This is a genomic window from Halosimplex rarum (assembly GCF_047715405.1).
GTDB lineage: Archaea > Halobacteriota > Halobacteria > Halobacteriales > Haloarculaceae > Halosimplex > Halosimplex rarum.
In genome coordinates, this window is sequence record NZ_CP180412.1 from 4,136,406 (window position 1) to 4,191,818 (window position 55,413).

General features: G+C 68.0%; 53 protein-coding genes and 1 tRNA gene (1 of these 54 cut by a window edge). 37 read left to right on the forward strand and 17 right to left on the reverse strand.

Features of this window, described 5'->3' with window-relative positions:
- Nucleotides 1–317: 317 nt before the first annotated feature.
- Nucleotides 318–452, forward strand: a complete 135-nt coding sequence (locus tag ACMGFH_RS19720; protein ID WP_415380308.1) for a hypothetical protein — start codon at nt 318–320, stop codon at nt 450–452.
- Between the two features lie 44 nt (nt 453–496).
- The gene (locus ACMGFH_RS19725) at nt 497–928 is read left to right on the forward strand and encodes a hypothetical protein (protein WP_415380309.1); all 432 of its coding nucleotides are present in this window, start codon (nt 497–499) and stop codon (nt 926–928) included.
- Between the two features lie 96 nt (nt 929–1,024).
- On the opposite strand, the gene ACMGFH_RS19730 is transcribed toward ACMGFH_RS19725, so the two are convergent.
- Nucleotides 1,025–1,426 (reverse strand): VOC family protein, encoded by a 402-nt coding sequence (locus ACMGFH_RS19730; RefSeq protein WP_415380311.1) that lies wholly within the window; start codon nt 1,424–1,426, stop codon nt 1,025–1,027.
- A gap of 432 nt (nt 1,427–1,858) precedes the next feature.
- On the opposite strand from ACMGFH_RS19730, the gene ACMGFH_RS19735 reads away from it, so the two are divergent.
- Nucleotides 1,859–3,013: a Fic family protein gene (locus ACMGFH_RS19735; protein WP_415380313.1), complete on the forward strand. Its 1,155-nt coding sequence runs from the start codon at nt 1,859–1,861 to the stop codon at nt 3,011–3,013.
- Nucleotides 3,014–3,036: 23 nt separating this feature from the next.
- Here the strand turns inward: ACMGFH_RS19735 and ACMGFH_RS19740 are convergent, their stop codons facing one another.
- Both ACMGFH_RS19740 and ACMGFH_RS19745 read right to left on the reverse strand, forming a co-directional pair.
- Nucleotides 3,037–3,474, reverse strand: coding sequence for a thiol-disulfide oxidoreductase DCC family protein (locus tag ACMGFH_RS19740; protein ID WP_415380315.1), 438 nt, complete (start codon nt 3,472–3,474; stop codon nt 3,037–3,039).
- A 69-nt stretch (nt 3,475–3,543) separates the two neighbouring features.
- Nucleotides 3,544–4,068 (reverse strand): hypothetical protein, encoded by a 525-nt coding sequence (locus tag ACMGFH_RS19745; RefSeq protein ID WP_415380317.1) that lies wholly within the window; start codon nt 4,066–4,068, stop codon nt 3,544–3,546.
- Nucleotides 4,069–4,306: 238 nt separating this feature from the next.
- Here ACMGFH_RS19745 and ACMGFH_RS19750 point away from each other — a divergent pair, with 238 nt between their 5' ends.
- From ACMGFH_RS19750 to ACMGFH_RS19770, 5 genes are all read left to right on the forward strand, one after another.
- Nucleotides 4,307–4,717 carry an SRPBCC family protein gene (locus ACMGFH_RS19750; protein WP_415380319.1) on the forward strand — a complete coding sequence of 137 codons (411 nt, stop codon included), beginning with the start codon at nt 4,307–4,309 and terminating at the stop codon, nt 4,715–4,717.
- 127 nt (nt 4,718–4,844) lie between these two features.
- Nucleotides 4,845–5,069 (forward strand): hypothetical protein, encoded by a 225-nt coding sequence (locus tag ACMGFH_RS19755; RefSeq protein WP_415380320.1) that lies wholly within the window; start codon nt 4,845–4,847, stop codon nt 5,067–5,069.
- A gap of 152 nt (nt 5,070–5,221) precedes the next feature.
- The gene (locus tag ACMGFH_RS19760) at nt 5,222–5,536 is read left to right on the forward strand and encodes a hypothetical protein (protein ID WP_415380322.1); all 315 of its coding nucleotides are present in this window, start codon (nt 5,222–5,224) and stop codon (nt 5,534–5,536) included.
- Nucleotides 5,536–6,507 carry an ArsA family ATPase gene (locus ACMGFH_RS19765; RefSeq protein WP_415380324.1) on the forward strand — a complete coding sequence of 324 codons (972 nt, stop codon included), beginning with the start codon at nt 5,536–5,538 and terminating at the stop codon, nt 6,505–6,507. Before ACMGFH_RS19760 ends, ACMGFH_RS19765 begins: the two co-directional genes overlap by 1 nt.
- A gap of 95 nt (nt 6,508–6,602) precedes the next feature.
- Nucleotides 6,603–8,495 (forward strand): carbon starvation protein A, encoded by a 1,893-nt coding sequence (locus tag ACMGFH_RS19770; RefSeq protein ID WP_415383284.1) that lies wholly within the window; start codon nt 6,603–6,605, stop codon nt 8,493–8,495.
- Here the strand turns inward: ACMGFH_RS19770 and ACMGFH_RS19775 are convergent.
- Complete coding sequence (locus ACMGFH_RS19775) at nt 8,492–9,166, reverse strand: hypothetical protein (RefSeq protein ID WP_415380326.1); 675 nt, start codon at nt 9,164–9,166, stop codon at nt 8,492–8,494. The genes ACMGFH_RS19770 and ACMGFH_RS19775 overlap by 4 nt on opposite strands.
- Nucleotides 9,163–9,534 (reverse strand): cupin domain-containing protein, encoded by a 372-nt coding sequence (locus ACMGFH_RS19780; RefSeq protein WP_415380328.1) that lies wholly within the window; start codon nt 9,532–9,534, stop codon nt 9,163–9,165. Before ACMGFH_RS19780 ends, ACMGFH_RS19775 begins: the two co-directional genes overlap by 4 nt.
- Before the next feature lie 939 nt (nt 9,535–10,473).
- Between ACMGFH_RS19780 and ACMGFH_RS19785 the strand changes: the two genes are divergently transcribed.
- The 3 genes from ACMGFH_RS19785 (at nt 10,474) to ACMGFH_RS19795 (ending at nt 12,611) form a co-directional block, all read left to right on the forward strand.
- Entirely contained in the window at nt 10,474–10,659 is a 186-nt protein-coding gene (locus tag ACMGFH_RS19785) for a hypothetical protein (protein WP_415380330.1), read from the forward strand.
- Entirely contained in the window at nt 10,659–11,360 is a 702-nt protein-coding gene (locus tag ACMGFH_RS19790) for a DUF5828 family protein (RefSeq protein ID WP_415380331.1), read from the forward strand. The genes ACMGFH_RS19785 and ACMGFH_RS19790 overlap by 1 nt, the downstream gene beginning before the upstream one ends.
- Before the next feature lie 78 nt (nt 11,361–11,438).
- Entirely contained in the window at nt 11,439–12,611 is a 1,173-nt protein-coding gene (locus ACMGFH_RS19795; protein ID WP_415380332.1) for an inorganic phosphate transporter, read from the forward strand.
- Nucleotides 12,612–12,699: 88 nt separating this feature from the next.
- Here ACMGFH_RS19795 and ACMGFH_RS19800 read toward each other — a convergent pair whose 3' ends face one another.
- Together ACMGFH_RS19800 and ACMGFH_RS19805 are read right to left on the reverse strand one after the other, a co-directional pair.
- Nucleotides 12,700–13,086, reverse strand: a complete 387-nt coding sequence (locus ACMGFH_RS19800; protein WP_415380333.1) for a 30S ribosomal protein S6e — start codon at nt 13,084–13,086, stop codon at nt 12,700–12,702.
- A 112-nt stretch (nt 13,087–13,198) separates the two neighbouring features.
- Nucleotides 13,199–13,642, reverse strand: coding sequence for a GNAT family N-acetyltransferase (locus ACMGFH_RS19805; protein ID WP_415380334.1), 444 nt, complete (start codon nt 13,640–13,642; stop codon nt 13,199–13,201).
- 137 nt (nt 13,643–13,779) lie between these two features.
- Between ACMGFH_RS19805 and ACMGFH_RS19810 the strand changes: the two genes are divergently transcribed.
- On the forward strand, nt 13,780–13,974 hold the full coding sequence (locus ACMGFH_RS19810) for a hypothetical protein (protein WP_415380335.1): 195 nt from the start codon (nt 13,780–13,782) through the stop codon (nt 13,972–13,974).
- Nucleotides 13,975–13,984: 10 nt separating this feature from the next.
- Here the strand turns inward: ACMGFH_RS19810 and ACMGFH_RS19815 are convergent, their stop codons facing one another.
- Together ACMGFH_RS19815 and ACMGFH_RS19820 are read right to left on the reverse strand one after the other, a co-directional pair.
- Nucleotides 13,985–14,416, reverse strand: a complete 432-nt coding sequence (locus ACMGFH_RS19815; RefSeq protein WP_415380336.1) for a dCTP deaminase — start codon at nt 14,414–14,416, stop codon at nt 13,985–13,987.
- A gap of 306 nt (nt 14,417–14,722) precedes the next feature.
- On the reverse strand, nt 14,723–15,826 hold the full coding sequence (locus ACMGFH_RS19820; RefSeq protein ID WP_415380337.1) for an aminopeptidase: 1,104 nt from the start codon (nt 15,824–15,826) through the stop codon (nt 14,723–14,725).
- A 156-nt stretch (nt 15,827–15,982) separates the two neighbouring features.
- Here ACMGFH_RS19820 and ACMGFH_RS19825 point away from each other — a divergent pair, with 156 nt between their 5' ends.
- The 9 genes from ACMGFH_RS19825 (at nt 15,983) to ACMGFH_RS19865 (ending at nt 25,423) form a co-directional block, all read left to right on the forward strand.
- Complete coding sequence (locus ACMGFH_RS19825) at nt 15,983–17,191, forward strand: ABC transporter substrate-binding protein (protein WP_415380338.1); 1,209 nt, start codon at nt 15,983–15,985, stop codon at nt 17,189–17,191.
- Entirely contained in the window at nt 17,192–18,202 is a 1,011-nt protein-coding gene (locus ACMGFH_RS19830) for an FAD-dependent oxidoreductase (protein WP_415380339.1), read from the forward strand. It begins immediately after the preceding gene.
- A 78-nt stretch (nt 18,203–18,280) separates the two neighbouring features.
- Entirely contained in the window at nt 18,281–19,444 is a 1,164-nt protein-coding gene (locus tag ACMGFH_RS19835; RefSeq protein ID WP_415380340.1) for a FecCD family ABC transporter permease, read from the forward strand.
- Entirely contained in the window at nt 19,441–20,376 is a 936-nt protein-coding gene (locus tag ACMGFH_RS19840; protein WP_415380341.1) for an ABC transporter ATP-binding protein, read from the forward strand. The genes ACMGFH_RS19835 and ACMGFH_RS19840 overlap by 4 nt, the downstream gene beginning before the upstream one ends.
- 257 nt (nt 20,377–20,633) lie before the next feature.
- Nucleotides 20,634–21,524, forward strand: a complete 891-nt coding sequence (locus tag ACMGFH_RS19845) for a bifunctional 5,10-methylenetetrahydrofolate dehydrogenase/5,10-methenyltetrahydrofolate cyclohydrolase (protein ID WP_415380342.1) — start codon at nt 20,634–20,636, stop codon at nt 21,522–21,524.
- 181 nt (nt 21,525–21,705) lie between these two features.
- A complete protein-coding gene (locus tag ACMGFH_RS19850) occupies nt 21,706–22,617 on the forward strand; it encodes an NADP-dependent phosphogluconate dehydrogenase (RefSeq protein WP_415380343.1) in 912 nt (303 codons plus the stop codon).
- A gap of 169 nt (nt 22,618–22,786) precedes the next feature.
- Entirely contained in the window at nt 22,787–23,371 is a 585-nt protein-coding gene (locus ACMGFH_RS19855) for a 2Fe-2S iron-sulfur cluster-binding protein (RefSeq protein ID WP_415380344.1), read from the forward strand.
- A gap of 71 nt (nt 23,372–23,442) precedes the next feature.
- Nucleotides 23,443–23,515, forward strand: a tRNA-Arg gene (locus ACMGFH_RS19860).
- A gap of 387 nt (nt 23,516–23,902) precedes the next feature.
- Nucleotides 23,903–25,423, forward strand: a complete 1,521-nt coding sequence (locus ACMGFH_RS19865) for an FAD-dependent oxidoreductase (protein WP_415380345.1) — start codon at nt 23,903–23,905, stop codon at nt 25,421–25,423.
- A 72-nt stretch (nt 25,424–25,495) separates the two neighbouring features.
- On the opposite strand, the gene ACMGFH_RS19870 is transcribed toward ACMGFH_RS19865, so the two are convergent.
- Entirely contained in the window at nt 25,496–27,679 is a 2,184-nt protein-coding gene (locus tag ACMGFH_RS19870) for a beta-glucosidase family protein (RefSeq protein ID WP_415380346.1), read from the reverse strand.
- Between the two features lie 351 nt (nt 27,680–28,030).
- Here ACMGFH_RS19870 and ACMGFH_RS19875 point away from each other — a divergent pair, with 351 nt between their 5' ends.
- Nucleotides 28,031–29,104, forward strand: a complete 1,074-nt coding sequence (locus ACMGFH_RS19875) for a flippase-like domain-containing protein (RefSeq protein WP_415380347.1) — start codon at nt 28,031–28,033, stop codon at nt 29,102–29,104.
- A gap of 10 nt (nt 29,105–29,114) precedes the next feature.
- On the opposite strand, the gene ACMGFH_RS19880 is transcribed toward ACMGFH_RS19875, so the two are convergent.
- On the reverse strand, nt 29,115–29,828 hold the full coding sequence (locus ACMGFH_RS19880; protein ID WP_415380348.1) for a ferredoxin--NADP reductase: 714 nt from the start codon (nt 29,826–29,828) through the stop codon (nt 29,115–29,117).
- Between the two features lie 52 nt (nt 29,829–29,880).
- Nucleotides 29,881–30,336 carry a pyridoxamine 5'-phosphate oxidase family protein gene (locus ACMGFH_RS19885; protein WP_415380349.1) on the reverse strand — a complete coding sequence of 152 codons (456 nt, stop codon included), beginning with the start codon at nt 30,334–30,336 and terminating at the stop codon, nt 29,881–29,883.
- A gap of 457 nt (nt 30,337–30,793) precedes the next feature.
- On the opposite strand from ACMGFH_RS19885, the gene ACMGFH_RS19890 reads away from it, so the two are divergent.
- The 5 genes from ACMGFH_RS19890 (at nt 30,794) to ACMGFH_RS19910 (ending at nt 34,850) form a co-directional block, all read left to right on the forward strand.
- Nucleotides 30,794–31,225, forward strand: coding sequence for a DUF2267 domain-containing protein (locus ACMGFH_RS19890; protein WP_415380350.1), 432 nt, complete (start codon nt 30,794–30,796; stop codon nt 31,223–31,225).
- Between the two features lie 93 nt (nt 31,226–31,318).
- The gene (locus ACMGFH_RS19895) at nt 31,319–31,615 is read left to right on the forward strand and encodes a hypothetical protein (RefSeq protein WP_415380351.1); all 297 of its coding nucleotides are present in this window, start codon (nt 31,319–31,321) and stop codon (nt 31,613–31,615) included.
- A 105-nt stretch (nt 31,616–31,720) separates the two neighbouring features.
- The gene (locus ACMGFH_RS19900) at nt 31,721–33,040 is read left to right on the forward strand and encodes an RNB domain-containing ribonuclease (protein ID WP_415380352.1); all 1,320 of its coding nucleotides are present in this window, start codon (nt 31,721–31,723) and stop codon (nt 33,038–33,040) included.
- 340 nt (nt 33,041–33,380) lie between these two features.
- Complete coding sequence (locus ACMGFH_RS19905) at nt 33,381–33,605, forward strand: hypothetical protein (RefSeq protein ID WP_415380353.1); 225 nt, start codon at nt 33,381–33,383, stop codon at nt 33,603–33,605.
- Nucleotides 33,606–33,869: 264 nt separating this feature from the next.
- Nucleotides 33,870–34,850 (forward strand): phytoene/squalene synthase family protein, encoded by a 981-nt coding sequence (locus tag ACMGFH_RS19910; RefSeq protein ID WP_415380354.1) that lies wholly within the window; start codon nt 33,870–33,872, stop codon nt 34,848–34,850.
- 129 nt (nt 34,851–34,979) lie between these two features.
- On the opposite strand, the gene ACMGFH_RS19915 is transcribed toward ACMGFH_RS19910, so the two are convergent.
- Nucleotides 34,980–35,570 carry a 50S ribosomal protein L15e gene (locus tag ACMGFH_RS19915; protein ID WP_415380355.1) on the reverse strand — a complete coding sequence of 197 codons (591 nt, stop codon included), beginning with the start codon at nt 35,568–35,570 and terminating at the stop codon, nt 34,980–34,982.
- A gap of 234 nt (nt 35,571–35,804) precedes the next feature.
- On the opposite strand from ACMGFH_RS19915, the gene ACMGFH_RS19920 reads away from it, so the two are divergent.
- The 9 genes from ACMGFH_RS19920 to ACMGFH_RS19960 all read left to right on the forward strand — a co-directional run bounded on the left by ACMGFH_RS19920 (nt 35,805) and on the right by ACMGFH_RS19960 (nt 52,566).
- On the forward strand, nt 35,805–36,878 hold the full coding sequence (locus ACMGFH_RS19920) for a TrmB family transcriptional regulator (RefSeq protein WP_415380356.1): 1,074 nt from the start codon (nt 35,805–35,807) through the stop codon (nt 36,876–36,878).
- A 454-nt stretch (nt 36,879–37,332) separates the two neighbouring features.
- On the forward strand, nt 37,333–39,222 hold the full coding sequence (locus tag ACMGFH_RS19925; RefSeq protein ID WP_415380357.1) for a glycoside hydrolase family 5 protein: 1,890 nt from the start codon (nt 37,333–37,335) through the stop codon (nt 39,220–39,222).
- A 31-nt stretch (nt 39,223–39,253) separates the two neighbouring features.
- The gene (locus tag ACMGFH_RS19930; RefSeq protein ID WP_415380358.1) at nt 39,254–41,266 is read left to right on the forward strand and encodes a glycoside hydrolase family 5 protein; all 2,013 of its coding nucleotides are present in this window, start codon (nt 39,254–39,256) and stop codon (nt 41,264–41,266) included.
- Between the two features lie 120 nt (nt 41,267–41,386).
- On the forward strand, nt 41,387–41,842 hold the full coding sequence (locus ACMGFH_RS19935; protein ID WP_415380359.1) for a fibronectin type III domain-containing protein: 456 nt from the start codon (nt 41,387–41,389) through the stop codon (nt 41,840–41,842).
- Nucleotides 41,843–41,914: 72 nt separating this feature from the next.
- The gene (locus ACMGFH_RS19940) at nt 41,915–43,414 is read left to right on the forward strand and encodes a hypothetical protein (RefSeq protein WP_415380360.1); all 1,500 of its coding nucleotides are present in this window, start codon (nt 41,915–41,917) and stop codon (nt 43,412–43,414) included.
- Nucleotides 43,415–43,490: 76 nt separating this feature from the next.
- A complete protein-coding gene (locus ACMGFH_RS19945) occupies nt 43,491–46,478 on the forward strand; it encodes a fibronectin type III domain-containing protein (RefSeq protein WP_415380361.1) in 2,988 nt (995 codons plus the stop codon).
- 30 nt (nt 46,479–46,508) lie between these two features.
- Nucleotides 46,509–48,902 carry an endo-1,4-beta-xylanase gene (locus ACMGFH_RS19950; protein WP_415380362.1) on the forward strand — a complete coding sequence of 798 codons (2,394 nt, stop codon included), beginning with the start codon at nt 46,509–46,511 and terminating at the stop codon, nt 48,900–48,902.
- Nucleotides 48,903–48,966: 64 nt separating this feature from the next.
- Complete coding sequence (locus ACMGFH_RS19955; protein WP_415380363.1) at nt 48,967–50,574, forward strand: cellulase family glycosylhydrolase; 1,608 nt, start codon at nt 48,967–48,969, stop codon at nt 50,572–50,574.
- 162 nt (nt 50,575–50,736) lie between these two features.
- A complete protein-coding gene (locus tag ACMGFH_RS19960) occupies nt 50,737–52,566 on the forward strand; it encodes a hypothetical protein (RefSeq protein WP_415380364.1) in 1,830 nt (609 codons plus the stop codon).
- Nucleotides 52,567–52,639: 73 nt separating this feature from the next.
- Here ACMGFH_RS19960 and ACMGFH_RS19965 read toward each other — a convergent pair whose 3' ends face one another.
- Nucleotides 52,640–53,926, reverse strand: coding sequence for an ABC transporter substrate-binding protein (locus ACMGFH_RS19965; protein WP_415380365.1), 1,287 nt, complete (start codon nt 53,924–53,926; stop codon nt 52,640–52,642).
- Between the two features lie 169 nt (nt 53,927–54,095).
- Here ACMGFH_RS19965 and dpsA point away from each other — a divergent pair, with 169 nt between their 5' ends.
- Entirely contained in the window at nt 54,096–54,641 is a 546-nt protein-coding gene (gene dpsA, locus ACMGFH_RS19970) for a DNA starvation/stationary phase protection protein DpsA (protein ID WP_415380366.1), read from the forward strand.
- 26 nt (nt 54,642–54,667) lie between these two features.
- Here the strand turns inward: dpsA and ACMGFH_RS19975 are convergent, their stop codons facing one another.
- From ACMGFH_RS19975 to ACMGFH_RS19985, 3 genes are all read right to left on the reverse strand, one after another.
- A complete protein-coding gene (locus ACMGFH_RS19975; RefSeq protein ID WP_415380367.1) occupies nt 54,668–54,955 on the reverse strand; it encodes an amphi-Trp domain-containing protein in 288 nt (95 codons plus the stop codon).
- Nucleotides 54,952–55,119: a hypothetical protein gene (locus tag ACMGFH_RS19980; protein WP_415380368.1), complete on the reverse strand. Its 168-nt coding sequence runs from the start codon at nt 55,117–55,119 to the stop codon at nt 54,952–54,954. Before ACMGFH_RS19980 ends, ACMGFH_RS19975 begins: the two co-directional genes overlap by 4 nt.
- 107 nt (nt 55,120–55,226) lie before the next feature.
- A protein-coding gene (locus tag ACMGFH_RS19985; RefSeq protein WP_415380369.1) for a metal-dependent transcriptional regulator crosses the window boundary here: on the reverse strand, nt 55,227–55,413 show its final stretch. The gene runs 218 nt beyond the window's last position; only the last 187 of its 405 coding nucleotides appear in the window; its start codon lies beyond the right edge, outside the window — the gene reads right to left on this strand; it ends in the stop codon at nt 55,227–55,229.

The window sequence follows — 55,413 nt, forward strand, 5'->3', positions numbered from 1 at the left end:
GCTGTCCTGGTGGACTGAAAGGGCGAGGCCCGCTCGCGCCGTCCTCGTGAGCGAAGCGAACGAGGGCTCGGAAGACGAACGGAGTGAGTCTTCCGGTGTAGGGGAGTCGCTGTGCGACCCCTATCTGAGCGAGCGCCAGCGAGCGAGGATATGTCGCACAGCGGCCGCAAGCGGCCGAGGGCTTTCAGCACTTGTTGTTCACCGCGGACGAGAGTGTTGCAAGCGAGCGCGCTGAGGGCTTTCGGCACAGGCAGTCACCCCCTCCAACTGCGGTTCCCGACAGAAAGACTACAGCGGTCACTCTTCGGGGTCTGTCTGTGAGCGACTTCGTGACGCCGTCCACCGGCCCAGACCAGTGGTTCGTCGCGACGCTGGTCCTCCTGTTCGCGGTCTACTACGCGAAGCGGCTACTCGAACGGGCACGAACGCGGTTCCGTGAGCAACGAGAGTAGCGGCCGCCCCACGTTTTACGCTCTGGCCGCTCGTCCTGTCAGCTATGGAAACTGACGACGGGATCGCTCGGGTCGAGTTCCTCGACGCGGTCCCCAAACACCGGTGGCCGGAACCGGAGACGGACGACGCGACGATCGATTTCGATGCCGGAGACGGCCGGATCGTCGTACTCGGGTGCGTCAAAAACGGCGACCTCCGACACGACCTCGTCTGTGACTCCCTGACCCTCCAGACGGACCAGCGGGGGACGCTGGGGGTGACCGTCCGCATCGACGAAGACGACCAGGATTCGGATCTCGTGATGGGGAACACCGAGACGTTCCACTATCGACTGCTCGTCGAGTTCGACGACGCCGTTCCGGGCGAATACGTCGTCCGACACGTCGACGAGAACGGCGACCAGCAGTTCGAAGTGCAGGAGGTGCTGATGGTCGACCCGACCGGCTACCAGCGGCGGGATCGAGACCGAGAGTGACGCGCCCGTTCCACAGTCAGAACGATATCAGTCGTTCGCCGCTCGCTCGGCGGCCGCGAGCGCCTGGCAACTCCGGGACGGGACCCCCGACCGCGCTCACTCATCGGTCAACCGCGGCGACGCCACTTCCCAGAGGTGGCCGTCGGGATCGGCGAAGTATCCCGAGTAGCCGCCCCAGAACGCTTCTTCGGCGGGTTTGACGAGGCTTCCTCCGGCGTCGACCGCCTCGTCGAGGAGCGCGTCGACCTCCGATCGCGTCGAGACGTTGTGGGCCAGGGTGACGCCCGAGAATCCCTCGCCGTCGTCCGGGACGGTCGCGTCTTCGGCGAGCGACTCGCGCGGATACAGCGAGAGCCACGTGCCGTCGAGCGTGAAGAACGCAACGTCGCTGCCGTCTTCCCGGTCCTGCATTGGGAACCCGAGGCCGTCCCGGTAGAACTCGATTCCCTCCCCGACGTCCGCGACGCCGAGCGTGACGAGCGTTATTTCTGGATCCATAGCCGGAGTACGCGTCAACGAACGATAAACTCGCGCCCTGCTCGGCCAGGCGGCGCCCGCTCCGCCAGCCCCGCGTCAGGAAGACGTAGCTGCCCGGACGGGGCACTCTAAATCAACTTACTAGAGTAAAGTAGACTTAGAGGGGATCGGACCGAAGGCTACGTCAGGATGGCCCCGGGAACTCGGCGGACGCATGGCTCGTCTCGGGGTATCGACCCGCACAGCGGAACGGCGCTCCGGCTTCGGCGACTCCGACAGGCGGTTTGGCGGGTCGCGCGCCACGGAAACTCGTCACGACCCGTGCGACTCGACGCGGCTTCGTGTCGACGCGACTCCGGATCGACGGACACAGCCGGCTCGGATCCCTCCTCTAAGTCAACTCGATCCACGGTCAGTAGACTTAGGGGGGATTGGAACGAAGGCTTCGTCAGGATGGACCCCGAGGACTTCGCGGACGGGCCGGGGACGATCGACGACTACGAGGGGTTGCCCTGTTTCCGGCCGGGCAGTCTCCCGCCGGAGATCGAGTACACGGACGACCTGCTGGCGGTGTACGGCGACGCACAGTACGCGCTCGGGCGGCTGGCGACGCTCCACCGCTCGGTGGACAACGAGAACCTCCTCATCGCGCCGTTCGTGGTCCGCGAGGCGGCGATGAGCTCGCAGATCGAGGGGACGAACGTCACCGTCTCGGACATCATCCGCCACGACGTCGACAGCCCGCCCGAGCGCGCCGCCGCCGACTCGCAGGACGTCCGCGAGGCGTACAACTACGTCGACGCGGTCCGGCGGGGGTTCGCCCGCCTGTCCGGGAGCGACGGGGACGCCGAGGACCTCTCCGTCGAGCTGATCTGCGACCTCCACGAGGTGCTGCTCAGCGACGTCCGCGGCGTCGACCTGAACCCCGGCGAGTTCCGCGAGGTGCCGGTCTACATCGGCTCGCCCGACGGCTCGGCGGAGAGCGCGCGGTTCGTCCCGGCGAGCCCCGACACCGTCGACCTCCTGATGGACCAGCTCGTCGCCTACGTCAACCGCGGGTCGTACCCGCCGCTGATCGACGTGGCCATCACCCACTACCAGTTCGAGACGATCCACCCGTTCCAGGACGGGAACGGCCGGCTCGGCCGCCTGCTGATGATGCTCCAGCTCTACGACGCCGGACTGCTGCCGGAGCCGTACCTCTACCTCAGCGCGTACTTCAACCGGTATCGCCGCCAGTACCTGGACTACCTGCTGGAGGTGAGCCGGGACGGCGCCTGGGAACAGTGGATCACGTTCGTGCTCAACGCCGTCGCCGAGCAGGCCATCGACGCCTACGACTGCGGCGTCGAACTCCAGTCGCTCCGCGACGACTACCGCTCGCGGTTCCCGAACCGCCCGGCCGTCAGGGACGTGATCGAGTACGTCTTCGAGGAGCCGTATCTGACCGCGCCGCGAGCGATAGACGCCACCGGCCGCTCGCGACAGGCCGTCTACGACGCCATCGAGGCGCTCGAAGCGGAGGGCATCGTCGCGGAGATATCCGGCTCGGAACGGTACCGCGTCTACGAGGCGCCCGACGTGCTGGACATCGTCGGCTCGCCGTGACCGGCCACGCGGCCGTCAGTCGGCTACTCGGCGCCCGTCGCGTCCATCTCGACGAACCGCTCGCGAATCTCTGGCGTCGGTATCATACACTGAGCCTTCTTCCCGAAGACGGCGTAGCGGTGGCTCCCCACGGTGTCGTAGACGGCGTCCCGGAGGGGCCGGGGCACGACCCGGAACGCGCCGGCAAGCGACCACGGGAACTCCAGCCGACGCGCCACCCGCAACGCGGCCTCGGACTTCGTGTAGTGGTCGTCGCCCTCGACGAGGACGAACGTGTCGAAGTCGTAGTCGTCGAACCCCACGTCGGCCAGCAGCGCCTCGGCGGCCTCGGACTGCAGCGGCGCGAAGCGGAACGTCCCTTCCGGATCGTGGTCGATGACGAACTGGATCGACCCGTTACAGAGGTTGCAGACGCCGTCGAACAGTAAGATCGGCTTGTCACGCGGGATCGCTGTCGTCATCGTCTCGAACTACGCGGGCCGGGCACTTGAAGGGCCGTTCGGCGATACGGTGGTCGAGACGAGCGCCGACTACTCCGCTGGACACTCGTCTTCGAAGGGGCCCTCGTCGTCCTCCCGCAGTCGCGCGCCGGCCGAGGGTGTGTCGGTCTCGCCGCCGACTTCCCGCGCCTCCCTGTCGCTGCCGAAGTCGACCTCCGCCCAGGCGCAGCGGCCGCGACGCCAACCGCCGTCGGGGAGTTCGGCGTCGACGCCGAGCGAGCCGTCGACCGCGTCGGCCTGGAGACGGTAGGTGGCAGGTTCGCCCGACCAGTCCCGGGGGATTCCCGTCGTGTCGTCGGCGGCGACGGCCACCGTCGTCTCGAACGCCTCCGAACCGTCGATCGAGACCGTCAGATCGACCTCGATCGCCTCGTCCGTCCAGTTGTAGAGCTGGACGCCGGTGAGGACGACGGTGTCTCGACCGTCACCGCCGAATCCGAGGCAGCCGCCGACAGCCATCGGCGCCGCGAGCGCGCCGAGCGCCGCTCGTCGGGTCAGCCCCCGCGACTGGCGCCCGCCGTCGTCGCTCGGTAGGTCCGTCTCTCTGCCGATCATTGTCTCGTTTCCCCCCTCCGCTCCGTTCGACTGCGGTCGCGACGCGACGCTCTCTGCTGGCTGACAGCCACCCCACACATGTCACTGAACCGTCGCACCGCCCGGCCCTAAGGATTTCGGCCGGGATCGGCCGCTGGGCGGTTCGTCGCGCCGGCGAGTCACCGAGTCGGTCGCGACGCGTCGGCGAGCCGCCGGATCGGGCGAGCGTTTATGCCGCGCGGACGAGACGGGCCGCTCGATGCGAGAAGTCACGGTCGAGGACTTCGTCGCGGCCACGCCGGCGGAGGTCAGTCGCGCGCTCGCACCGGGCGTCGTCGTCGAGTACGAGGGCACCTTCGACGTGATCGAGGTCGACGAGCGCGACGAGGCGACCGTCGTGACCGCGGGCGCCCGCGGGGTCGGCGTCTCGCTCCGATTCGAACGTCGCGACGGCGGCATCCGTTACGAGCAGGTCGGCGACGCCGGCCCCTTCGACGAGATGTGGACTGACCTCTCGTGGAACCCGGAGAACGAGGGGACCCGCGTCGTCGCGCGCTCCGGCGTCAGCCTCGGACTCCCGTTCGCCGTGATAACCGACCGGGTCGCCGCCTGGAAGCGCCGGGGCGAACTCGACCGGACGCTCGACCGGCTGGCGACCGACCTCGAATAACCGCTTGAGTCCGTGATAGGCGCGATTTCCGGTCGAGGCGCCCAACCCGGAGTCGCCGGCGGTCGTGCGAACGACTCGCACGATCGGGTCGTATTTTTCGTCTCGCCGGTCGCAGGGCGACACGCCCATGGGTGTGCTCACCACGGTCAGGGAGCTGTTCGCGGCCTCGACCCAAAATCCGAACCGGGGCGGGGATCCCACCCGCGAATCCGAGGGCGCCTACTGGTGTCACGACTGCGGGGAGCGCCTGCTCGATCTGGACGTCGACGGCGACGACGCGCCCGACTGTCCCACTTGCGGGGCAGCGATGACCTTCGAGCGGTCCGCGCCGTCGACCGGGTGCGCCTGCTGACGTGCCGAGCGAGGGCCGGCGAGCCGGCCCGTAGCGCCCGCTGACTGCGTCGATCCCGCGGCCCGCTGGCGTGGTCGAGCTAGAGCCCGTCGTCGGGGTCGGCCACGACGCCCGCTGAAACATTTACGTCCCGCGGAGTATACGGATTAATCATGACTGACGAGGGGCGACCGCTCCACCGGCGCATCGAGGCGTTCCGGGAGTGGGTCGGCGAGTGGCTGCACGGGCTCTACCACGGGCTGATCGAACACCCCTCCTTCGAGAAGATAGAGAAGGAGGCCGAGGACGTCGAGGACACGTTCCTCTTCGCGTGTTTCGCCGACGCCTTCGGCATCCCCAGCCCGGTCTCGTACTACACGGTCGAACTCCTGCCGTACCTCGCCGACGAGTTCGAGGGCTGGGAGCGGCGGATGTGGGACCGCGGGTCGCTCCTCGAACGCAAGGGCCAGCAGTACCACTTCCACTGATGGACCGGTTCGTCTTCTTCGGGGGCAAGGGCGGCGTCGGCAAGACGACCGTCTCCTCCGCCTACGCGCTCAAGTGCGCGAACGCGGGCCAGCGGACGCTCGTCGTCTCGACTGACCCGGCCCACAGCACCTCCGACGTCTTCGACCAGCAGTTCGGCGACGACCCGGCCGCCGTCGACGGCCACGAGAACCTCTGGGCGATGGAGATCGACCCCGACGAGGAGGTCGAGCGGCACATGCGGGACATCAGGCGACGGATGACCGAGCAGGTCAGCCCCGCCATCGTCAACGAGATCGACCGCCAGATCGAACTCGCCCACCGCACGCCCGGCGCGTACGAGGCGGCGCTGTTCGACCGATTCATCGAAGTCATGCGAACCGCCGAGGAATACGACCGCGTCGTCTTCGACACCTCGCCGACCGGCGGGACTCTGCGGCTGCTCGCGCTCCCCGAGTTTCTGAGCGAGTGGATCGAACGGCTCGTCAGGAAGCGCGCGAAGTCCGTCGACCTCTTCGAGAAGGCCGCCATCGGCGACAAGGAGGCGCGCCGGAAGATCGACGAGGACCCGCTGATCGCCCACCTCGAGGGGCGCAAGGAGAAGTTCGAGTTCGCCGGGCGGACGCTCCGCGAGGAGTCGGCCTTCTTCCTCGTGCTCAACCCCGACGAACTCTCCGTCCGCGAGACCGAGCGGGCGGTCGCGGAGATGGCCGAACAGGACCTCGCCGTCGAGGGATTCGTCGTCAACAGGGTCACGCCCGCGCCCGACGAGGACGACCGGGGCCGCGGCGGCCGGTACCTCCGCGACCGCGTCGCGACCGAGCGCGAGCGCATCGCACGAGTCCACGAGGACTTCGACGAGCCCGTCGTCGCCGAGATCGAGTCGCGCGTCCGCGAGGTGAAAGGCGACCTCCTCGCCGAGGTGGCCGCGGAACTCGACGTCGACACTGGGGCCGCGTCGCCCGAGGTCTGAACGGACGCGACTGGACCTACTGGCCAGTATCTATATGTAATGATCTTCAACCTTTATAGTGTTCTTTCGTGATATAGTGTGTGAGGTGGCAACTCATGGTACAGGTCATGTGGCTCGCGATCGTGGCACTGGCGACGTTCTCGGTGGGGTATATCGGGTATTCGAGATACCTCGCCCGGTTCGTCGAACTCGACGACGACAGGGAGACACCGGCACACAAGTACGAGGACGGACAGGAGTACGTCCCCTCGAAGAAACCGGTCTTGCTCGGGCACCACTACTCCAGCATCGCCGGGGGCGCGCCGATAGCGGGGCCGATCACGGCCGCGGCGGCGTTCGGGTGGATCCCGGCGTTGATCTGGATCGCGGTCGGGAACCCGCTGTTCGGCGCGGTCCACGACTTCATGTCGCTGTCGTCGAGCGTGCGACACGAGGGGAAGTCGATCGGGTACATCATCGGCCAGTACGTCGGCGAGCGAGGGAAGGACATGCTGCTGTGGTTCGCGTACCTGACGATCATCCTGGTCGTCGCGGCGTTCGCGTTCCTGATCGGGTTGGTGCTGGACGCGTTCCCGGCGGCGGCGACTGCGTCGGTGATCTACATCGGGCTGGCGCTGCTGTTCGGGGTGTACCTCTACCAGCTCGACCTCCCCTTCCTACCGGGCGCCGTCGCGTTCGTCGCGATGGTGTTCGCCGGCGTCTGGGTCGGCCTCCAGTACCCGATCGCCATCTTCGCCCGGCCCGAACTGCCCGCGGGGACGATCGTCCTGCTCGGCCAGGGCGGCGAGTGGCTCCCCCTCGCCGGTACGTACGACTCGAACATGGCCGCGTGGGTGTTCGTGACGGTGATCTACGCCTTCGCCGCCAGCGTCCTCCCGGTGTGGGTGTTGCTCCAGCCGCGTGACTTCCTGACGTCGAGCCTGCTGTACACCGGCGTCGGCGGGATGATCCTGGCCGCGATCGCCGGCACGCTCCTCGGGTTCTCTCCGGTCGACGTGAACGTCTACGTCCCCAACTGGGAGGCCGCCGGGCTCTCGGGCCCGATCCAGTCCGCCACGGTCGAGTCGCTGACGACGCAGGTGCCCGGCTGGACCGGGTTCATCCACGGGTCGCTGGGACCGCTGTTCCCGTTCCTGTTCGTCACGATCGCCTGCGGGACTATCAGCGGGTTCCACTCGCTGGTGTCCTCGGGCACGACGGCCAAACAGCTCGACAGGGAGTCCGACGCCCGGCTCATCGGCTACGGCGGCATGCTCGGCGAGGGGCTGCTCGGCATCACGGCCGTCCTCTCCGTCGTCATCGTCGCCGGGTCGACCGTCGGCCTCGGATCGGCGCTGGTCACGTTCCCGTCGGGCGGCGGCGCCCTGCTGACCGTCTTCGGGCTCGGTACCACCGCGGCCGCGACGTTCATCGGACTCGTGTTCGTCAGCTTCCTGCTGACGAGCACGGACACGGCCATGCGCCTCGGTCGCTACATGCTCGAAGAGATCGTCGGCGCGCCCGAGACGAGCGTCGAACGCACCGTGACGAACCGCTACGCCAACGCGGGCATCCTCGCGCTGGCGGGCTACTTCCTCGTCGCCTCGGGTCAGTGGGCGAACATCTGGCCGCTGTTCGGCGGCGCCAACCAGGCGCTCGCGGCGCTCGCGCTGCTCGTCGCGACGGTCTGGCTGGCCAACTGGGACGACACGAAACAGCTCGTCAGCACCGGCGCACCGCTCGTCTTCATGCTCGCGGTGACCGTCGTCGCGCTGCTGATCATCGGCGTCTACCGCAACCCGACGGCGCTCATGGCAGGCGAGTACGACAGCACCATCGGCGCCGCGTCGCTCGTCTTCCAGAGCGCCATCGCGCTGGTGCTCGTCGGCCTGATCGTCGGCATCGTGTGGTTGAGCTACGACAACATCAAGGAGGCCCGCGGCGGCCTCGACCGCGACGCCATCGTCGGCTCCGAAGGTGGCGGCGGCGTCGAACCCGGCGACGACTAAAATAGCCTGTCGAGGAGTCCCGTCGATCCCTCGTCGGGCGACTCCCACAGCGCGAACGCGCTGTCCAGGTCCGTCGTCCGACTCGCGACGATTTCTTCGCGCTCGGGCGCCACGATCACCAGGTTCACCTCGTAGTGACCGTAGTAGCCGAACTTCAGGAGCGTCCGGTTCTTGAACCCCGAGACGAACTTTCGAACGTCCGCCGGCACGCGCGGGACGACCAGCGCGACGATGACGTCCGTGCTGAAGTGCTCCTCGTCGGCGTCGATCCACTCCGCGGCGAGGTCGTGCGCCCACTCGACGTCCGCTTCGAGGTCGGCGACGTTCACGCCCTCTCGGCGCGCGACGAACAGGTGTTCCGTCGCGCCGTGGTTCGCGTAGTTCAGCGACGGGTGGAAGAAGTGCTTCTGGCTCTCGATCTCCATCCGCCCGTACAGGGCGAACGACTCCCCGGCGACCGTCCGGTCTTTCTCCAGGTCGAAATTGTGCATGAGCCGGTCGCTCACCCGGTCGAGGTATTCGTCCTCCCAGACCGGCACGTCTTCGGGCATCTCGCCGCCCGTCGAGGTCTCTCTGTCGCGTTCCGCCGCGGCCAGCTCTTCGTCGTCGGTCGCATCCGGGGGCCGCTCTTCGTCGGTGTCCGCGTCCGGAGCGGTTTCGCGGTCGCTCATGCGTCCTCGTAGGGGTGGACGTCGTCGACGGCCGGCGCACCGACCACCAGCGCGACCGCCTGTTCGTCGGCGCTCTCGGGGACGTGTGCCCGCTGTGGACTGTCCGGTTCGACCGCGAAGGCCTCGTCGGCTCCCACGTCGTGCGTCCCCTCGGGCGTCTCGACGGTGAGGATCCCCGAGAGCACGTAGAACACCTCCTCCTGGTGGTCGTGGTAGTGATAGGCGAGCGGAATCGCCTCGCCCGGGGCAACCTCGTAGCGGTTGACCGCCACGTTCTCCAGTCCCACCGCGTCGGATATCGACCGCTGGACGCTCGGCCGATCCGGCGTGGGGTCGATCCCGTCGACGTCCACGTGGTGGTATCCCATATCACGGTCGAACGAGCGCAGGCGGTAAAAGCGTCTCCCCGCCGGTTCGGACGATAGTGTTCAGTTCGTGTTGCTTGTTGAGCGGTATTCTACCATTCACAGCTTATTCTGTTTTCATCGATATCTGCTTCTTTAAGACGAGGGGAGAGCGCCAGTAATTCTCGGACACGGTCGCCCGTCTCGGGAACTGCTGATTGGGTAATGGTTGGAGGCGCTTCTGGAGTGAACGTCCGCTGTTCCGTGCCGGTACTCGCCGCGACAGCGTGTCCATCGATAGTTATTGCTACCTGCCACCCCGCACAAGCTAAACTCCGTGCAGTTCCTTCGGTGTACGGCTGTTGGGTGTCCATTACCACGAACTCGTAGGATGTCCCCTCGGGGCCTTGGTACTGACCAATAATACCGTCGTCGGCCCCCAATGGTGACCAAGAACCGTGGTTTTCGCGAATGCCACGAAAATTCCACTCGTCCGTCGAATCAGGTAGGAACGATCTCGGCCCAGAATCAGTTACTGTCCCCTCTGAGTGGTCAGCATCTCCGTTTTGTCTCGTCTTCGTTCCACCGGTTGTAGTCTCAGAGTCAGCATCTGGTTTCGGTGTCGAATTAGAACCGTTGCTCGAACAGCCCGCAGTAGCTGTGAGAACAGCAGTGAGTCCGAGACAGAAATGTCTGCGATTCATCAATTCTAAATTCGACCCTTTTGGTAAATACTTTGCCTATATTGAGCATTCGCGCGAACGGAGTGAGCGCGATTCACCGGACGCAAGGGAGCGAAGCGCCCGCCGCGTCCGGCCTTTTTCACCCATGTTTTTGGCTGGGGGTCGCCTCTGGCGACCCCCCAGCGAAAAAGATGGTGGTGTAAACTTTAACCGCGCCGAGAGCCAACACCGGCACGAATCGATGGCTCCGAAAGAGACAGAGGCGTGCGGTCGTTGTAGCATGACCAGCGTCGTCGCGGCGACCAGCGAGGGCGACGACGCGGGGGACGACCGCGACCCGTTCGGCGGCGCGCGCATCGAGGTCCCAGAGCGGGAGCTGCGCACCGTCGCGAAACCACAGATCCTGGTCGGCCGCGCCAAGCGAAAGATAGACGAGGTCGCGACGCGGCTCACCTACGGACGATAATGGAAGAGAGCGTCTCAGGGTTCAAGACCCGCGGTGGCTGGGTCGACGCCGTCGAACACGGCGAGCGCATCGTCCGCGCGCTGAAGGATCTGCGCGACGACGGCGAGGACGACGTGTCGCTGGCCGCCCTCGACGAGTTCGACGAGTGGCGGCCCAAGAGCCACGAGCGACTCGACGAGGACGTCAACGAGAAGACGGCCGACCAGGCCAGCGTCCAGGAAGGCGAGGGCGAGAAGGCCGGCAAGGACCCCGACGAGGACCTCCAGACCGCCGGCGAGAAGCTCACGGAGTCCTACGAGCGCCTCGAAGAGGAGGACACCGACGAGGCCGTCGACAAGTGGGGTGAGTCGCTGGACTACGTCGCCCGCGCGGCCGACTCCGCCGGCCGCAAGGCGGTCCGCAAGGTCGAGGACGCCGTCTATCGGAACGTGATGACCCAGATCGCACCGTACTACTTCGACAACGAACTCGTCAGCGCGAACCTCCAGCGGGTCAACGGCGACGGCCGTCCGGAGTACGTCTTCGAGATCAACGTCAACGACGACGACCTGAAGATCAAGGTCTCGAACAAGCTGGCCGACTACGAGTCGGCCGTCGACCGCTGGCACGTCGACACCGAGAAGGCGACCGAGGCGGTCGAGGCCGCCGAGGGCGTAGAAGCGCCTGAACCCGACTCCGAGGCCGACGCCGAGACGACCTGACCGGGGCGTCGGCCGAGCAGATCGCTCGGTCGCCGCAGTCGGCAGGCTATTATACGAACCACCGTTAGCCGTCTCCAGATGGCATCGCTGGCGATACTGCTGGTAGCCGCCGGAGCGAGTCTGTTCATGGCGTGGGCGATCGGCGCGGGATCGTCGGGGTCGACGCCGTTCGCGCCCGCCGTCGGCGCCAACGCGATCTCCGTGATGCGGGCCGGGTTCGTCGTCGGCATCCTCGGCCTCGCGGGCGCCGTGTTCCAGGGCGCCAACGTCACCGAGGCGGTCGGCCAGGAACTCATCCGCGGCGTCACGCTCTCGCCGGTCGCTGCCGTGGTGGGGCTCACGACCGCCGCGATCCTCGTCGCGTTAGGCGTCTTCGCCGGCTATCCGATCGCGACCGCGTTCACCGTCACCGGCGCCGTCGTCGGTGTCGGCCTCGCCCTGGGCGGCGACCCCGCCTGGGCCAAGTACCGCCAGATCGCCGCGCTGTGGCTCGCCGTCCCGTTCGTCGGCGGCGGCATCGCCTACGCGACCGCTCGCTTCCTCCGGAGCGAGGGCGTGCCCGAGCGCCTCGCCGTCCCCGCGCTGGGCGGCGTCGTCGGCATTATCCTCGCCAACGTCGAGTTCGTCTTCCTCGGACCGGCCGGCGAGCAGTCGTCGATCGCCGCCTCGATGGCGACCGCGATCGGCGGTCCGTCGCTCGCCGTGCTCGCCCTCGTCTCGCTCGCGCTCGCAGCTCTCGCCGCGGCCGCCCTCTGGTGGGACATCCGCGAGAACGGCGACCGCGGGCAGCGCCACTTCCTGCTCGTCCTCGGCGGCCTCGTCGCCTTCTCCGCCGGCGGCAGCCAGGTCGGCCTCGCGATCGGACCGCTGGTTCCCCTGCTCGACCCGTTCGACCTGCCGATCATCGCGGTTCTGATCGGCGGCGGTCTCGGCCTCCTGATCGGGTCGTGGACCGGCGCGCCGCGGATGATCAAGGCGATCTCCCAGGACTACTCCTCGCTCGGCCCCCGCCGCTCGATCGCCGCGCTCATCCCCTCGTTCGCCATCGCCCAGACCGCCGTCTTCTTCGGTATCCCCGTCTCGTTCAACGAGATCATCGTCTCGGCCATCGTCGGCAGCGGGTACGCCGCCGGCAACAGCGCCGTCAGCCGCGAGAAGATGCTCAAGACCGTCGCCGCGTGGGTCGGCTCGCTCGTTCTCGCGCTCGGCGTGAGTTACGGTGCGTTCGCAGCCGTCGACGCCGTGCTGTGAGGGCGCAGAGCTCTCGGGTAACGACTCGGGAAACCGCGCGCTCGACGAAAAGAGAGACCGTACAGACGTCTCGTCCGGAGCGGGCGTGTTACTCCTCGTCGCCGAGCAGGTCCGCGGGGTCCTCGCCGCCGCGCTCGGCGATCCGGGCGTTGATCTGGCGGGTCGCCTCGCCGACCTCGCGGCCGCGGACGGTCACGCGTTTTCGCTCGCCGTCGCGGGTGGGCTCGTAGCCCGTGCCGCCTTCGAGCATGATCTGCTTGAGTTCCGTGCCGCGCACGTCGTCGCGCATCGGTCGGCCGGTCTCGTCGGAGCCGCCGGTGATCTCGAGCGTGTAGCCCGAGAGGCCGACGCTCCCCCCGTCGACTTCCTCGCCGATCTCTCGGCCGATGAATCGGTTCGCGTCCTGTCCGTCGATCTCGACCTGGTACGTGTGGCCGTCCTCCGGGTCGGAGACGGCGACGGTGAAATCTGCCATATAAGTCCGCAATCAGCGCGCGTTCAAAAGCCCGTCGGAACGCCGCGTCGGATCGCACCGCCCGTCGAACGAGTGGGAGCACCCCCACGCCCGCCCGACCGCCCCGCGGACGTTATCGCAGATCCAGCGTGAACCCCGTTTTCGCGTCCCGGTTGAACCCGCAGTCCTCGTAGAACTTGTGTTTCCACTCCGTGTCGGACCCGGTCAGCAGCATCACCTTGTAGCACTCGCGCGCTCTCGCCCGGTCGATAGCGGCCTCGACGCACTGGGTTCCGAAGCCTTCGCCGCGATAGTCCTCGTGGGTCACGACGTTCTCGATCAGCGCGAACGGTCGAGCGCCTCGGCTCAGGTTCTTCGTCACCGAGAGGACGCAGGTCGCGACGAGCCGGTCGTCGTGTTCGACGACGACCACGTCGAGGTCCTCGTCGGCCACCATCTCCTCCCACTGGCCGTCCACGTTGTGGGGGTCGAGTTCCGGGTCGTCGGGATTGAGCATCCGATACAGGTCGAGCAGTTCATCGAGTTCGTCCGCTTTAGCGGGTCTGGCCGTCGCCATGTCGGCTCTCGGCTCGACCTGCACGGCGAGCGTTGAAGAAGACGGTGGTCGGCCATTCACGACCCGACCCAAAACCCTTGACACGCCCGATCGAACGGGCGGCTATGTCAGGGTGGCCCCCTCCAGCCCCGCATCGGGTGGTACTCGTCGGTCTCGTGCCCGTCTACGCGGTCGTGCTGGCGTACGCCGTCTTCGTCCAGGGATCGGCGCTGCTCGGACTCTTCCCTGGACTGGTCGTCGCGGGCGCGTACTTCCTGTGGCGGCTCCTCGCTGCGCTCGAAGCCATCGCTGACGGGGTCCACCGCCTCGCGGACCAGCGGGACCGGGACTGAGACCGCCGCGCTACGCCCGATCGACGCCGACGACGGTCGAGACGCGAGCGTTCTCCTTGAGTCGGAGTCCGGCGCCGCCGACCGACAACGGCACGCGGTCGAGGTCGCGCACCCGGAGCGTCGGGTGGAACGCACCGCGCGCCAGCAGTTCGTCGCGCGTCTGGACTGTCGCGACCAGGTCGTCCGGGAGCGCCAGCGACTCGTTGTACTCGACCAGATACTGTCCCGCGTCGAGGTGCCACCACTGGTAGTCGTCGTCCTCGTTCCGGTACTGCCGGTCGTGGGGCTCGAGGTCCGCGGCTTCGAGTTCGCCACCGCCGAAGTCGACGCGCCCCGGCGTCGTGACCGAGTAGATCTCGGTGACAGTCAGGTCCAGGCCGCGACCCTCGGTCTGGGTCGGCTCGTGGACGATGCCGTCGACGAACGCCGTCAGGTCTGTCATACCTGGCCGTGAGGGACGCTCGCGTCAAAAGCGTGGGGCAGACGTCCGTCGGGGTTACGCCTCGAAGCCGTCCCCACGGTTCGCTTCGCTCACCGTTCAGTATCCGAGGGTCTCACTCCGTTCGGTCCTCGCTTTCTTCCTCACGGCTCACTGCGTTCGCCGTTCGGTCTCGGAGGTCCTCGCTTCGCTCGCGGTTCCCGTCGGTCACCGCTCGAAATTCCGAGGCGCTCCAGTCAGTCGCGCCTCGCTTCGCTCGGACCTCCCGCTTCACGGTTCGCTTCGCTCACCGTTCAGTATCCGAGGGCCTCACTCCGTTCGGCCCTCGCTCTCCTCCCACCGGAAGACGCCGTCGCGCTGGACGACTTCGCCGTCGACTTCTAGCCGCGAGTCGCCGGTCATGTCGGTGATGAGGTCGACGTGGACCGCCGAGTCGTTGCCGGACTCGCCCTCGGGCAGGTTCGCGTCGTAGGCCCGGCCGAGCGCCAGGTGGACGGTCCCGGCCATCTTCTCGTCGAAGAGGATCCGTCCCGTCGGGCGATCGATGCCCCGGTTCATCCCGATTCCCAGTTCGCCCAACTGGCGGGATCCCCCGTCGGTCTGGATGACCTCGTCGATCACGTCCTCGCCCTGCGCGGCCTCCCAGTCGACGACGACGCCGTCTTTGAACGTCAGCTTCACGTCGCGCACGTCTCGACCGCGGATCGTCATGGGCACGTCGAAGGTGACGACGCCGGCGGTGTCGTACGGCGCGGTGAACACCTCGCCCGACGGCAGGTTGTGCGAGTCGTAGGCGACGCTCGCGGCGGAGTTCACGGCCGTCCGGCCGTCGATGAACAGCGTCAGGTCGGTCCCCTCGTTGACGATGCGGACCTCTTCACCGTCGTCGAGGATCGCTTTCAGCTGTCCCATCTCCTCGGCGAGGGACTCCCAGTCGCGGAGCGTGGCGTCGTAGACGAAGTCGGCGTACTCCTCGTAGGCCATGCCCGCCTGCTGGGCGAGCGCGCGCGTCGGGTGGACGGTCGAGACCCAGTCGGTCGCGAGGCGTGCCTCTCTGATCTCCTGGCGCGCTCGCCCGTAGCGCTGGGTCCGATCGCCGGGCACGTCGGCGGACGCCGCGGTGTTTCGCCCGCCGCCCAGCGAGAGCACGCTGTCGGCGTTTTCGTATAGCGATAATTCGTGTATTGGGTCCTCGTCGAACTCGCCGTCGTGTGCGCGGAGATAGGCGCGTTGGACTTCCTCGGAGCTGTAGACGGTCGTCACGTTCGCGCCGCGGTCGCCCAGCGCTTCGGCGACGGCGACCGCGAGGTCGTGGGCGCCCTCGTCGACGCTTACGACCACGTCGTCTCCCGCTTCTATCCGCGCGCTCCAGTCGACCAGCGTCTCGGCGTGCTCGCGTATGCGGCTGTCCATGCCCGGAAGTCGGCTGCCACGGCCAAAACGGTGGCGTGACCGCTGCCGGGACTGGCACGTATCGTGCCTATTCGTTCGGGATAGTTCCTCACGGATACTATTTAGGGGTGCCTAAAGTTCGAAACGGATTTAAGGAATTAGGCGAGCCTAAACAGCATGGACGACGACCAGAACGAGCGGTCTCGACGACAGTTCCTGACACTCGGCGCCGGAATCGCAGCCAGCGGCCTGCTGGCGGGCTGTACCGACGACGCGGGGTCGGGCGGCGACACCGACGCTCCGACCGCGACGTCCACTGACGAACCGACCGCGACGCCGACGGACGCGCCCGAGGCGACGGAGACCGCGACCCCCCAGTCGTCGGTCGAGACGCCCTACTCCGTCTCGATCGAACCGATGGGCAGCGTCGAGTTCGAGTCGGTCCCCGAGACGTGGGTCGCCAACAACGGGTCGTGGGCCGATATGGGGATCGCCCTCGGGCTCGAACCGCCGGAAGGCGTGTGGCTCTCGGGCCGCTTTCACACCCAGTACTACGACGACATTCCCGGCGTCAGCGTCGACAAGAGCGACATGGTCTCGCTCTACCAGGACGGCGGCGTCGACAAGGAGATATTCTACGAGCTCGACGCCGACGTGCACGTCTTCGACCCCAACTTCCTGATGAACCGGTTCCAGAACTGGGAGGAGCAGGACGTGGCGGAGATCCGCGAGGAGATCGCGCCGATCTTCGGCAACTGCATCTACGCACAGCACTACCCCTGGCACTCCGACTACCGCTACTACTCCCTGCTGGAAGGATTCGAGAAGCTCGCGCAGGTGTTCGATCGGACCGACCGCTACGAGGCCTTCGAGGCGGTTCACGACGACTTCCAGTCCAACCTCGCGCCGCACGTCCCGAACCAGGGCGAGCGACCCGAAGTGGCCGTCCTCTGGGGCGTCGGGAACGAACCCGAGGAGTACTACCCCTACATCATCGGTGACGGGACCGGTTTCAAGCACTTCCGCGACCTGCAGGTGCGCGACGCCCTGGCCAGCACGGACATCAAGGACTTCCACGGCTCGCGCGCGGCCATCGACCTCGAGACGCTGCTGGAGGTCGACCCCGACGTGCTCATGCTCCGAGGGTACGAGGCGATGGGCGGCGGAAAGTTCGAGGACACGGTCGTCTCGTTCCTCGAAGACCACGACACGGCGAGCGCGCTGACGGCCGTCCGGAACGGCGACGTCTATCGCGCCGGCGGCCTCTACCAGGGGCCTATCACCAACATGGTCCTGACCGAACGCACCGCGAACCAGCTCTACGGCGCCGACGCGGAGTTATTCGACCGCGAGCGGGTCGCCGAGATCGTCAACGGGGACCTGTAGATGAGCGACGCCGGCGACGACACGGGGAGGACTGAGGGCGGCGACGCGTCCGGCAGCGCCGACGACTCGGACCGTTACGACGCCGTCGTCGTCGGTTGCGGACCGGCGGGCGCGGCGGCCGGCGTCTTCCTCGCCCGGTACGGTCTCGACACGGCCGTCTTCGACCGCGGCTCGGCGTCGCTGGACCGCTGTGCGTTCCTGGGCAACTACCCCGGGTTCCCGGCTGGAATCGACGTCGAGACCTTCCAGGGACTGCTCCGCGACCACGCGGGCGAATCTGGCTGCACGATCGTCGACGACCTCGTCGAATCGGTCCAGCGGGCGGACGACGGTGACGCTCGCGACGGCGACGCGGACGACGTGGATGCCGACGACGCCGGAACCGACGCCCGCTTCGTCGTCGAGACGCAGGACGGCAGGAGCGTCACCGCGAAGCGCGTCGTCGCGGCGACCCGGTACGACGGGGAGTACCTCCGCCCGCTCGGCGGCGACGAGATGTTCGAGACGCACGAGCACGACGGCGAGGAACACGAACACTTCGACCCGGACTACGCCGAGGAGGACGGTCGGACGGAGGTCGAGGGGCTGTACGTCGCCTCACCCTCCGGTCAGCGGGACGTCCAGGCAGTCGTCGCCGCCGGGCGCGGCGCCCACGCCGCCCGGACGCTCCTCGAAGACCGACGGGTGGATCGCGGGTATCCTCGGGAACTCGCTCGCCACTACGACTGGCTCCGCCCGGACAGCGAGTTCGAGGGCGACTGGGGCGACCGCGAGCGCTGGGAGGCGTGGTTCGATGAGCGCGTCCCCGACGACCACGACGCGAACGAGGAACGACTCGCCGAACTGCGCGAGGCGTACATCGACCGGGCGTTCGCGACCCACCGGAGCGCCGAGGAGGTCGCCGACCTGACCGAGCGGGCTCACAGCCGCCTGCTCGACCACCTCGACGAGGACCTCGTCCTCGAACGCGCCGCCGAGATCGAGGCTGAACGCGCCGATTCCGGCGAATAACGCCCGCCGCTCCGATCCGCCAGCCGTTCTCGAACCGGAATTACTAAGTCGGTGTTTAGGCAAACCTAAAACAATCAGATGGCCGAGGACGTCGCGTCGAGCACGGGGAGGGCCGCGGGCGAGAGCTCCCGCCTCGCCTGGATCGACAGAAACCTGGTTTCGCTGTGTCTCGGGAGTCTGGCTATCGCCGTCGCGGCCGGGCTCGTGCAGGTGAGCTTCGGGTCGTACACGATGTCCATCACCCAGGCGTGGCAGTCGGTACTCGACCCGGCGGTGCTACTGAACCCCCACTGGCTGCTCAACTTCCTGCTCGGCGAGGGACTGATGCGGACGGTCACCGGCTTCGAGGGCGCGCTCCCGGAACTGTCGACGACGACGCTCATCGTCTGGAACATCCGCCTGCCGCGGGTGTTCGTCGCGATGATCGTCGGGATGAACCTCGCCGTCTCCGGCGCCATCTTCCAGGCGGTCACCCGGAACGAGCTCGCGAGCCCGTTCATCCTCGGCGTCTCCTCGGGCGCGGGCCTGCTCATCCTCCTGACGCTCGTCGTCTTCCCGGCGATGGCGGCCGTGCTCCCGCTCATCGCCGCCCTGGGCGGGATGGCCGCGTTCGTGCTCGTCTACGCCATCGCCTGGAAGGGCGGCACCTCGCCCGTCCGGCTCGTCCTCGCCGGCGTCATCGTCGGTACCGTCTTCCAGAGCATGCAGACCGGCCTGTTCTTCTTCGCCGACAACATCGGCGTCGTCCAGTCGGCCATCGCGTGGACGACCGGGTCGCTGACCGGTACCGACTGGGAGCAGGTCCGCACCGCGCTCCCGTGGACGATCATCGCGATGTTCCTCGCGCTCGTCGGCGCCCGTCAGCTGAACGTCCTCCTGCTGGGCGAGCGGACCGCGTCGTCGCTCGGCATGAACGTCGAGCGGATGCGCTTCGCCCTCTCGGTGGTGGGCGTGCTCGCCGCGGCCGCGAGCATCGCCGTCGCCGGCATCGTCGGCTTCGTCGGCCTCATCGTCCCCCACGTCGTCCGCAACGTGGTCGGCAGCGACTACAAGCGGCTCATCGTCGGCTGCCTGTTCGCGGGCCCCGCCCTGCTGGTCGCCGCGGACGTGGGCGCGCGCCTCGCGATCCCAGTCGTTATCGGCGGGAGCGGGCAGATGCCCGTCGGCATCGTCACGGGCCTGATCGGCGGCCCGTACTTCCTCTACCTGATGCGCAAACAGGAGCAACTCGGAGAGATATGAGCAAGAGCGACCCCACCCCCATCGAGCACCGCCCCGACGAAGACGTCCACAGCGAGTGCGACGAGTCCCAGGACGTGCAGACCGCCCTCACCGACCCGGCGGTGGCCGCGTCCGGCGACGGGACGCCGTTTTCCGCCGAGGAGCTCGTCGTCGGCTACCCGACCTCCGAAGCGCCGGTCGTCGACGGCGAGACGCTCGTCGCTCCGCCCGGGGAGGTCACCGCCCTCGTGGGCCCCAACGGCAGCGGGAAGAGCACCCTCCTGAAGGGGATGGCCGACCAGCTCGCCCCCGACGCCGGCTCGGTTCTCCTCGACGGCAGCGAGGTCGAGTCAATGGACTCGAAGGACCTCGCGCGACGGCTCGGGCTGCTCTCCCAGGAGAACGTCGCCCCCGAGAGCATCACCGTCGAGAAGCTCGTCTCGCACGGTCGGTACCCGCATCGGGGCTTTTTCGACGGGCTCACCGACGAGGACCGCGCGGCCATCGACCGCGCCATCGACCTCGCGGGCGTCGGTCACATCCGCGACCGCGACGTCGGCAGTCTCAGCGGCGGGCAGAAACAGCTCGTCTGGATCGCCATGATCCTCGCCCAGGAGACGGACGTGCTCCTGCTCGACGAACCGACGACGTTCCTCGACATGCACCACCAGCTGGAAGTGATGGAGATCGTCGAGACGCTCCGCGACGAGAGCGACAAGACCGTCGTCGTCGTCCTCCACGACCTCCAGCAGGCCGCCCGCCTCGCCGACCACATGCTCGCGCTCAAGGACGGCACCGTTCAGGGCCGCGGCAGCCCCGAGGAGGTCGTCACCAAAGAGATGCTCGCCGACGTGTTCGGCATCGAAGCGACCGTCACCCAGACCGACCTGGGCCCGCAGATCACGCCGCTCCGACCGCTCCACGACGACGCCGGCGCCGACGCTCACCGCTGAGTCCGATTTCTGTCCTTCGAGCCGCCGATCCGTTGTTTTCCCGCCCTCTCGTGCCTCGCAGTCTCCCCTGCGTCTGACGCTGTCAACGCCATACCGATATACCGAATCGCGGGGCCGCGACCAGGCGCGGTCCGATCGAGCGCCGTAACTTCGGCGCGAGACCGACCGCTCCGTCACTGTCGCGAAAATCGACACAGTGTCGATTCCGGATTTCCCGCACCGGAGTACTTACCGCCGGGTGACCGCCGGGTTCCTCCATGGCGACGATCCTCGACGGCGACGCGCTGGCCGCTCGACTCCGGGAGGACCTGCGAGGGTCCGTCGAACGACTCGCGGACGCGGGCGTCCGGCCCGGACTGGCGACCGTCCACATGGGCGACGATCCAGCCGCCGAGTCGTACGTCGAGTTGAAACAGCGCGACTGCGCCGAACTCGGCATCGACGGGACGCACGTCGACCTCGATCCCGACGCGCCCGCCTCGACGCTCCACGACGTCCTCGCGGATCTCAACGCCGACCCGACCGTCCACGGAATCTTGATCCAGGACGACGTGCCCGACCACGTCGACTGGCAGGCGGCCGTCCGCCGCATCGACCCCGAGAAAGACGTGGACGGGCTCCATCCCGAGAACGTCGGCCGGCTCGTCGCGGGCGAACCGCGGTTCGTCCCCTGCACGCCGCTGGGGATCCAGCGGCTCCTCGCCGAGTACGGGATCGGCATCGCGGGCGCGGACGTGGTCGTGGTGAACCGGTCGATGATCGTCGGCAAACCGCTGGCGGCGCTGCTGACCCAGCGAGGCGACGGCGGAGATGCGACGCTGACGGTCTGTCACTCCCGGACGGCGGACCTCGTCGCGAAAATTCGGGACGCTGACGTCCTCGTCGTCGCCGTGGACAGCCCCGGATTTCTGGATGGTTCGATGGTCAGCGAAGGGACGACGGTGATCGACGTGGGGATCGGCCGGGTTCCGGCAGACACCGAGCGGGGATACGAACTCGTCGGCGACGTGGACGCCGAGAGCGTGGCGCCGAAGGCCGACTACTTCGCGCCCGTTCCCGGCGGCGTCGGCCCGATGACTCGCGTGATGCTCCACAACAACACCGTCGAAGCGGCCCGACGGCAGACCGACGTCGCCACCGGCGAGTGATCGGGTCCGTAAACGGCAATGCGCTATACGAAACGCACCGTCACGAGCGATGCGCTCCCCATCAAATCACCCGCCGTTCGCCGGGATCGTCGCCGTGCGAGACTGAAACGGCTGTTCGGCGGACTCGAAGTGCCGGACGCGAACCACAACCCCTACTTGCGCGCCCGGAGAGTCGGCGAGTATGCAACTAGGCGTCATCGGACTCGGACGGATGGGGCAGATCGTCGTCGACCGCTCGCTGGAGGCGGGCCACGACGTGGTGGCTTTCGACCTCGACGAGGAAGCGGTCGCGACGGCCGCCGACGCGGGCGCGACGCCGGCCGAGTCGGTCGTCGACCTCGCTGAGGCGCTCGGCGACGACAAGCGGATCTGGCTGATGGTCCCCGCCGGAGGGGCCGTCGACGCCGCACTCGACGACCTCGAATCCCACCTCGACGGCGACGACGTCGTCGTCGACGGCGGCAACTCCTACTTCGAGGACTCGGTCCGCCGCGCCGAGTCGACCGACGCCGCCTATCTCGACTGCGGCACCTCCGGCGGGCCCGCCAGCGCCGAGGAAGGGTTCTCGCTGATGGTCGGCGGACCCGAGTGGGCCTACGAGGAACTCGTGCCGGTCTTCGACGCCGTCGCGACGGGGCCGGAGGGCCACGACCGGATGGGGCCCGCGGGATCGGGACACTACGTCAAGATGGTCCACAACGGCGTCGAGTACGCGCTGATGCAGACCTACGGCGAGGGGTTCGAACTGCTCGCGAACGGCCGCTACGACCTCGACCTGGAATCGGTCGCGCGAACGTGGAACAACGGCGCGGTCATCCGCTCGTGGCTGCTCGAACTCTGCGAGGAGGCGTTCGGCGAGGAGGGCAACCACCTCGGGACCGTCGCCGACCGCGTCGAGGGCGGGTCGACGGGTACCTGGACGGTCCAGGAGGCGCTCGAACAGGAGGTGCCGGTGCCGCTCATCTACCAGGCGCTCGCCGAGCGTTTCGACTCGCGCTCGTCGGGCGGCGAGGGTCCCGGCCGGTTCTCGCGGCGGCTGGCCAATCGGCTCCGGTACGGGTTCGGTCGCCACGAGGTGCCGCGGCGCGAGTAGCGAGACGCGAACGAAGTGAGCGTCTCGGAATTGCGAGCGGAGAGCGAACGCGACCCGTGAGCAGCGGGAGTGAATCCACTCGACGATTGAACACGTTCGGGCCCGCTGCCCGGTCGCTGTCCCGGAATGAAGCGTCACCTAATTATACGGGCGCTTCAAAGCCAGATACATGGCCAACCTAACGAGTGTCGCACTCGGGGCCGGGTTGACGCTCATCGTCGTCGCGATCCACTACGCTCGCGGGACGGGCTGGGAGCCGCCGGCGGACATCTCTCAGGAGGTCCTCGAACGGCGAGCGGCGGCGGTGCCCGAGACCGACTTCCCCGAACCCATGAACCGCTCCATCGGCGGCGGGGCCGCGGGCGCGATCCCCGCCGGCGAGGGCGGTGCCGAGCTCGAAGAGGGTGAGGACGGCGACGAGGAAGCGGAGGGCTTCGACCCCGAGGCGATCCCGGACGACGAGGTCGAGTACTACGAGGTCGAGTTCGCCAAGGAAGGCGAGACCATCGAGATCGCCAACAACGAGAACATCCTCGACGTCGGCGAAGAGGAAGGGTGGGACCTGCCCTATGCCTGCCGACAGGGCCAGTGCGTCTCCTGTGCCGGGCAGATTCAGGACGGCCCTGCGCTGGACTACATCCAGCACGAACACAACGAGGCGCTGTTCGACGACGACATGGACGACGGCTACTGCCTGACCTGCGTCGCGTACCCGATCGACGACTTCACGCTCGAAACCGGCGAGCAGCCCTGACCGTCCCGGACGCTCCGTTTCTCTCCGCGTCTCATAACCGTTAAGGACGAGACCGCGATATATCGATACGAGGGCCCGTAGCTCAGTGGACAGAGTGCTTGGTTCCGGACCAAGTTGTCCGGGGTTCAAATCCCCGCGGGCTCGCTTCTGCGATTTCGTTCGACGCGGAGTCTCGTCTCCGCGTTTCTCCTGAAATCGGTGTGCGTCGTCGGGGATTTGAACTACGGCAGACCGAACGGAGTGAGGTCTGGCATCGAGTTCAAATCCCCGCGGGCTCGTCTCTTTCGTCGCTTCGCTCCTCAGTCGCCGAGCCCGCCGACCCTCGCGAACGCTTCGCGTTCGCTCAGTCCCCGCGGGCTCGCTTCTGCGATTTCGTTCGACGCGGAGTCTCGTCTCCGCCTCGCTCCCGAAATCGGTGTGCGTCCGCCGGGAATTCGAGGCACGTTCGACGAGACAGGTCCCCTCGTTTCGAGTACGTGTCGACCGAACGCAAATAACTGTAATATACGTTCCCTATATACAACGCGGGAGATGAGCGACCAGATCGACGAGGTGGTGATCGTGGGCGGGGGCGACTCGGGGCTGTTGACCGCGCTGAGCATCGACAGGATGAATCTCGAGATCGACGTGTCGGTCGTGGACGACTTCGATCGGGCGGTCCCGCAGGTCGGCAAGAGCACGTTCCTGGCCATCCAGCAGGTGCTCCACGACTCCCTGGGCATCGACGAGCGGGAGTTCGTCTCGACGGTCAAGCCCGTCTGGAAGGCGTCGGTGTACTTCAGGGACTGGTGCGGCAACGAGCCGTTCCATTACCCGTTCGATCTGGGCGGGAACTTCCCGAATCCGGACGAGCCGGACTCGCTACAGGGGTTTTACTACTTCTACGAGACGCTGCACAACAGTCCCGACCACCGGACGAAGTGCGAGGAGATGGTCGCCCAGGGGAAATCGCCGTGGTACTTCTCGCCGCGCGACGGCGGCACTCGGAGGTACGACAACGTCGCGTATCACCTCGACACGGAGCGGTTCAACGCGTTCCTGCGGACCCGCTGTCGGGAGCGCGGCGTCTCGCTCGTGGACGACGAGGTCGTCACCGTCGACGCGGCGGGCGACCGGATCAAGCGACTCCGCGGCAGGAGCCGGGCCTACGAGGCAGACCTGTACGTCGACGCGTCGGGATTCTCTCGCGTGATCAAGGGGGAACAGAGCGACGGGTTCCGCGAGTTCGACCTGCCGCTGGACGCGGCGCTGAACGCGCGGTCGGCGATCGACCTCTCGGAGGTGGTCCCGGCGACGGTCATCGACACCGGCGACCACGGCTGGTTCTGGCAGATCGACACGTTCGACAACCGCGATCGCGGGTACGTCTACGCCTCCGACTACGTCTCCGAGGAGGACGCCCGAGCCGAGTTCGTCGAGCACTGCGAGGGCATCGCCGCCGAGGACGTGGCGAAATACGATTTCACGTCGGGCTACTACGAGCGCGCGTGGGTGGAGAACTGCGTCGCGATCGGCAACGCCGAGGGGTTCGTGGAACCGCTCCAGTCGACGGGGCTGACCGCCAACGCGAAGGCGGCGGTCACGCTCGCGAACCTCCTCGCCGGGCGCGGGCGGGTCGCCGACGACGCGCTCCGGGAGTCGTACAACTCGTGGGTGAGCCGGGGGTGGGAGTCGATCTACGACTTCATCAGCCTGCACTACGCCTACGCCGACGGCGATACGGCCTTCTGGGAGGCGGCGCAGTCGATCGACCTCAGCGACCGGATGGAACTGCTCGTCGGGGCGTTCGACCGGCACGGATTCGACACCACCGTCGACCCCGTGATGGAACGCACGGAGGTCGAGGACCTGCTGTTCTTCCGACCGCGAAATTTCTTCGCGCTCGCTCGGAGCATGGGCGCCACCTCGGCGTTCTACGAGGCCAACGACTTCGAAGTGAGCGAGGAGAGCGAGCGGCGGGCCGCGGAGTACTACGGGAACATCCGCGAACAGGTGGGCGACCACTACGACCACAGGGAGTTCTATCACGGCGCACTCGGCCAGCAGTTCTAACCGAGGCTTCCGCCAGCGATTCCAGCGGGCCCCGGACGGTGTCTCGTCGACTACACACCGCGCGAACGGCGATCAGTCGACCGTGACCGACTCGCGGGCGCGCCGGTCACGCGACGACCGCCCGGCCGTCACCACGTACTCTCCCGGGTCGACCGTCCAGCCGTCGCGTTCGTCGTATCGCGTCAGCGGACCCCGGGGGAGCGACAGCGAGACGCGGCGGCGTTCGCCGCCGTCGAGTTCGACGGTCGCGAAGCCGGCGAGTTCGCGTTCGGGCCGGATGACCGTCCCCGGCGCTGGCGGCGGTTCGACGTACGCCTGGACGACCTCGCGTCCGGGACGGTCGGCGCGGTTCTCGACGATGACTGACGCGTCGAGCGCGGTGCCGTCGTCGCGCTCCCCCCCGCGCTCGACGGTGAGGTTCTCGTAGCCGAACTCCGCGTAAGAGCGGCCGTGACCGAACGGGAACAGCGGGGCGACGCCGTCGCGGTCGAAGCCGCGGTAGCCGACGAAGACGCCCTCGTCGTAATGGACGTGCTCGTGGACCCCGGGATAGCGGCGCTCGTCGTCCCCGACCGGGTAGTCGGCGAACCGGCGACCGAACGTCACCGGGAGTCTGCCGCCGGGGTCGGCCCCGTAGAGCACGTCCGCGAGCGCCGCGCCGTCGGCCTGGCCGGGATACCACGTCTGGACGACGGCGGCAACGTCGTCGATCCACGGCATCTCGACGGGGCCGCTGGTCCGGCAGACGACGACCGTCCGTCGGTTCGCGTCGGCCACGGCGTCGACGAGACTGTCCTGGTCGCCGGGCAGGGCCATCGAGTCGCGGTCTTCGCCCTCGGTCGCGCCGTCCTGCACCACGACGACCGCGACGTCTGCCGCGGCCGCCGCGTCGACGGCCGCGTCGAAGTCCGGCTTCGGAGCAAGCCGCCGTCGCAACCCCGACCCGGGCGGGTCGTACATCGACGGGCTCGCCACCCGCCTGACGCCGCGCTCGAAGGTGACGCGGGGCGCCCGCTCGCGGAGGCCGGCGACCGGGCTCACGGTCCGGGTCGGCGTCACCTCCGAACTGCCGCCGCCGCCGACCTTCGCCTCGTCGGCGTTCGGCCCGACGGCGGCGAGCGATTCGTTCCCCTCCAGCGGCAGGAGACCGCCTGTTTCGAGGAGAACAGTCCCCCTTCGAGCGATCTCCCGGGCGAGCTCGTGGTGTGTTTCCCAGTCGACGGCGGGCGAGTCGGGCCGGCCGCCACCGAGCAGCCCGAGGCGCTCGTAGAGTCCGAGGACGTGCCGGACCTTCCGGTCGAGCGTGGACTCCTGGACGATGCCGTCGACGACGGCGCGCTGGAGCCGATCCCCGAAGAAGTCGTAGGGGTAGGGGTCGGGCTGGCCGTCGTCGGCGACGAGGCGGTCGAACAGGTGCCACGACAGCGGCGGGTCGACGCCGAGCCGGTCGGAGAGACGGAGCCTCAGCATCGCGCGGAGCGCTCGGCTGTGGGGGGCCAATCGATCGAGAGGCGAGGCCCCCGGCATCTCCAGGTCGAGACCGCCCTCCGCGGCCGCGCCCGCGTCGTGAGTCCCCCACCAGTCGGACACGACGACGCCGTCGAAGCCCCATTCGTCCCGGAGGACGCCCTCGATCAACTCCCGGTGTTCACTCATATAGGGGCCGTTGACCCGGTTGTACGCCGTCATCACGGCGGACGCGCCGGCGTCGACCGCCGCGCGGAACCCCGGCAGGTAGATCTCCCGGAGGGCGCGTTCGCCGACCACGGCGTCGATCTTGTCGCGGCGGCGCTCCTGGTTGTTCGCGACGAAGTGCTTTGCCGTCGCGGCGACGCCCGCGCCCTCGATCCCCTCGACGACGGCCGCCCCGACCGTAGCGGTGAGCCGGGGATCTTCGCTCAGGTACTCGAAGTTCCGCCCGCAGGTCGGGACGCGGACGACGTTCAACCCGGGCGCGAGGACGACGTCGTGACCGCGCGTGCGGGTTTCGACAGCCAGCGCGCGGCCGGCGCGGCGGGCGAGCCCGGGATCCCAGGCGGCTCCGAGCGCGAGCGTCGCCGGGAACGCCGTCGCCTCGCGGTCTCTCACGCCGAGGGGCCCGTCGACGAGTCCAAGCGGCGGGACCCCCAGGCGGTCGACGCCGGGGAGATAGCCGGTGGCGTGCCCCGACGGGTCGGACCGTCCGCGGACCAGCCGGAGCTTCTCGTCGAGGGTCAGTTCCGCGAGGAGCGCGTCGACGCGGCCGGTGTCGGTCATCTGGCGGCAGTGACGGGCGGCGCCCGGATATCGATTGTGTCGAGCGCGGTCGAGGCGACCCCGCCTGTGCCCGCGTCAGGGTTATTCTCGTTCGGGCCCTACTGCGGCTACTGTTCCGCAGAGACTCGGACGGGCGATCCACGTGCTAGATACCACCAGCCGACGGACTGACGGACGGCGGCGATCGATCCGCTCGGAGGGCACCCGATCGACCGGTCGGGGTCCGGAGCGATCGGACCCGGGGTCGAAAGCGATCGGACGGGAGCTCAAGACGGCTCTCTCGATCTCCGTGCGGACGGGCCGGTTAGACGGTCCGCTGTCGTCGCAGGGCCCAGACAGGCAGGTGACCGCGTGAGTCGAGCGACCGGCCGGGCGGGGGCCGATCCGAGACGGCTCGCGCGCACGGCCGCCGCGCTGGCGGGGACGGTGATAGTCTTCGGCGGTGCCGCCACGGTCGTCGGCGTCGACTCGGTGCGCGAGGCGATCGCGGGCGCGGACGCGGAGACGCTCGCGCTCGTCGCAGGCCTCGCGGTGGCCGTACTGATCCTCAGGGGCCTGGCGCTGCGCGTGTCGCTCGGCGTCCTCGGCCATCGCGCCCCGATGGGCCGCGCGGTCGGCGCCTACGCCGCGACGACGCTCGTCAGCACGCTCGCCCCCGGCGGGCAGGCCGCCGGCGCCCCGGTCAACGGTCTGCTAGTCGCGCGCTCCTCCGAGACCGACTACGAGGACGCCCTCGCGGCGGTCGTCGCGGTCAGCGCGCTCACGAACCTGCTCGTCGGGCTGTTCGGGATCGCCGGCGTCGGGTACCTCCTGGCGACTGCGGGGGATGGCGACGTGGCTGCGCTCGCGGCGGTCGGCGTCGGCCTGTTCGGCCTGGCGCTCCTCGGTGCGGTCGGACTCTGGCGAGTCCGCGACCGGGCGACCGAACGCGCCGTCTCCGCCTTCTATACGCTCGGGCGCGCCCTCTGCGTCGTCCCTCGCGTCGCGCCGCCCGACCGCGACGCCGTCGCGGACCGAATCGCGCGGTTCCGGGCGTCGTTCGAGCGACTCCACGGGGCGTCGGCCAGGGAACTGGTCGCGCTGGTGGGGCTGCTCGCCGCGGCGCACGCCGCGACCGTCGCCGCGCTCTGGCTCTCGTTCCGCGCGGTCGGACAGCCGGTGTCGGTGGGCGTCCTGCTGGCGGTCGTCCCGGCCGCGGTCGCGGCGGCCGTCGTGCCGACGCCCGGCGGGAGCGGCGTCGACGTGGCACTGGTCGCGCTGCTGGCCGCAGGCACGGACGCGGTCGCACCGGTCGCCGGCGCGGCCGTCCTCGTCTACCGTGTCGGAACCTCTGGACCGACTCTCCTCGCTGGCGGCGCCGTCGGCGTCGCGATAGTCTCGCTGGGCTGGCTCCGCGAGTCCGACGGGCGTCCGGAGGCGGACTGATCGGCCCGCGTCACGACGATTCGACCTCGTCGGCTTCCCACCCTTCGGTGACGATCCGCTCCTCGTCGACGCCCTCCGACTCCAGCAGTTCCTGCGTCTCGACGACCATCTCGGGGACGCCACAGAGGTAGAAGTCCGTCCCATCGAGTCCCACGTCGAGGGCTTTCGGGATGTGGTCCTGAACGTGCCCCGTCCTCCCCGGCCACGCCTCGTCGGGATCAGAGAGGACGTAGTCCACGGAGAAGGTCTCGTGTTCCGCGTGCAACTGATCGAGGCTCTCGCGGAAGATGAGGTGTTCCTGGTCGCGTTCGCCGAACACGAGCTGCGCGTCGCCGACGCCGACCCGGGCGTACTGCTTGAGCATGGGGTACAGCGGCGTGATCCCGGTGCCGGTCGCGACGAAAGCGGCGTCGCGGTCGAAGTTCCGGACGGAGAGGTTCCCGTCGACGGGCTCGATCTCGATCACGTCGCCCGGCGCGCGGTCGTGCATGTAGACGGAGCCGTTGCCGTCGTCGTAGCGCTTGATGGCGAGGACGAGCTGGTTCGTCCCGGGGAGGTTCGCCGCGGTGTAGGGGCGCGTCTCGTCCTCGCCGTCGAGTTGGAAGTGGACTTCGGTGTGGTTGCCGGGCTCGTAGCGGAACTCGTGGTCGTCGGCGACGAGCCGGAACTGCTTCACGTCGGGCGTCATCTGGTGGACGTCTGCGACCGTGACGGAGAGGGTCATCGGGGTCCGAACTAGCGGCTCGCGACGGAAAGACGTGCTGTCGAGCCGGGGCTCAGTCGTTGATGAGCGACTCCGCGCGGCCGGTCAGCTCCTCGGGGTCCAGCCGGAAGAAGTCGAACGACACCATCCGCAGCGGCTCCTCGAAGACGTCGACCAGCGGGATGTCGATCCGCTCCATCTCGGCGAGGATCACGGACGCCGACCCCTCCTCGTCCGCGTCTTTCAGTCGGCCGCGGGCGACGACGCTGCGCCACCGTCGCTCGTCGCCCCCGCTCCCGTACGCGACGAACGTGACCGGTCTGTCGGCCAGCTCCCGAGGGTCGTCCTCGTGACCGATCGAGACCCGGAAGTAGAAGACCCGGTCCGTCGGGTCGTACCCGTACGACACGGGGACGGCGTCAGGCGGTTCGTCTCCCACGGTCGAGAGCGAGAGCACGCCCGTCCCCCCGTTGCCCAGGAACTCGTCCACTTCCTCCTCCCCCATCTCGACGTGGCTGGCGTTGGTCATGTCGGGGAATAGGACCGTCGCCGTAATAAGCCCGCGCCCGGGTGTCGCGCGTTCGACCGCGAAACGGCGGATCCGCGGCCGCTCAGCCGCGAACAACGGCCGATCGGTGCTGTTTCCAAACCCGATGCGGTCTGAGCGCAGGCCGGAGTCGCTGGAACCGACCAGCAGCGCACAGCTGTGGCCGCGCAAGGCCGGCCCGATCTGTATTTGATATAGCGAAATATGATTTACCATCGTGCGGGGCGCAACCGAGCCGACGGTCGGTCCGTCGGGGAGGCGGCTTCTACCGGGCGGAATCGGCTGGTCCAGTCCGTTCGGCGGCTCGTCGACCGAGGTCGCCGGGGCCTGTCGCCGAGACGGCATCGACACCGGTCACCGCGCAGGCCGTCCGGTGCGTGGCTCCGGCGTATGCAGGTCGACCGCTTTTGACGCTCTGTAGTGTAGAACGGGAGTAACGATGAACTTCGACGAATTCACCGGCACTGTCCAGAACCGCCTCGAACTGCCCGCAACCGGCGAGACCGTGCGCGCGATTCGCGCGACGCTGTCGACGCTGGGCGAGCGCATCCAGGAGGGGGAAGCGAACGACCTCGCCGGCTCGCTGCCGATGGAGATCGACTATTACCTGACCGGCGCCGTCGCCGAACACGGCCAGCACTTCGAGTGGGACGAGTTCCTCGACCGCGTCGCCGAGCGCGAGGGCCAGACCGCGCCCGACGATCGCGCCGACGTGGCCTACCACGCGCGCACGATCGTCGCCGTCGTCGGGGAGGCCACACCGGAGGGACAGATCGACCAGATCCGCGACCAGCTCCCCGCGGACGAGGGATGGGACGAGTTGTTCGAACTGATCGACCGCCCCCAGGCCGCCGGCGACGGGTCGGAGTGACCGTCCGCGTGCGGTGCCGCTTGAGCGCCCTTTTTAATTCGGCCTCAATGATCAGCGCGAAGGGATAAGTGGTCGTCCTCCGAAGCGGGTGACATGTGGCGCTCCTCGAAGCGGGGGCAGAGCCGGGTGACGTGCATCGCCTGCGGCGACGACGTGCCCCGGTCCGACGCCAGGGAGTACGACAAGTTCGGCGACCGCTGGGACCGCAAGGGCAAGGAGTTCGAGTACCTCTGCAAGCCCTGTGACCGCGAGCGCTGTCACCAGCCCCGCGGGGACCTCGAAGCCCTCCTCGAAGACGTCGAGTCGAGCACCGTCGGCACCGACCGCGACGCGTTTCTCGCCGCGTATCTCGAACTTGCGGAAGGTCGCGACTCCGTCGGCGACCGATAGCGGCACGCCCCGGGTCCGACCGGCCGCGATTTCGTTCGCCGCCCCCGGATCGGCGGGCGTCCGAACCACAGAAAGACTATCTGTACCCTCGTCATAGCCCGGCACATGACTACCGAGGACGAGCAGGCCCAGGCCGGCACCGTCGAGGGGCAGGGCCCCGTCGAGATCGACGAGGAGATGGCCCGCCATCTGGCGAACAAGCGCGAAGAGCTCTTCGAGAAGTTCGAGATCCGCGACGAGTTCCCCGCGGAAGTGATGGCCGAGGCCGAGGAACGGACCGAGGGCGTCCAGCAGGAGATACAGGACGAAGTCGACGAGCGCCGCGACCTGCGCGACATGACGACGTGGACGACCGACCCCATCGACGCTCAGGACTTCGACGACGCCATCTCGGTCGAGAAGCGCGACGACGAGTACGTCCTCTGGGTTCACATCGCCGACGTGTCCCACTACGTCACCCCTGGCACGGCGATGTGGGAAGAGGCCCGCGAGCGGGCCAACACCGTCTACCTCCCGGCGTACACCCTCCACATGCTCCCGCCGATCCTCGCCGAGACGGTCTGTTCGCTCGTCCCCAACGAGGACCGCCTGGCCCACACCGTCGAGATGCACCTCGACCCCGAGACGCTCTCCTACGAGGAGATCAACATCTACAAATCGGTCATCGAGTCGGACGCGCGGCTCACCTACTCCGAGTGCGAGGAGATACTCGACGACCCCGAGAGCGCCGACGACCTGCTCGAAGACACGGACGTGGACCTGGCCGAGAAGACCGAACTCGTCTGGGAACTGGCCGACCGGATGCACGAACAGCGCAAGGAGGACGGCTCGCTCGTCCTCAATCCCGCCCGCGATCGGGCACACACTATCATCGAGGAGTGCATGCTCAAGGCCAACAAGGCCGTCACGCACGAGCTCATGTGGGACCGCGGCGTCGAGGCGATGTACCGCGTCCACCCCCAGCCCTCGCCGGACGAGTGGGACGAGGCGCTGCGGGAGATCCAGGACCTGGGCGGCGTCTCGATCCCCGGCGACTCCTGGGACGACCCGCGGAAGGCCGTCAACGCGACGCTCGAACAGGCGCCCGGCCGGCAGCTCTCGAAGATCCAGCGCGCCGTGATGTTCGTGATGCCGCGCGCGAAGTACATGAGCGACCCCTTCGGCGGCCACCACGCCCTGAACTTCGAGATCTACGGGCACTTCACCTCGCCCATCCGCCGCCTGTCGGACCTGATCAACCACTGGATCGTCGCCACCAACGACGTCCCGGAGGACCTCGCAGCGCTCTGCCAGCACGCCTCGGACAAGCAGAAAGACGGCGAGCAGTGCGAACGCGAGTACAAGCAGTTCCTCCAGGAGGTCGGCCTCGACCCCCACGCCGTCAACAACCGCGGACTCGAAGTCGTCGACGAAGACGAGGACTGACTGCCACGCCGCCTCGCTGCCCGACCACGTCGCTTCCCCCTCCCCGACTCCGTTCTTCGACGCGGGGCTGGTGCCTCCCGCCGCTCGCCGGTTCTTCGATCGTCGCGATCCCGTCTTCGGGGCGTCGCCTGTCACGGACGATTCTCGCTCGCAACAGCTCCCGCGCCCACCGCCGTGCTTCCCGGCACTCCGCGCGCCCTCATATTCTCGAAACGTATGTAAATATGACAGCGATAATCAGTAGCTGGTTACTGGGTGTTCGGAGTGTGTTCGGAGAACTGTACTGGCATAAAATTTTAGTGGGAATCAATCGAACGATCGGACGAGAGGTGATGCATCGATGGCCACCAGCGACAGGACTCGCACTACGCGGGAGCACAGCACTGCCGACCGCCGACTCTCCCGGTACGACCTCCTGCTACTGGTGATACCCGCGGCGTTCCTGCTGGCGCTCGCGGGGTCGACCGTGTCGTCGGTTCCGACGTCGGCGCTCGTGGCGGGCGCGTCGATCGTCGGCGCGCTCGCCGTCGCCGACGGACTGTTCCGCAACCCGCCCCGGACGTAGTCGTGGTCGGTAAGCGACGGTTGTCTCGAGGTAACGCCCGCGAAACCGCTCTCACCGACCCCCTGGCCGGTTCTCCGATTCCGCTGCTCGCCCGGTAGGGTGTGCGTTCGCCGACCGATACGCCGGACCGAACTAGTTTGGTGGGCTGTTTATTAAATGTCTCACGTACGTAAAGACACGAACAGACGCTGGCGCCGCGGTCCTCGGCGGTCCCCGCCGCGGGCGCCGCGCGGGCCGAATTCACCCGGTGACTTAGAACTAATCATGCCAGACAGCGACCAAATCGACACGAGCAAGCAGATCCACAGGCGGACGGGCCGGACGTTCTACGTCGCGACCAAACTCCTGCCCGAGCGGGTTCGGGAGGCGACCTACGTCCTCTACGCGTTCTTCCGGGTCGCCGACGAGGTCGTCGACAGGACCGACGACCCCGACCCCGACGCGCAACGTCGTCGCCTCGAATCGATGCGGGCGGCCGCCCTGGGCGAGTCCGTCGACGGGATGGAACTGCCCGACGACGAGCGGGCGGTGCTGGAGGCGTTCCGGTCGCTGGCCACCGAGAAGGACATCGCGGACGACGAAGTCGCGGTGTTCGTCGACGCGATGATACAGGACATCGAGACGACCCGGTACGAGACGCACGCGGACCTCGAAGGGTACATGCGCGGGTCTTCGGTCGCCGTCGCGAACATGATGATGGCCGCGATGGAGATGCCCGAGGCGGACCGAGAGCGGTCTCGTCCGCACGCGGCTGCCCTCGCGGAGGCGTTCCAGCTCACCAACTTCCTGCGTGACGTGCGCGAGGACATTCACGACTACGGCCGGGTCTACCTACCGCAGGAGACCCTCGACCGATACGGCGTCGCCGAGTCGGACCTCGCCGCGGCCAACGTCACCGACGAGTTCGTCGCGGCGATGCGCCACGAACTCCAGCGCACGGAGCGGCGCTACCGCGAGGGCGTCGCCGGCATTCGGCTGCTCCCCGAGGACTGCCAGTTTGGCGTCCTCCTCGCGGCGGTGTTCTACGCCGAGCACCACCGACTGATCCGGTCGCACGACTACGACGTGCTCTCGGAGACCCCGGAGCTCGGTCGGTTGCGCCGGGGTTACCTGCTCGTTCGGACGTGGGTCCACTGGCGTCTCCATCGCGACCCGGAAGCCACCTTCTACGCGGTCAGCGCGGTCTCACGTGGCGGCGACAGTGACGGCGTCGAGACGGACGGACCGACCGGCTACGCGGCCTGACGGTGTACGGGGACCCGATGGAAGACGGAGTGTGACGGGAGCTGAGCGTGAAGATGGCCCGACTCGCGTTTCCGACCGCGGTCGCTGCTGCTCTCGAACGTTCGAACGCGATAAAATGAGGTCGCGGGTCTATCGACCGCGGTTCTCGTTGCTGGAGAGGCTCGGGCGCGTTCGCTCGGAGCCTTTCCCGCGCTTGTTGAGGCCGCGGTTGCGGCGGCCGGCGCTGGTGAGTCCGCGTAGCGAACGGTCGGTGTGCTGGGACTCGCAGATCCAGCTGAGGTCGTCGTCGTTCTCGATCGCCGGATGCTCGGGGTCGACGAGGATCACTTCGAACCACTTCTGGCTACCGTCCTGCCCGACGGGGTAGGAGTTCAGGACGCGCAGGTTCGGGTAAACGCGGGTCGAACGCTCCTCGGCGACGCGCTGGAGGTTCTTCCGGCGGGTGATCCGCGTGACGCCCTGTCGCTTCGAGCGGCGACCGGCCGTGAAGCGCTGCTTGCGGGCGCCGCCCTTGCGGATGCTCGCGCGGACCACGATGACGCCCTGCTTGGCCTTGTAGCCGAGCGAGCGCGCGCGGTCGAGGCGCGTCGGTCGCTCGATGCGCTCGATGGCGCCTTCCTCGCGCCAGTCCTGTTTTCGCTGCCACTGCAACTCCGCCAGCTTGCCGTCGTCCGGGTCCTTCCAGGCGTCCCGGATGTAGGTGTAGAAGCTCTTTGCCATGGGTGTTCACCGCCGGGCGTTGCGTGGTTCAATCTCCGGCGACGGTCGCCGGAAATCACATCCCGACCTGCACAGGCAGGTGCCCACTGGTGCCCGACCGCCCAGCGAGTTGATCAGGGATTCCGCGTTCGCGCCCTTAAGGGATCCGAACTCCGACCGACGAGGACGTGTCGACCGTCCAACTGGTGTCATACGTACATTATTATGGGATTGTATTTTACCTCGAAAGACACGATGGAGCGCGAGGATCTCCTGGGGGGACTCGAGGACGCCGGACTGACGTCGTATCAGGCGGAAGCATACCTGACGCTGCTCGACATGGGGGTGTCGCCGGCCGTCGACGTGGCGCGGAACTGCTCGATCCCGGTGCCGCGGATCTACGACGTCCTCAACGAACTGGAGCAGATGGGGTACGCGGAGACGCTGGACAGGGAGACGCTGCACGCGCGGGCCAGGGAGCCGGCGGAGTTCGTGCAGGACCTCCACGAGCGGAGCGACCGGATCTCGGAGGTCGCCGACGAGATCGAGGAGCGCTGGGAGGCGTCGCCGCTGGGGGACAACAAGATGAACGTGACCAAGCGGGTGGAGACGGTCGTCGACCACGCCGAGGACCTGATCCGCGAGGCCGACTCCAGCGTCGACCTCGCGCTCACCGACGAGCAACTGGTGGCCTACGAGCGCGCTCTCGCGGACGCGATGGACAACGACGTGGTCGTCCGGGCGTCGGTCGTCCCGACCGAGGGGATCGACCTGGCGGCCCACCCGGTCGCCGACCTGGTGACGGAGATCCGCGAGCGACCGCTCCCCGGTCCGTTCTGCGCGCTCGCGGACAGGACCAGAGCCTGTCTCGCGCCCACGACGCGCATGCCCGAGCCGTACGGCGTCGTCATCGACGACGACATTGTCCCGTTCATCTTCCGCTGGTACTTTCAGACCTGCCTCTGGGAGGTCTGGGACACGGTCTCGCGGCGACGGCAAGACCAGCCCGTCTACGTCTGTCTGGAGGCGTTCATCAGAGACGTCTACCCCCTCTGGTGGGACGACGCGATGATCTCCGTGACCGTCAGGGGGACCGAGACGGACTCCGGGCGCGACCGGGCGGTCTCCGGCGTCCTCGTGGACGTCCACTACTCCGCCGAGTCCGCGAGGACGTCGCGGCCCCCGACCCTGCTCGAACTCGCGGGACAGGCCACGGTCGCGCTCTGGACGCCGAACGGAACCCGCACAGTCGGAAGCTGGGGCGCGCTCCTGGAAGATCTCGAAGCCCGGCGCGTCACCGTCGACGCCATCGAGTTGCCGGCCCCGTAGCGCCCGGTCAGACGCCGCCGTGGTGCCCGTTCGACGCCGCGTCCGTCTCTGCTCTCGTGGAGCCGCCGCCGCGCGTGCGAAGGCCGACCACTCTGTTTTCGTCTGCGATACTAGTGTCAATGGATAATATAGTGTATAATTATAAACTAATTGTATTAACTGGAGTAAAAATGTCCGCGGCCGCTGACGGCGCCGGGCGTCTCCCGGTGTCCGCGGGAATTCCCGTCTCGACCGATCGAGACAGGATATTTATATATCAGGCATATTACCACGAAGTGGCAGAATTCGTATATAGTATTTATAATCGGATTATGTCGATAATATTGGGTCCCTGTACCTTCTAACTCGGAATCTGCTGGTGTAGATAATTCTTACCTCTCGGCCTAGGAAAACGTTTTATACCGGTCATACGATGTACGGAATGCACACCATCCGGTGTGTATCGGAGGTAGAAATGACGAACAAACGGCAACCCCCGGAGGGGGGACGAGAGGAATCGCTATCCACGGAGTCGAGCGAGGACGGCGGGGGACCGTCCCGGCGCGACTTCCTGAAGGGGAGCGCGGCGGCCGGTGCCGTCGCGCTCGGCGTGGGGGCGGGGGCGATCGGGTCGGCATCGGCGGGTATTCCGACGCCGCGGCTCCACCGTGACGGCAACCTGATCAAAGACCCGGACGGTAACACGGTCACGCTGCGCGGGGTAAACATCGCGGACCCCAAGCGGATCAACGTCACCTCGCAGGCGCGGGGGAAAGACGCCGTGCAGGTGATCGACATGCTCACCGACGCGAGCAACGGCTGGTACCCGCGGATGATCCGCGTCCCGGTCCAGCCCGTCGACATCGGTGAGTACGAGCCAGGCTCGGGCCCGCCAGTGCCGGCGTTCGACCAGAGCCAACTGGAGAGCTACCTGACGAACCACCTGGACGAGGTGGTCCAGCGCTGCGCCGAGCGCGGCGTCTACTGCATCATCGACTACCACCGTCATCGCGACGTGCAGTGGGCCGAGGGCCAGAGCGGCCCGGTCAACACGGTGCTCCAGGACGAGGTCGACATGTTCTGGGACACTGTCGCGCCGCGGTACGCCGAGGACACGCACGTCCTCTACGAGGTGTACAACGAGCCGACCGAGCCGGGGATGTGGGAAGATCCCACCACGACGCAGTGGGTGGCCGACGTCTGGCAGCTCTGGCTGGAGATGGCCCAGCCGTGGGTCGACACCATCCGGAGCCACGCCGACAACCTGATCCTCATGGGGTCGCCCAGCTGGTCGCAGAGCCCGGAAGGCGCCCTCGTCGAGGAGTTCGACGGCGAGGACATCGCCTACACGTACCACATCTATCCCGGCCACAACTCCAGTCGCGCCCGCGACTGGGAGGACGCCTCCCGCAACGGCGAGGGGGTCGCCGGCGTCTACGAGCAGGCGCCGCTGTTCGTCACCGAGTTCGGCTGGGAGGAGAACGCGGGCCAGTACATCGGGGGGACCGACGAGTTCGGCGACGCCTTCGTCGAATTCCTCGAGAAGAGTCCGGCCATCCACTGGACCGCCTGGATCGCGGATCCCGTCTGGCGCCCGGTCATGTTCGACCGCCCGTTCGCCGAGAACGCGAACGACTCCGTCGGCGACCCGTACAACGGCACGGTGCCGGAGGTCTGCACCGACCTGCCCTGCGAGTGGTCGCTCACCACCGGCAGCGGTGCCATGGGCGACGACATCAAGAGCGCGCTGGAGCAGTACCGCAACGACGGGATCCCCGGCGAGGGCACCGCGACGGGGACGCCCACCCCGACGGATACTGACAGCGACCCGCCGACAGACACGGACACCGACACCCCGACGGACACGGACACCGACACGCCGACCGATACGGATACGCCCGACACGCCGACCGATACCCCGGCCGCGGACGCCCTCGTGGTGAACGACTACGACGGAGACCCGGCCTGGAGTTCCCACCGCAACGATCTGGGGCAGTGGTGCGGCGCCGGGTCGTTCGAGAACGGCGGGGGCGACGTCTCGAACGGCGCGCTCGTCCTGGAGTACGACAACGGCGGCTGGTTCCAGGAGCAGATCAACCAGTCCGTCACAGAGTACTCGACGCTCGTGTTCAGCGTCAGCGGCGCGAACGGCGGCGAGGAGTCGGAAGTGCTGTTCGACATGGGCGGCGTCCGCACGATGCTCTCGGAGGTGACCGACGACAGCATCGGCACGAGCGCCTCCGACGTAGCGGTCGACCTCGAATCGGCGAGCGTCGACCGCTCGTCCTCGTCCATCTCGGTCCGGCTGAACTTCTGGCAAGGGGGCGCCAGCACGCTGGAGATCGACGAGATCCGACTCGAATAGACGCGCAACTAACCCACACCCTACCACTACGATGACAGACCACGATTCACGCGACAGCGTCCGATCGACGGGCGAGCCACGAGACAGCGCACAGTCGACGAACGATTCGACGGGCGACGGCGGCGGGTTCTCCCGCCGGAGCGTCCTGAAGGCGACGGGGGCGGCCGCGGTCACGGCGGGCTTCGCCAACACCATCATGGGGTCGGTCGCGGCGGTCGGGATCGACACCCCGCAGCTCCACCGCGACGGCAACCTGCTCCGCGACCCGAGCGGCAACCAGGTGATCCTCCGCGGCGTCAACATGGCCGACCCGGCCCGCTGCGCGCGCAGCTGGCGCGGCAAGGACGCCATGGGCGTCTTCGACAAGGCCACCAACACCGACAGCTCGAACGACGGCGGCTGGTACAACCGCATCGTCCGCATCCCGACCCAGCCACAGGACATCGCGGACGCGGGCACCGGCAGCGTCGGGAGCATGCCCCACAACGACGACTGGGGGCCGCTGCTGCCCGGACAGATCGACGAGTCCGACCTGGAGACGTACTTCTCGTCGTACGTCGACCCGCTGGTCGACGCCGCCGAGGAGCGCGGGCTGTACGTGATGATCGACTACCACCGCCACTTCCCGATCTTCCACCAGCCCCAGCACGAAGACGACATCGGCGACTACCAGTGCGGCGCCGAGACGTTCCCGGACGACCTGGGCTTTTGCGGCGAGCGCGGCGTCCTCTGGCACTCGGAGGACCAGGCGTCCCAGCTCGACGGCTACACGGAGGAGTACGCGGCCGAACTCGACGACGAGCTCCACATGTACTGGAACTTCGTCGCACCGCGCTACAGCGACCGCTCGCACGTCATCTACGACGTGTACAACGAGCCGACCGGCCCGTACGCGGGCGACTGGGGCTCCCCGACGTCGCTCCCCGACACCGGCGAGGAGGGCGAGGGCAACCCCTCGTACGACGCCCCCGAGAACGAGCAGTACTGGGACATGTGGGTCGACCGCGCCCAGCCGTGGATCGACACGGTCCGCGAGCACGCCGACAACCTCCTCACGATCGGCTCCCCGCGGTGGAGCCAGCTCACCTACTGGGCGCCGGGCAACGAGTTCAGCGGCGAGGACATCTGTTACACCGGTCACGTCTACACCCACGACGGCATGCGGCCACTGTCGGACTCGTTCGGCACGCCCGCCGAGGAGGTCCCGGTCTTCTTCAGCGAGTTCGGCTGGGCCGAGGGCGGCGGCCGCGACGGGTTCAGCTTCCTCGAAGGGACGGCCGACGAGTACGCCGACGGCTTCGAGACGTTCATCGAGGAGTACCCGGTCCACCCGATCTGCTGGAACTTCGACCACACCTGGGAACCCTCGTTTTTCGTCCACGAGACGAGCCAGGACGGCACCTGGGAGATCCACGACTACCAGTCGCGGCCCGGCCAGTGGTGGCAGGAGTTCCTCTACGAGCACCGCAACGACGACCTGCCCCAGGCCGACGACGGCTCGACGGACACCGCCACCGCGACGACGACGGCGCCCGGGACGGCGACGCCCACGCCGACCGATACCCCGACGGACACGCCGGACACGCCGACTGACACTCCGGCCGCGGACGCCCTCGTGGTGAACGACTACGACGGCGACCCGGCCTGGAGTTCCCACCGAAACGACCTGGGTCAGTGGTGCGGCGCCGGCTCCTTCGAGAACGGCGGGGGCGACGTCTCGAACGGCGCGCTCGTCCTGGAGTACGACAACGGCGGCTGGTTCCAGGAGCAGATCAACCAGGCCGTCACCGACTACTCGACGCTCGTGTTCAGCGTCAGCGGCGCGAACGGCGGCGAGGAGTCGGAGGTCCTCTTCGACATGGGCGGCGTCCGCACGATGCTCGCGAACGTCACCGACGACAGCGTCGGGACGAGCACCTCCGACGTAGCGGTCGACCTCGAATCGGCGGGCGTCGACCGCTCGTCGTCGTCGCTCTCGCTGCGGCTGAACTTCTGGCAGGGCGGCAGTAGCACCCTGGAGATCGAGGGGATCCGACTGGAGTAACCGGCATCGACACACGAACGCCGGTCGACGGAGGCGGATCAGGGGGATCGGGCCGTCGGGGGGCGGCCACCGGTCGACGGATCCGCTCTGCGCCGTTCGACCGCGCGAGTCACACGATCCATGCCACACGACGATCGAAAGACCGCTCGGGGGGAGGGGGAGCACCCATCGGCTTCCGGAGCGCGAGCCGACGAGGACCTGCCGCACGCCCCGTCGCCGCCGGCGGCGCTGACGGTGGACGGCGCGAACGCGGCGACCGTCGCGGTTTCGTGGTCGGCGCCGCCCGACGCGGGGGCGTCCGGCGTCGACCGCTACGACGTCACGGTGGACGGCACGAAGCGAGGGGAGGCCGCGCCGGGAACGCGTCGGGCCGCGATCACGGATCTGGCGCCCGACACGACGTACGACATCGGCGTGGCGGCGGTCGACGAGGAAGGGGAGGTCTCGCCACCGGCGAGGACCGAGGTGACGACGGCGACAGCCACCGGCGAGGACCGAGGTGACGACGGCGACAGCCACCGAGACGGCCACGGACGGCCCGAGCCATCGCTCGACGAGAGCCGAACCGAACAGTGACTGCACCGGCTCGGCTCGCCGGAGCGGGCCGCCCGGCGGTAGCTCGGGGAGCCACAGGGAGCGACGCGAACCATGACACACCAGGACGATACACGGACGACAGACGAACAGACCGACCCTCCGGAGAGCCACGGCGCGGAGGCCCGCTGCGAGAGCACGATCGGCACCCGTCGGTCGCGGCGTCGGTTCCTCGCCGCCAGCGCCGCGGTCGGCGCGGGCGCGCTCGCGCTCGGTGACGGGGGGTCGGCGACGGCCGCGCCCGTCGAGGAGAAGTGCAACACCGAGGAGTTCGGCCGGATCCAGGTCGCCGACGGGTTCGCCCTGCTGGACAACCAGTGGGGCAACTCGGCGGCCGACCAGTGCATCTGGCTGCGCGAGGACGGCAGCTACGGCTACGACTTCGACGCCTCGGACACCGGCGGCGGGATCAACTACCCCGAGGTGCTCGTCGGTACCAAGCCGTGGGGCTCGGACACCGGCGTCGACGAGTTCCCGGTCCGCCGGCGGAACGTCGACGAGCTGGTGATCGACGTCGAGGCGACCGACAGCCAGTCCGGCGGCGAGTGGGACTGGGCCGAGGAGTGGTGGCTGATGGACCAACCGCCGAGCCAGGAGACCGAGACCCACCAGTACGAGGTCATGCTGCTGCTCGACTGGAACGACCAGCACGACCACGGCGGGGTCTCCGTCGAGGGCGTCTGGACCGACCAGTACGGGAACACGGTCGACCACTGGACGACCTACGGCTCCGGCGGGACCGACGCGACGTTCTACATCTTCCGGATCCAGGGGGGTCACGACGGTGGGAAGATCGACATGACGGAGGTCGTCGACTACCTCACCGCCGAACACGACGTCGCCGAGGACCTGTGGCTCTCGGGTATCGAACTCGGCAACGAGTACTGGGGCGGATGCGTCGGCGAGACCACCTACGAGACGTTCGACGTGACCGTCAACGGCTCGACGTACACCAGCGGGACCGACGGCGGGAACCAGACCGCGACCCTGTCGACGCCGACGGACACACCCACCGACACGCCGACGGACACACCCACCGACACGCCGGCGGATTCACCCACCGACACGCCGACGGACCCACCCACGGCCACCGAAACGCCCGACGACAGGGACGGCGACGCCCTCGTGGTGAACGACTACGACGGCGACCCCGCCTGGAGCAGTCACCGGAACGACCTCGACGAGTGGTGCGGGGCCGGCTCGTTCGAGAACGGTGGCGGCGACGTCTCGAACGGCGCACTCGTCCTTGAGTACGACAACGGCGGCTGGCTTCAGGAGCAGATCAACCGCGACGTGAGCGACCGCGAGACGCTGGTGCTACGCCTCAGTGGCGCGGAGGGGGGCGAGGAGTCGGAGGTCCAGTTCAGCATGGGCGGCGCGACGGCCCTGCTCTCGGAGGTGACCTCCGACGCCGTCGGGACGAGCGCGTCGGACGTGAGGGTCGACCTCGACTCCGCGGGGGTCGACCCCTCGGCCTCGGGACTCTCGGTGCGCCTGAACTTCTGGCAGGGCGGCAGTAGCACGCTCTCGATCCACGAGATCCGACTCGAATAGCGCGACGAACGGACGATCCGACGAACGGCGAGACGACCGACGCGATCCGACGAACGACGACAGACCAACGACACAGATGACATCCGACCACACGACAGCGAACGACGAATCGGGCGCCGACGCGAACGATGGAGGGGCATCGGTCGACGCGGCGATCGGGACGACGACCAGGCGAACGGCGCTCAAGAGTATCGGCGCGGCCGCGGCTGCGGGCACGCTCTTCACCGGGCAGGCGAGCGCGGGCGTGCCGACGCCGCGGCTGCACACCGACGGCAAGTGGATCCGCGACCCGCAGGGCAACGAAGTCCAGCTCCGCGGGATGGCGACCGCCGATCCCGGGTTCTACCGGCAGTACCACCCGAAGTCCTTCGAGGAGGTGCTGCGCCGGGCGACCGACACGTCCGACGGGTGGCACCCGAACGTGGTCCGCCTGCCGTTCACGCAGGACAGCGTCGACCACTTCGGTATCGACACGCTGGTCGAGGAGTTCATCCGGCCGTCGGTGGACATCCTGGCCTCGCGTGACGTGTACGCGCTGGTGGACTTCCACCTCATCCGACCGTACACCCAGGAGGCGACGGAGACGTACAACTCGAACAACGACGACACGCTCTCGCCCATCGACGACGTGATGACGACGTTCTGGGAGGCCGTCGCCCCGGAGTTCGCCGACGACGAGCACGTCATCTACGAGCTGTTCAACGAACCGACCCAGCCGACGATGTACGGCGACGACGCGGGCGCCTGGCAGACCTGGCGTGACGCGGCCCAGCCGTGGGTCGACCTCGTGCGCGAAAACGCGCCCGACACGCCGATCATCATCGGCTCGCCACGGTGGACCTCGGTGACGCACATGGCCCCGGAGTACCCCTTCGAGGGTGACAACCTGATCTACGCCGCGCACATCTACCCCGACAACGGCGCGCCCGCGGAGTTCGACCAGTACTACGGCGAACCCGCGAACGACGTGCCGGTCGTCGTCACGGAGTTCGGCTGGGACCCCGAGGGCGGCAGCGTCGACCAGGGGACCACCTCCGGGTGGGGCGAGCCGTTCCGCGAGTGGGCCGAGGGCTATGAGAACATGGGCTGGATCTCGTGGTGCTTCGACGACTCGTGGGCGCCGACGTTCTTCGACTCGCCGGGCGACGGGGCGGTCGAGCCCTGGACGCTGAAAGACGGCGACGACCAGATGGGCGGGTACATCAAGACCTGGCTGGAGGAGACCCAGGACGACAGCGTCCCGGCGAGTCAGATCGACGACTCGACGGCGCCGCCGACGCCCGGGAACCTGACCGTGACCGACGCCACCGAGATCAGCGTCGACGTGTCCTGGGACGGCGTGACCGACGAGGGCGAGGCCGGCCTCTCGCACTACACCCTCTCCGTCGACGGCACCGAGACGCAGGAGGCGCTGCCGGGCACCACCTCGGCGACGGTCTCCGGGCTGGAGCCCGCGACGACTTACGAGCTCAGTCTCACCGCCGAAGACGACGCCGGCAACGAGTCGGGCCCGGCCACCGTCGTCGCCGAAACCATCGCGACCGACGCCGAGCAGTCGCCGTACAACGGCCCGCACACGGTCCCTGGCCGGGTCCAGGCCGAGGACTTCGACGAGGGCGGCCAGGGCATCTCCTACTACGACACCACGTCGGCGAACCAGGGGGGCGCCTCCTACCGCGACACGGCCGTCGACATCGGCACGTCGGCCAGTTCGGGCTACAACGTCGGCTACATCGAGACCGGCGAGTGGCTGGAGTACACCGTCCAGATCGAGTCCGGGGGGTCTCACGAGACGCACGTCAACGTCGCGGCCGGGAACGGCGGCGGCGGGAGCCTCCGCATCGACGTCGACGGCGAGACGGTCGCGACCCAGGACGTCTGGCAGACCGGCGGCTGGTCGAACTGGCAGGCGATCCGCGTCGGGGACCTCGACCTCCCCGAAGGCGAGCACGTCGTCCGGATCACCGCCGAGTCCGGCGCCTGGAACTTCGACTGGGTCGAGTTCGGCGAGCCGAGCGGCAGCGGCGACCAGCAGGCGCCGACGACGCCCGCGAACCTCTCGGTCAGCGGGACAACCAGTTCGTCCGTCTCGGTGTCGTGGGATGCCTCCAGTGACTCGGGAGGTAGCGGGATCGACCACTACGTCGTCTCCGTCGACGGGTCGCAGGATCAGACGGTCGCGGCGGGGACGACCAGCGCGACCGTGGACGGCCTCGACGCCGAGACCTCCTACGCGATCGGCGTCACGGCGGTCGACGGCGCGGGCAACGAGTCCGCGACGGCGTCGGTCAGCGCGACGACCGACGCGGCCGACGACGGCGACTCGACGGCCCCGACGGCGCCCGCGAACCTCTCGGTCACCGGAACCACGGCCGATTCGGTGTCGGTGTCGTGGGACGCCGCCACCGACGAGGGCGGCAGCGGGCTCGACCACTACGCGGTCTCCGTCGATGGTTCGCAGGACCAGACCGTCGCCGCCGGGACCTCGGAGGCGACCGTCGACGGACTGTCGGCGGCGACCACCTACCAGATCGGCGTCTCCGCGGTCGACGGCGCCGGCAACGAGTCCGACGCTGTGTCCGTCGAGGCCACGACCGACCAGTCCGACGGCGGCGGCGGGTCCGGCGACGCGCTGGTGGTCAACGACTACGACGGCGACCCGGCCTGGAGTTCCCACCGCAACGATCTGGGCCAGTGGTGCGGCGCTGGTTCGTTCGAGAACGGCGGCGGCGACGTCTCCGGTGGTGCGCTGGTTCTGGAGTATGACAACGGCGGCTGGTTCCAGGAGCAGATCAATCAGGCCGTCACCGACTACTCGACGCTCGTGTTCAGCGTCAGCGGCGCCAACGGCGGCGAAGAGTCCGAAATCCTGTTCGACATGGGCGGGGTTCGAACGACGCTCGCCAACGTCACCGACGATTCGATCGGGACGAGCATGTCCGAGGTGGCCGTCGATCTGGAATCGGCGGGCGTCGACCGCTCGTCGTCGTCGCTGTCGCTGCGGCTGAACTTCTGGCAAGGGGGCGCCAGCACGCTCGAGATCGAGGAGATCCGCCTGGAATAGACGTTCGAACACCCTGCAGTCTACCGAGTCATGGCAAGGAAATCAGACGACGGCGAATCTGAGGCACCGACCGACCCCGGCGCTCCGGCGGTCGAATCAGCGGCAGACGAACAGACAGACGGGACCGACGAGCCCGACGCCCCCGAGGACGGCGCGCTCCCCGAGATCGGGCGCCGGGACTACATGCGGTCAGTCGCGGCCGCGGCGGCGATGGGCGCGCTCGGAACGGCGGCGACCGACAGTGCTGCCGCGGAGACGGCCGACACCTCGAAGACCGTCGACGAACGCATCCAGGAGCACCGCACCGGCGACCTCGAGGTGGTCGTGGAGAACACCGACGGTTCGCCGGTCTCGGACGCCGACGTCTCGGTCTCCCAGCGGGAACACGAGTTCAGCTTCGGCACCGCCGTCAACGCCGACAGGCTCATCAACCAGAGCAGTCCCGGCGACAACTACCGCCAGTATATCCCGGAGCTGTTCAACACGGCGGTGCTCGGGAACCAACACAAGTGGCGGTTCTGGGAGAACGACCAGCAGCTCGCCGACGAGGCGACGAACTGGCTGCTCGACCAGGGACTGGACATGCGGGGCCACGTCTGTCTCTGGGGCCGAGACGACGTTTGGGCGATCCCCTCGGACGTGCAGACGGCCATCGACGAGCGCGACGCGGAGACCATCCGCGACCGCTCGATGGCCCACATCGAGGAGATCATCACCCACTACGGCGACGACATCACCGACTGGGACGTCGTCAACGAGGCGATGCACGCCTACCAGCTCCAGATCGGCGTCTACGGCGACCAGATCGACACCGAGGAGCCCTGGACGGGCGAGGTCGTCCCCTGGACTTCCGACCTGCTCGCGGACTGGTACAGTCAGGCCGCGTCGGTGATCGACGACAACGACCTCGACGTCGGCGTCGCGGTCAACGACTTCAACCAGTTCCCCTACTCGTACACGGACGGTCGCTACGAGGCGGAGATAGACCACATCAACGAGAACGGGGCACAGCTGGACACGGTCGGGCTCCAGGCCCACGTGGCCGCCCGGCAGGGCGAGTTCAACACCAACAGCGACCCGGACGGCCGGATCGACGCCGACCAGGTCGTCTCGGAGATCAACACGTGGGCCGACCACGGCGCGCGCGTGAAGATCACGGAGTTCGACACCTACAACGGCGACGACTGGAACTCCGACCAGGAGCGCGCGGACGTCACGGAGAACTACCTGCGGGGCGCGTTCTCCCACCCCGGCGTCGACGCCTTCGTCATGTGGGGCTTCTGGGACGGCGACCACTGGCAGGACGAGGCGCCGCTGTTCTACGACGACTGGTCGCAGAAACCCGCCTACGACGTCTGGACCGGGTTGGTCTACGACGAGTGGTGGACGGACACGTCGGGGACTACCGACGATTCGGGCACCTACGCGACGACGGCCTTCCTCGGAGAGCACGAAATCACCGTCAGCACCGACAGCGACTCGGCGACGACCACGACCAGCGTGACGGACGCCGCGGGGACGACGACGGTGACCGTGACGGTCGAGGGCGACGGCGGCGGGAGCGGCGACACCCAGCCCCCGACGACGCCGGAGAACCTCTCGGTCACGTCAACCACCGCGTCGACGGTCACCGTCTCCTGGGACGCCTCGACGGACAACGGCAGTTCCGGACTGGACCACTACGCCGTCTCCGTGGACGGCTCGGAAGACCAGACGGTCGGCGCGGGCATGACGACGGCGACGATCGACGGGCTATCGGCCGAGACGGCCTACCAGATCGCCGTCTCGGCGGTCGACGGCGCGGGCAACGAGTCCGACGCGGCGACCGTCGAGGCGACGACCGACCAGTCGGACGACCAGAACGGCGACGGGAGCGACGGCGACGGGGGCGAGTCCGACGACGCGCTGGTCGTCCACGAGTTCGACGGCGACGCATACCCCGGCTCGAACGACCTGGGGAACTGGGCCGGCGCGGGAAGCTTCGCGAACGGCGACGGCTCGGGGGCGGTCGCCGACGGCGCGCTCCGACTCGAGTACGACAACGCCGGCTGGTTCGCCAGCAACGTCGGCCAGTCGGTCGCCGATCGGCCGGTCCTGCACCTCCGCGTTCGGGGGGACGCGGGCGGCGAGGAGTCCCAGTTCCGGCTGAAGGTCGGCGGCGTCGACGACCTCCTTGCGAATCTCACCGACGACGCCGTCGGCACGGAGTGGTCGACGGTATCGGTCGACCTCGCGGCGAACGGCGCGGACCTCGACCAGCCCAACTCGGTGCGGTTCAACTTCTGGGAGGGTCACGCCGGCGCGGTCGACATCGACCGGATTGCCTTCGAAGCGGCGGACAGTTCAGGCGGCGCGAACAGCGACCTGGCCGGCGGGACAGACGCGGACCCCGCTCCCGAGGGAGTGAGCGACACCTCCCCCTGAGCGGCGGTACCGACTCTTGCGAGACGAATCGACTCGAACGACAGATCACGGTAACACGACACAGATGACACACGACGACACGACTTCGAACGCACAGAACGGCGAACAGCACGGAGGGACGGCAGACGGCGACGACGGGGGGACCTCCTTCTCCCCCGGACGGCGGACGGTCCTGCAGGCGCTCGGCGGGGGCGTCGCCCTCGGCGCCGTGGGGGCGCTCGCGACGAACCCGTCGACGGCGGCGGGCGCGGACTTCGGCGACGGCGTGAATCTCCAGCCTTCGTACTTCTGTAGCGGCGACCAGGACCTGGGCTGGGACCTGATGGGCGAGCACCCGGACATCGAGACGGTTCGCATCGAGATCGAGCCGCCATCGATGGGCGAGAGCCAGTCCACGATGTCCGACGCCAAGCGGTGGATCGACGAGGCCTACCAGCACGGGTACGACGTTCTAGCGACGTACCACCACCACCCGCACAACGGCTCGGCCGACGCGGCCCACCTCCAGAACGCGGCCGACTGGTGGGTCGAACAGTACGACTACCTCTCACAGGACGCCGAGTTCACGATCAACCTGATGAACGAGTGGGGCAACCACCAGGTGACCGCCGACGAGTACGCCTCGGCGTACAACGACGCCATCTCGACGGTGCGCGACGGCACGAGCTACTCGGGCCCGATAGTCTGCGACGCGCCGGGCTGGGGCCAGGGGACCTACCGGCTGGCCGACGCCGTCGAGTCCATCGACGACGACGACCTGATCCTCTCGGCCCACGTCTACCCCGTCGGCTGGAACGCGACGACGGGGGAGTACCTCGCCGCCGAGGACCTCGACGTTCTGGACGAGACGGACTACCCCTGCATGGTCGGGGAGTTCGGCAGCATGCCCGAGAACAGCGATGGCGAGGCCGACTGGTCGGCCATCGTCGACCACGCCAACGAGCTGGGCTGGCCGGTTATCGGCTGGAGCTGGAACGGCGACGGCACCGGCATGAACATGGCCGACCCCTACTGGGGCGACGACTGCAGCGCCGACGAGTACGCGACGAGCGACTACTTCGACGTCGTCTACGACAAGCTCGGCGATACCGGCGGGACGGCGACCGACACACCCGGCACGCCGACTGACACGGACACGCCCGAGACGCCCACAGACACCGATACGCCCGAGACGCCCACGGATACCGACACCCCAACTGACACACCGGACACGCCGACGGACACCCCGGCGGGCGACGCGCTGGTCGTCGACGACTACGACGGCGACCCCGGCTGGTCATCCCACCGTAACGACCTGGGCGAGTGGTGCGGGGCCGGCTCGTTCGAGAACGGCGGTGGCAAGGAAGTCGACGGCGCGCTCGTCCTGGAGTACGACAACGGCGGCTGGTACCAGGAGCAGATCAACCAGTCGGTCGAGGAGTACTCGGCGGTGGTCTTGCGGGTCAGCGGCGCGAACGGCGGCGAGGAGTCGGAAGTGCTGTTCGACATGGGCGGCGTCCGCACGATGCTCGCGAACGTCACCGACGACAGTGTCGGGACGAGCGCCTCCGACGTGACCGTCGACATGGCGTCGGCCGGCATCGACCGGTCGTCCTCGGCGCTGTCGCTCCGACTGAACTTCTGGCAGGGCGGCAGTAGCACCCTGGAGATCGAGGAGGTGCGACTGGAGTAGGCGAGAACCCCCGCGACGACTCCCTACCCCAGCGGACGCGTCGAGTGAACGCGTCCGGTTCGCGGCGCCGGACCCCGTCTCGTCCGGATAGGTTTCCGATTCGAAAAATTATTTTTGCCATTCGGTAATACTAATAGGTATCAAATGCACATGTAATTTGCAATGGTGGATAGACGAACGGTACTGAAAGGGGGAATCGCATTCGGCAGCCTGGGGCTGGCGTCGACGGTCCTGGGGCAGAACTCGACGCTGGCCGTCCACGAGTTCGACGGCGGCGCGTATCCGGGGTCGAACGACCTGGGGTACTGGGCCGGCGCGGGGAGTTTCGCGAACGGCGACGGCTCGGGGGCGGTCGCCGACGGCGCGCTCCGACTCGAGTACGACAACGCCGGCTGGTTCGCCAGCAACGTCACGGAGGACGTCTCGGAGTATCAGTACCTCACGCTCCGCGTTCGGGGGGACGCGGGCGGCGAGGAGTCCCAGTTCCGCCTGAAGGTCGGCGGCGTCGACGACCTGCTCGCCGACCTGACCGACGACGGCATCGGGACGAGTTACTCGACCGTCTCCGTGGACCTCGAAGCGGTCGGCGCGGACCTGTCGAGCCCGCAGGCGGTCCGCATGAACTTCTGGGAGGGGTCGTCCGGCGCGATCGACATCGACCGGATCGCGTTTTCGACGAACCCCGACGGCGGAGGCGGCGGGACGACGACGCCTCCGACAGACGACCCGACACCGACGGACACACCTGACGACGGGACGGACACGCCCGACGACGGCACCGACACACCGACCGACTCCGGGCCCGGCTGGGACGTGCCGTTCCCCGATCGGCCGCCGGAGCCCGACGCGCTCCCGGCCGCCTCGGAGATCACCGAGAGCACGACGGTCGCCGACCTGTCCGAACACTTCGACGACCCCTACTACGTCCCGCGGGACTTCCTCGATTACCTGCCGGGCGAGACGGGGTCGAAGAACCAGGAGTGGACCGACTCCCAGAAGGCCGAAGAGTTCGGCTACGACGTGAGTGCCGTCGAAGAGAACGTCGGCGACGGCTCGCTGACGCTCGGGGACCTGGGGACCCAGGCGCTGCCGTACGTGAAACAGCTCGCGGAGAACGACTTCCCCGCGCACGCGACGGTCAAACTCCTGCCGCGGCTGGCGCTACTGCCCGACGAGGAGGAGGACCCGGGGGTCCACGACGACCCCTCGACCGTCTGGGACGAGACCGGGGGACCGACCGCGGCGACCAACGACCCCGACCAGCTGATCCAGAACCGCTGGCCGACCGACGCCCGCACCTACCAGCCGATGGAGGTCCAGGTGCGCGACCGCGCACACGACCAGCCCCAGTACGACGACAGCCGCGAGTGGGGGAGTTCGGGGAACCTGCCCGACTCCGTCTACAACAATCCGGACAATCCGGTACTCGACGCCGCCACCGACAAGGTCCACCCGGCGACGGGCGAATCCCTCGGCGGCGACGGGTTCACCGCCAACGCACCGATGGAGGCGGAGGTCCGGATCCACGAGACCAGCGGCGCGTATCTCAACCAGTACATCAAGCTGAAGAACACCAGCAAGGTGCCCTACTTCCAGGACGCCGCCGTCATCTGGTGGCTCGGTCCGTCGGGGAACGCCTCGAACCTCTCGGACGGCCACTGGAACAACCCCCACCGCCCGAGCGCGTCGCTGGGCCACCCACAGCGCGACGTGATCGAGGTGAACCACCCCGACTACGACGACCTGTCGGTGTACGCCGTCCGCCTGGCCAACCACGACGAACCGTACCACATGCGGACGATCTACCCCAACCAGAGCGTCGCGATGGAGATCGGCACGCCCGTCTCGGCGGACAACTGGTCGACCAGCGAGGAACGGCAGGACCTCGTCGACACGATGCTCGACTCGCTGCACGTCGAACTGGAGACGAACCTCGACCGAAACGACGACCTGCTCGACGCGGTCGACCTGACCTATCGGGTCCCCAACTGACCCGGGTCGAGCCGGCCCGGGGTTCGTTCGGAGACGAATCGGCCGAACCGCCGCCGGGGAGGCGGTCGCGGCCTCACTCCTCGCGGAACGCGCCGGTGACGATGTCGGCCACCCGCTGGCGGTCGAACAGTTCGGCGTCGCCGGTCACCTCGCCGAAGGTGTCGGGATAGAGCTGTTTCGCGGCGCGCTCGGTCAGGAAGAGGTTGTGGATCGGCCCCTGATGGAGGTAGCCGCCGCGGTACACCCGCCCGGTCTGGACGGCCGTCAGCTCGCTGCCGACGGGGTGGTCCTCCATGTACGCGAGTACCGTATCGCGGAACTCGGTCGCGGACTTGCGCTCGTGGCCGCGGATCAGGAGCACGTCCGGGTCGATCTCCAGCAGGTTCTCGTAGTCTAACTCGCCGCGGTTCTCTGTGCTGAGGTTCTCGACGCCGGTCCCCGCGAGCGCGTCGGCGACGCCGAGGTCGCGCCACTGCTTCTTGCTCGTGCCCCGGTCGTTGAGCCGGTACGGTGAGAACGTCTCCGGCTCGTTCGTGCCCTCGAAGGTCAGGAACACGTTCGGTCGCTCGCCCGCGGGCGGGAGCTGGGTCTGGAGGTCCGCGACGAACTCGTCGTGCAGTTCGCTGAAGGCCTCGAATCGCTCGCGCTCCTGGAACACGGTCGCCACTTTCTCGAAGGCCTCGTAGAGCGTGTAGTACCGGTAGTCGTGCCACTCGTCGGAGCGGCGGAAGATCAGGTTGCCGACGAACGGCCCGACGTTGTCCGCGATCTCGTCGACGTCCGCCTGGTCCCAGTCGAACCAGTTGATCAGCATCTCCGGGTCGTAGAAGTGGACGTCGTTCTCCAGCTCGTAGAACTGCTCTTTGGTCCTGACTTCGGAGTGGCGCTCCAGGGGCTCCCCGTCGACGCTCACGCCGGGAAGCTCGTCGTAGACGCCCGTGTAGTACCGGTCGGCGCCGCCGATCCCCGTCATTCCGTCGGCCTGGCCGAGCGCGACGCCCATGTCGGCGAACTCGCCGCAGAACGCGATCCACGCCTCGGGAACGGCGTCGAAGGTGACCTCACCCACTGGTTCCATCGTCACCGAGTACGGCGTCGCCGAGTCGGTCGCGGTCCTCGTTTGCGTCCCCGTGCCCTTGTCCTCCTCACGATCGGGTTCCGTCCCCCCGTCGTTGCCGCCGCTCCCCCCGTCGGTTCCGTTGCTTCCCCCACCGGTCCCGTCGCTCCCACCGTCCGGCGCGTCGGTCGGTCCGTCGTCGCCCGCACAGCCCGCGACCGCTCCCGCGGCCACCAGCGCGGTCCCGTACGTCACGAACTCTCTGCGCGTCTGTGCTCCGGTCGTGTCGTCGTCTCGTCCCATGGTTTAGGCTGGCCTAAATACTACTTAGTCGTTACGAAATTTAGGCGAGCCGAAACCCGTCCGCCGCCGTCGTCGACGGCGACGTGGGCCCACGGGAAAGTTAGGCGGGGCGAAAACTATCCGAGTGTTGAAAAGTTATAAGCCGATGGACGACGGAGTACGAGGTGTGATGAACACCCAGAAGACCGTCCGTCAGGAAGCCGGGACCGTCGGATCGAACCCCGTTCGACTCGACGAGGAGAAGGCCCGTCAGGTCATCGAAGCGCTGAACGCGGACCTCGCCGACGCGTACGTGCTCTACCACCAGCTCCACAAACACCACTGGAACGTCGAGGGCGCGGAGTTCCTGGACATCCACGTCTTCCTCCAGGAGGCCTACGAGGCGGTCGAGGCGGCCGCCGACGAAATCGCCGAGCGACTGCAGGCCCTCGGTGGCGTCCCCCACGCGAGCATGGACGCGCTCTCGGACGCCGCGACGGTCGAACCCGAGGACGAGGACGTCTACGACATCCGCACGTCGCTCGCGAACGACCTCGAGATGTACGGCGACATCATCGAGAGCTACCGCGAACACATCGAGCTCGCGGAGGGCCTCGGCGACCACGCCACCGCGCAGATGCTCCGCGAACAGCTCGAAGGTCTCGAGGACCACGCCCACCACTTCGACCACTACCTCGAGGACGACTCGCTGGTCACCGAGGCCGCGCTGGAGTAACGAAGAGAAGAGACCGACCGCGGTAGTTACTCGATACGCGGCGCTTTTTCGTCGGTTCGTCCCGGCAGTTCGAGTTCGATCTCCAGTTCCGGGTCGCCGACGCCGTCGAAGTCGACCTCCAGCTCGACGGGCTCGCCGAACGCGAACGGGAGTTCCCACTCCTCGTCGGTGATCGTCAGTTCGTCGCCGTCCCGGAGTTGCTCGCCCAGTTCGATCAGGAACTCGCCGGCCTCGCTCGCGTCCAGCCGGTACGCCTGCTCGAACTCCCGACCGGTTCTGATGGTCGTCCGTTCGTCGTCGGTGTCCCCCGTCATCGCCACACTTCGAGCGTCGTGTCGCTGGCGATCCACCCGTCGGTGTTCCCCGATTCGAGGAAGACGGACCTGCCGGGGGCGCTCTCGCAGACGGTTATCTCGGGCTGATCGATGGGGTCCCGTCCGGGCTCCTGCTCCGCGTGTGACTGACTACCAGCGGCCATTAGCAGCGTTTAGGTTTACCTAAAATAAAAAGGACTCGGTTCGGAGGTGCCGGTGTCGTCGCCGGTCGCCCGAAAGCGCGACGCCGCAGTCGGGGGATGCAGTAGCGTCACTCCGATCCCGGCGACTGCCGGAGGGCATCGGGGTCGGCGGCTTCCGCGTCGTCGAGGAGCGTCGCGGACAGCCGCTCGGCGACCGTCGGGCTGACGTGTCCGGTGAGCCGCCTGGCCTCTGCCTCGTAGTCGTCGAGACCGAGGACCTCGCGGCAGAAGCGGGCGAGCGTCCGATAGGTGTCG

What these genes read in the sequence shown, in the direction of transcription:
- ACMGFH_RS19725 (WP_415380309.1), top strand. Translation starts at nt 497, where the DNA reads ATGGAAACTGACGACGGGATCGCTCGGGTCGAGTTCCTCGACGCGGTC.
- ACMGFH_RS19730 (WP_415380311.1), bottom strand. Translation starts at nt 1,426, where the DNA reads ATGGATCCAGAAATAACGCTCGTCACGCTCGGCGTCGCGGACGTCGGG.
- ACMGFH_RS19735 (WP_415380313.1), top strand. Translation starts at nt 1,859, where the DNA reads ATGGACCCCGAGGACTTCGCGGACGGGCCGGGGACGATCGACGACTAC.
- ACMGFH_RS19740 (WP_415380315.1), bottom strand. Translation starts at nt 3,474, where the DNA reads ATGACGACAGCGATCCCGCGTGACAAGCCGATCTTACTGTTCGACGGC.
- ACMGFH_RS19745 (WP_415380317.1), bottom strand. Translation starts at nt 4,068, where the DNA reads ATGATCGGCAGAGAGACGGACCTACCGAGCGACGACGGCGGGCGCCAG.
- ACMGFH_RS19750 (WP_415380319.1), top strand. Translation starts at nt 4,307, where the DNA reads ATGCGAGAAGTCACGGTCGAGGACTTCGTCGCGGCCACGCCGGCGGAG.
- ACMGFH_RS19755 (WP_415380320.1), top strand. Translation starts at nt 4,845, where the DNA reads ATGGGTGTGCTCACCACGGTCAGGGAGCTGTTCGCGGCCTCGACCCAA.
- ACMGFH_RS19760 (WP_415380322.1), top strand. Translation starts at nt 5,222, where the DNA reads ATGACTGACGAGGGGCGACCGCTCCACCGGCGCATCGAGGCGTTCCGG.
- ACMGFH_RS19765 (WP_415380324.1), top strand. Translation starts at nt 5,536, where the DNA reads ATGGACCGGTTCGTCTTCTTCGGGGGCAAGGGCGGCGTCGGCAAGACG.
- ACMGFH_RS19770 (WP_415383284.1), top strand. Translation starts at nt 6,603, where the DNA reads ATGGTACAGGTCATGTGGCTCGCGATCGTGGCACTGGCGACGTTCTCG.
- ACMGFH_RS19775 (WP_415380326.1), bottom strand. Translation starts at nt 9,166, where the DNA reads ATGAGCGACCGCGAAACCGCTCCGGACGCGGACACCGACGAAGAGCGG.
- ACMGFH_RS19780 (WP_415380328.1), bottom strand. Translation starts at nt 9,534, where the DNA reads ATGGGATACCACCACGTGGACGTCGACGGGATCGACCCCACGCCGGAT.
- ACMGFH_RS19785 (WP_415380330.1), top strand. Translation starts at nt 10,474, where the DNA reads ATGACCAGCGTCGTCGCGGCGACCAGCGAGGGCGACGACGCGGGGGAC.
- ACMGFH_RS19790 (WP_415380331.1), top strand. Translation starts at nt 10,659, where the DNA reads ATGGAAGAGAGCGTCTCAGGGTTCAAGACCCGCGGTGGCTGGGTCGAC.
- ACMGFH_RS19795 (WP_415380332.1), top strand. Translation starts at nt 11,439, where the DNA reads ATGGCATCGCTGGCGATACTGCTGGTAGCCGCCGGAGCGAGTCTGTTC.
- ACMGFH_RS19800 (WP_415380333.1), bottom strand. Translation starts at nt 13,086, where the DNA reads ATGGCAGATTTCACCGTCGCCGTCTCCGACCCGGAGGACGGCCACACG.
- ACMGFH_RS19805 (WP_415380334.1), bottom strand. Translation starts at nt 13,642, where the DNA reads ATGGCGACGGCCAGACCCGCTAAAGCGGACGAACTCGATGAACTGCTC.
- ACMGFH_RS19815 (WP_415380336.1), bottom strand. Translation starts at nt 14,416, where the DNA reads ATGACAGACCTGACGGCGTTCGTCGACGGCATCGTCCACGAGCCGACC.
- ACMGFH_RS19820 (WP_415380337.1), bottom strand. Translation starts at nt 15,826, where the DNA reads ATGGACAGCCGCATACGCGAGCACGCCGAGACGCTGGTCGACTGGAGC.
- ACMGFH_RS19825 (WP_415380338.1), top strand. Translation starts at nt 15,983, where the DNA reads ATGGACGACGACCAGAACGAGCGGTCTCGACGACAGTTCCTGACACTC.
- ACMGFH_RS19830 (WP_415380339.1), top strand. Translation starts at nt 17,192, where the DNA reads ATGAGCGACGCCGGCGACGACACGGGGAGGACTGAGGGCGGCGACGCG.
- ACMGFH_RS19835 (WP_415380340.1), top strand. Translation starts at nt 18,281, where the DNA reads ATGGCCGAGGACGTCGCGTCGAGCACGGGGAGGGCCGCGGGCGAGAGC.
- ACMGFH_RS19840 (WP_415380341.1), top strand. Translation starts at nt 19,441, where the DNA reads ATGAGCAAGAGCGACCCCACCCCCATCGAGCACCGCCCCGACGAAGAC.
- ACMGFH_RS19845 (WP_415380342.1), top strand. Translation starts at nt 20,634, where the DNA reads ATGGCGACGATCCTCGACGGCGACGCGCTGGCCGCTCGACTCCGGGAG.
- ACMGFH_RS19850 (WP_415380343.1), top strand. Translation starts at nt 21,706, where the DNA reads ATGCAACTAGGCGTCATCGGACTCGGACGGATGGGGCAGATCGTCGTC.
- ACMGFH_RS19855 (WP_415380344.1), top strand. Translation starts at nt 22,787, where the DNA reads ATGGCCAACCTAACGAGTGTCGCACTCGGGGCCGGGTTGACGCTCATC.
- ACMGFH_RS19865 (WP_415380345.1), top strand. Translation starts at nt 23,903, where the DNA reads ATGAGCGACCAGATCGACGAGGTGGTGATCGTGGGCGGGGGCGACTCG.
- ACMGFH_RS19870 (WP_415380346.1), bottom strand. Translation starts at nt 27,679, where the DNA reads ATGACCGACACCGGCCGCGTCGACGCGCTCCTCGCGGAACTGACCCTC.
- ACMGFH_RS19880 (WP_415380348.1), bottom strand. Translation starts at nt 29,828, where the DNA reads ATGACCCTCTCCGTCACGGTCGCAGACGTCCACCAGATGACGCCCGAC.
- ACMGFH_RS19885 (WP_415380349.1), bottom strand. Translation starts at nt 30,336, where the DNA reads ATGACCAACGCCAGCCACGTCGAGATGGGGGAGGAGGAAGTGGACGAG.
- ACMGFH_RS19890 (WP_415380350.1), top strand. Translation starts at nt 30,794, where the DNA reads ATGAACTTCGACGAATTCACCGGCACTGTCCAGAACCGCCTCGAACTG.
- ACMGFH_RS19895 (WP_415380351.1), top strand. Translation starts at nt 31,319, where the DNA reads ATGTGGCGCTCCTCGAAGCGGGGGCAGAGCCGGGTGACGTGCATCGCC.
- ACMGFH_RS19900 (WP_415380352.1), top strand. Translation starts at nt 31,721, where the DNA reads ATGACTACCGAGGACGAGCAGGCCCAGGCCGGCACCGTCGAGGGGCAG.
- ACMGFH_RS19905 (WP_415380353.1), top strand. Translation starts at nt 33,381, where the DNA reads ATGGCCACCAGCGACAGGACTCGCACTACGCGGGAGCACAGCACTGCC.
- ACMGFH_RS19910 (WP_415380354.1), top strand. Translation starts at nt 33,870, where the DNA reads ATGCCAGACAGCGACCAAATCGACACGAGCAAGCAGATCCACAGGCGG.
- ACMGFH_RS19915 (WP_415380355.1), bottom strand. Translation starts at nt 35,570, where the DNA reads ATGGCAAAGAGCTTCTACACCTACATCCGGGACGCCTGGAAGGACCCG.
- ACMGFH_RS19920 (WP_415380356.1), top strand. Translation starts at nt 35,805, where the DNA reads ATGGAGCGCGAGGATCTCCTGGGGGGACTCGAGGACGCCGGACTGACG.
- ACMGFH_RS19925 (WP_415380357.1), top strand. Translation starts at nt 37,333, where the DNA reads ATGACGAACAAACGGCAACCCCCGGAGGGGGGACGAGAGGAATCGCTA.
- ACMGFH_RS19930 (WP_415380358.1), top strand. Translation starts at nt 39,254, where the DNA reads ATGACAGACCACGATTCACGCGACAGCGTCCGATCGACGGGCGAGCCA.
- ACMGFH_RS19935 (WP_415380359.1), top strand. Translation starts at nt 41,387, where the DNA reads ATGCCACACGACGATCGAAAGACCGCTCGGGGGGAGGGGGAGCACCCA.
- ACMGFH_RS19940 (WP_415380360.1), top strand. Translation starts at nt 41,915, where the DNA reads ATGACACACCAGGACGATACACGGACGACAGACGAACAGACCGACCCT.
- ACMGFH_RS19945 (WP_415380361.1), top strand. Translation starts at nt 43,491, where the DNA reads ATGACATCCGACCACACGACAGCGAACGACGAATCGGGCGCCGACGCG.
- ACMGFH_RS19950 (WP_415380362.1), top strand. Translation starts at nt 46,509, where the DNA reads ATGGCAAGGAAATCAGACGACGGCGAATCTGAGGCACCGACCGACCCC.
- ACMGFH_RS19955 (WP_415380363.1), top strand. Translation starts at nt 48,967, where the DNA reads ATGACACACGACGACACGACTTCGAACGCACAGAACGGCGAACAGCAC.
- ACMGFH_RS19960 (WP_415380364.1), top strand. Translation starts at nt 50,737, where the DNA reads ATGGTGGATAGACGAACGGTACTGAAAGGGGGAATCGCATTCGGCAGC.
- ACMGFH_RS19965 (WP_415380365.1), bottom strand. Translation starts at nt 53,926, where the DNA reads ATGGGACGAGACGACGACACGACCGGAGCACAGACGCGCAGAGAGTTC.
- dpsA (WP_415380366.1), top strand. Translation starts at nt 54,096, where the DNA reads ATGAACACCCAGAAGACCGTCCGTCAGGAAGCCGGGACCGTCGGATCG.
- ACMGFH_RS19975 (WP_415380367.1), bottom strand. Translation starts at nt 54,955, where the DNA reads ATGACGGGGGACACCGACGACGAACGGACGACCATCAGAACCGGTCGG.
- ACMGFH_RS19980 (WP_415380368.1), bottom strand. Translation starts at nt 55,119, where the DNA reads ATGGCCGCTGGTAGTCAGTCACACGCGGAGCAGGAGCCCGGACGGGAC.